This window comes from Ruegeria sp. I1 (assembly GCF_056532675.1).
On the sequence record NZ_JBQFNM010000010.1, the window covers coordinates 56,581 to 111,038 of the forward strand.

Below are 54,458 nucleotides of genomic sequence, written 5' to 3' on the forward strand. Positions count from 1 at the left end.
GAAAATCAGCGGCTGTGATCGGCGCGGGTGGCATCGGGTTTGACGTCTCTGAATTCCTGCTGGAGGACGGGCACAGTGCGACCACCGATCTGCCGCTATGGATGAAGGAATGGGGTGTAACGGACCCAGCCGAACACCGCTCGGGCCTTGCACCCGAAGGACCGCAGCCCGAAGCGCCAGCCCGTCAGATCACCCTGCTACAACGCAAGAAACAGGCGCATGGCAAGGGTTTGGGCAAGACCACCGGTTGGATTCACCGCGCAACGCTGAAAATGAAGAATGTCAACTTTGTCGGCGGCGTGAACTACGAGCGGATCGACGAAGATGGCCTACATGTCAGCTTTGGCGAAGAGCGCACCGATCCAACGGTGATTGCGGCGGACACGATTGTCCTGTGCGCAGGTCAGGTCTCGGACCGGAGCCTCGCCGATGCACTGATTGATCGCGGGATTACCCCACATGTGATCGGTGGAGCAGATGTGGCGGCCGAACTGGATGCCAAACGGGCGATCAACCAGGGGACACGGTTGGCGGCAGCGCTTTAGGCGCTGTCAGTCAGATAGGGCAAGCTTGACCCCAAGCGCACCAAAAGTTGTGGCAAAGCAGCGTTTGATCCACTCCATGACCGACGGACGGTGGACGATATAGTCACGTGCGAACGCAGCGCATGCGCCATACACAACAAAAACAACAAACGTCATTACCATAAAGACGGCGGCAAGTTGAACCAGCGCCAGACCCGCATGGGCTGTGTCAGTTGGTACGAACTGAGGCAGGAAGGCTAGAAAGAACAGCGACAGTTTGGGATTCAACACGTTGATCAACGTGCCGGTCACGGCGATCTTAAGGTAGCTTCGGGTGGATTTATTGGCATTCACTTCCATCGCACCGCCGTCGCGGAAAATTCCCCAAGCCATATAGAACAGGTACAACACTCCAAGGTATTTGAGCACCTGAAAGGCCAAAGCGCTTGTATGTAACAGTGCCGCCAGACCAACGATGCTTGCCAAAGCCGCTGGAAGGATACCAATGGTACACCCAACCGCTGCCGCGACGCTGGCGCGGAACCCACGCCCAAGGCCAATCGCCAACGTGTAGATCACACCCGTACCGGGCAATAGCACAACGATCAAAGACGTGAATAGAAACTCAAGCGACATGGAACCCTCCGGCTGGTCTGCGCAGAGTTCATCACTTCTGATGGGATGTAAACAGTGGCCGCGAACGCGCCGCTTATTCCACGGTAATCGTGATCACCTCGGACACCACAGGTGGATTATGCGGCACGTGGCCCGCATCCCCCAGCACCAGTTGCAGCGTATGCTGCCCGGCAGGCAGGTCCAATGTCACCTCAGTCTGGCCGCCGCCAAAATGCATATGATTGTCGTCGGCGGGCAGGCCATAGGCCAACTCATCCGCGCCGTCTTCGCCCTCACCAATCGGTGGGCGGTTGATCAGCAGGTGGTGATGGCCTGTATTCTCAGCCTCAGTTCCTGCAGGCGCGACACCCATTCCGCTGAGGCCAAAGACCACCGTGACCGGAGATTGAACACTGTCGCCATCCGCAAGATTCACAAAATAGACCTTTGCATCGGGATTCGAAGGGGTCTCACCCCCAGCCCAGACAAAACTTGCGCTCAGACAGAACGCGGCGGTGAATAGAAACGATTTCATTAACTCCTCCCAGGTCACAAAATTGCCATTCTAACCATAGCACAAACGCGAAATTATGTAGAATTCGGTGCTTATCGCCGATGCTGACGGATCGGAAACCACTGTTTCCGCGTTTCTGAACTGCAAACGATCCGATTCAAAACCCTGATATTATCCCATGTCTGCCCCGTTTCCGCCCAGATTCGGAACCAATATCACCTTCGAGAGCAAGACCTGGGGAACGAGTATGGATCGACTGACCGAAATGGAAGCCTTCGCCAACGTGGTGGACCAAGGTGGCTTCACCGATGCGGCCAAGAAGATGGGTATCTCCAAATCGGCAGTGTCCAAGCACGTGTCGAGCCTTGAGGCGCGGCTGGGTGCACGGCTGTTGAACCGCACCACGCGCCGGGTTTCACCAACAGAGATCGGGCTGGCCTATTATGACCGCGCGCGCCGCGTTCTGAATGATGCGGGCGAGGCGGATGCGCTGGTCACTTCGATGCAATCGGCACCATCGGGCCTGCTGCGCATCAGCGTTGCAACCGATTTTGGCGTCAATCACCTGTCGCCTGTGCTGTCCGAGTTTCTGTCAGCCTATCCCGACATCACCGTGAACATGGTTTTGAATAACCGATATGTTGAGCTGATATCCGAAGGCTTTGACGTGGCGGTCCGCATTGGAGAGCTGGAAGACAGCACCCTGCGCGCCCGCAAGTTGACAGAAACCGTCAAACGCATGGTTGCGGCACCCAGTTACATCGAAAAGTTCGGACGCCCGCAAAAGATCGACGATCTGAACGAACACAAACTGCTGCACTACTCCAGCCAATCCTCGGGCAGTGTGTGGAAACTGACCGCACCTTCGGGTGAAAAACGGCAGGTCCGCACCGCCGGCTGGCTAAGTGTGAATGACGGACAGTCCCTTTTGAATGCCGCAATTTCGGGCTTGGGCATCGCCCACCTGCCCAGCTACCTGTATGCGGATGCGTTGAAATCTGGCCTTGTGCTGGATGCCATGCCATCGCTACCGGACGAGGTGCAGGGGGTATATGCGGTCTATCCTCCCGGCCGCTTTACCCAGCCGAAAGTGCGCGCATTCATTGATTTTCTGGTTGAATCCTTCAACGAGAAGGGTCCGATGGATTGGTAAGTTTCTCCCTGTGAACTGGAACGGCCCGTGCAGAAATGTGCGGGTCTTTTTTTGTCTCTGACCAGGCTAGACCGAGCCTAATTGACAAGCAAAACGGCCTCGACCCGGCGGTTCAGGTCTCGCCCTTCGGGCGTCGCGTTCGAGGTTATCGGGGCAAGATAACCCACGCCCTGCGCTTCAATCCGGTCAGCCGCGACGCCATAAGCTTCGATCAACCGGCTACGAACCGCCTCGGCCCGACGTGTGCTGACCCGAATGTTGGCATCTAAATCGCCAGTGTCATCGGTGTTGCCAACCAGCGCCAAACGCAGGCCTGGATTATCTGTCAGAAATCCGGCCAGTAGGGCAAGCGAGGCAAACCGACCGTCGCCCAGCGCCACTTCACCCGTGCGGAAATGCAGGTCGTCCAGAATGACGTGCCCGTTTTGCTGTAGCTCGGCCAAGAGGCCTTGGGCCCCATCGACGGATTGTTCGACAACGATTGGCGCGGGTGCGGGCGCGTCAACAGGGGTGACGCGGATCATTTGCACATAGCCGTCGGGCGTATCCCGGCTGACCAGCAGGCTTAGCACGGTTTGCCCTTTCTGTGCCGCCAGAAACCGGTAATCCTGAATGGCCACATACATGTCAGGCGTGGGGACGACCTCGGTTCCAAACCGAAAGTCAAAACCGCCACACACGCGCGCCTCGCATTCGAAAAGGATGTCATATCCTTGCGCTTCGATCTGATCCCGCAACGGGGCCAGCAACTGCAGGGTCGTGCTGGACCCGGCCTGCAGGCGCCATGTGTATCGCTCAACCTGCCCTTCAACGGTCCGTGATGGCACAGCCCCATCTGCAAACGGCCCGGTTGGCAGATTATAGCTGTCCAAGGCCGAACTGCGGTCACTGATCTGCTGTGCCGTCTGCGGCAAGGTCAGTTCTTGCGCCACCACAGGTCCGGCAACAACCAATAAGACAGATATAAGCGTTCGGATCATCGAAATTGCGCGTGATATTCTTGGTTCGGTGCCATTGCGGTGGCGCTGGCGACCCGGTTGGACATGTTGAAGAAGCCGGCCACATTGGCGATGTCCCAGATGTCACGATCACTGAACCCTACATCGCGCAAGTGCTGACGGTCAGGTTCTTCAATCTCGGCGCTGGCCTTGGTCATTTTGGCCACAAAATCCAGCATGGCACGCTGACGCGTATCGAGAGGCGCAACGCGATAGTTCATCGCCAGCATCTCTCCCAATTGCGGATTACTAGACAATTGCCGCACCGCTGCACCATGGGCAACGAGGCAATAGAAGCATTTGTTGATCGACGAAACGACTACCGCAATCATCTCACGTTCCAGTTTGGACAATCCGCTATCGGCCAGCATCAGGTCGTTATACATGGTGGTGAAAGCGTTGAGCTTATCAATATCGAACGCGTAAGCCTTCAGCACATTCGGCACCATGCCCAGTTTCTCGACACAGATATCAAAGTATTTCTGCGTCTCGGACGGCAGCGGATCGACCATAGGCAGGTCCAGCGCGGTAGGCATATCTTGTTGTGTCACGGGGGGCCTCTCTTCGTCAGATAAGCTGACGGTAATGGTATTCGCCCACGATCTCCATCCCAAGCGCGCGGTAGAGACCATTTGCCCCTTGGTTTGCTTTGGTACAGATCACACTGAGCGTTTTCGCACCGTTGTCGCGCCCCCAGATTGCAGCGGCACGCATCGTCCATTCGCCCATACCCTGCCGTCGGTGATCTGGCAGAATCTCAAGCGCATGCAGCATGGCGATGTCATCATGCATCGCCACAAATGCAGCTCCGCAAGGTTGATCCGAATGACGCAAGAGCAGGCTGGTCTTGGGCCCTTTGGCACGTTCCATGATCGCCACCCGTTCGGGGCCGATGCCGCCGGTTGCCCAAATTTCCCGCATGATCGCTAAGGGTTCCCAAATCTGAAATACCGTGACCAGCGGGATCAGGCGGTTAGTCAGGTCAGATACCGGGCAGGTGTAGATATTAACCGGGTCCAGCACCTGATAGCCGCGCGCTGCAAGCTGGGCATCCAACGCCTCGTCACCCGGACGCAGGCAAAAGATACGCTTTTGCCCCATGGCCAGCATCGCCTGTTCTGCTGCATCAATATCCGCTTCACTGACCGGGCCGATGGCGCTGGCTGCCGAAACCCGCGATCCACCGCCCTGCCCTTGGCGCAGTTGAAATGGTCCTGACTGCTGATAGCTGGCAGCAGGCCATGTGCCATCGACGACCTCGGCCCAATTGGCGCTCACAAGTCTAGCTCTTTTGCCAGTTGGGTCATGGCAGCGTCGATCCGCGCGCCGTCGGTCCCCCGGATCACGACATTTGCGCCGAAAACTCCGTTGATCTGGAACGGGTAGCAGCCAATCGACAGGTCACCATAAGCATCCGCCAAAGAGGCCAAGGTTGCCGCGATATCGCCCTCCCCCCGGTCCACACGCAGGGTCTGAGACAAGAGCGGGCTGCCTCCGGTGAGCTTGGGCAAAACGCTGGCCACCATGGCCTGAAACACCGACGGCACACCGGCCATGACATGGACGTTTCCAATGGTAAAGCCCGGCGCAGTTGAGACCGGGTTGTCGATCAAAACCGCCCCGTCTGGGATGCGGGCCATGCGCAGGCGCGCTTCGTTCAGTTCCAACCCCGATTTGTCATAATGCGCCTGCAACAGGGCGCGCGCATCATCCCGCACATCGATATACGCCCCAAAGGCCCGCGCGATGCAATCGGCGGTGATGTCATCATGGGTCGGGCCGATACCGCCGCTGGTGAACACAGTGTCATAGCTGTCGGACAACGCCTTAACAGCGGCCTCAATCGCCGGGGCATCATCGCTGACAATGCGCACCTCGTTCAGGTCGATACCGTGTTTGGTTAGCTCCCCAGCGAGGTAGTGCATATTCGCATCGCGCGTCCGGCCGGATAGAATTTCATCCCCGATCACCAGCATTGCAGCGGTTGGATTGGCCATGGAATGTCCCCTCTTGATCGACCTTTGGGGCAGGTATAGTCCCTAGGCTATGCGATTTGAAACCCCTCTTGTCCCCGCCCGCCTGATCCGCCGTTACAAACGCTTTCTGGCCGATTGCACACTGGAGGACGGCCGCGAGATCACCGCCCATTGCGCCAATCCTGGTTCGATGTTGGGGCTGGCGGAACCTGGGCAGAAAATCTGGCTGGAACCGAATGACGATCCAAAGAAAAAGCTGAAATACGGTTGGCGGCTGGTCGACAATGAGAACGGACATTTCACCGGGGTCGATACATCCGTGCCGAACAAGGCCTTGCGATTGGCCTTACAAGCAGGCGAGATTCCCGAACTGGCCGCCTACGATACCGTCCGGGCCGAGGTGAAATACGGCCAAAACAGCCGCATCGATTTTCTGCTATCCGGGCCCGGCTTGCCCGATGCCTATGTCGAGGTCAAAAGCGTCACCCTGTCCCGCCAAACCGGTCTGGCCGAGTTCCCCGACAGCGTGACCGCACGCGGCACCAAACATCTGGGCGAGTTGGCCGAGATGGTTGAACAAGGGCACCGGGCGATCATGTTGTATCTGGTGCAGCGAACCGATTGCGAACGCTTCGCGCTGGCCGCAGACATAGATCCAGCTTACGCTGCGGCGTTTGAGTTTGCGCAGGTGAAAGGGGTGGAACGGTTGGTCTATGGCACTCGGATAACGCCCGAGGGCGTTTGGGTTGATACAATTGCCTGCATCGGAACCGAAACCAAGATATGATCATAGGATGTTAGCGAAACCTGTTCGCGGCAAAAGCCAGTACGGCCAGCTAGGAGCCCCCTGATGGTAGAAGTATCAATTGAAACCTGTACCGAGCTACCGGAAAAGGACGCATTCAGTAGCATTTTATCGCAGTATTATCGCCTCATCGTCCAACGAATGCAGGAAATGGGTTTCGACATAGACCCAACCGCACCCGAAAGCGCAATGGCCGAGTTCTGGGCCAATTCGAACGACTATCTGCCTCCGAACGGCTGCATCGTTGTGGCGCGAGATGCCACGGGTGAAATCATCGGATGTGGTATGTTGAAACGGCTTGATGACCAGACTGGTGAACTCAAGAGAGTCTTTGTTGTTGAGAGCGCAAGAGGAACAGGTACCGGAAAAGCGCTGATCGAAGCCCGAGAACAGGCCGCGCGCGCGATGGGTCTGACACGATTGGTCGCCGATACGCTTACACCCAATGTCGAAATGCGCAGCCTTTATCCAAAACTGGGCTTTGTCGAAGTCGATGAAGCAATTGAGACGACAACCTACAAAGACCAACCTATGCTGCGCCCGCATATGCACTACTTCGTGAAAGAAATTTAAGGCAACACGCCCTTGCTGGCGATACTTGAATACTGCGACACACCCGCCAATTTAGGAGCCACAGCCCCGCGCCCTCTGGAACTTTCTGCACAAGCAGCGTAAATAGAGTGCTGCGCGACACATTTGGAGCTTAGCGTCGATGAAAGAGCATCGCGGCCGTATGACGAAAGACGGCATCCGTATCTATGAACAGGGTGACTTTGCCGGCATGCATGCGGCAGGGGCCTTGGCTGCGCGGATACTCGACGATATTGCCGATCATGTGTTTCCCGGACAGACAACCGGCGCGCTTGACGGGTTGATTACGCAGATGGTCGAGGATGCAGGCGCGACCTCAGCAACCATCGGCTACAAAGGCTATCAGCACGCCAGCTGCATCAGTGTAAACCACGTGGTTTGCCACGGCATTCCCGGCGATAAGAAGCTGAAAGATGGCGATATCCTTAATATCGACGTGACCGTCGTTGTCGATGGTTGGTTCGGTGACACTTCGCGCATGTATGTTGCAGGAAAACTGCCTCGCAAGGCCGAGCGTCTGATTCAGGTCACCCATGACGCGCTGTTCAAGGGCATCGAAATGGTCAAGCCCGGCAACACGTTCGGTGATATCGGCCACGCCATTCAGGCTTATGTTGAGGCGCACCGGATGAGCGTTGTCCGCGATTTTTGCGGCCACGGGTTGGGCCGTGTGTTCCATGCACCGCCAAACGTCCTGCACTACGGGCGTCCGGGAACCGGTGCGGTTCTGGAAGAAGGCATGTTCTTCACCATCGAACCGATGGTCAATCTAGGCCGCCCGGAAACCAAAACGCTGGCCGATGACTGGACCGCCGTAACCCGCGACAAATCCTTGTCCGCGCAGTTTGAGCATTCAGTGGGTGTGACAGCCGATGGGGTGGAGATTTTCACCCTGTCACCCGGCGGGAAGTACCATCCGACCTATTCGTCCTGATCGACGGCCTGATCGCGTAGCAGCTTGAGCAACAGCGTTTCATCTCGCCAAGGGATTATCGCGTCGTGAATGAAAACAGGTGCGCGCATCGGCTTACGCTCGGGGGCCGGGGTGACATCGGCATCCTGCGAAAATGACCAGATCGGTGGGTTTAGTACACGGTCCATAACCCGACACTAGCACGGTTGTGTCAAATTCCCAAAAGACCCGGCACCTCGGTCATGTTGTGAAAAACCTCTGCCCCGATCTCCGCCAGTTTGACACCATGACCCTCTGGTACAAAGGCAAGGCACCGCATGCCCGCGCGTACCGCGGCAGTCACACCATTCTGGCTGTCTTCAATCACGACGGGTTTGGATGCGTCGAACTGCTTCGCCGCCAACAGAAACATCTCTGGGTCCGGTTTTGCTGTCCCCAGTTGGTGGGCTGAGAACATGGCACCCTGAAACCGGTCCCAAAGCCCGTTTTGCCCCAGTGTGATCGCCATCTTGTCCGGACTGCCATTTGAGGCCACGCAGAATGGGATACCGTGGTGGTCGAGCCGATCAAGCAAGTCCCGAATACCCGGCATCAATGCCACGCCCTGACGCAGACGCGCGTAGGTTTCCGAATAGACTTCATCGATCCAGTCGTCGGGTAAATCAGCCCCCAGCGCACGTGCTTTGTCGCGCACGCCAGCCATTGTACCGCCCAAGAAAAAACCAACGCTGTCTTCCAGAGTCAGGTCCAGTCCATAGCGGGCAAGGTTGTCTACCAAAACCTGATTGGACAGCGGCTCACTGTCGACCAGAACGCCATCGCAATCGAAAATGACCAGATCGTGCATAAAGCCTCCGTCTGCTTTTCAATCGCCGTACCCGAGCGCAGGTTAATGCGCAAATCGGCAAGCGGCATCAATTCGCGCAGCAGGTTTCAGTTTGAAACATTGCGCCATATCAAGGAGATATGAGTATCTCCATACTTCCGGCTGTCGGACCGGCTGAACCCATCAGGCGCTGCCATGGGTGCGTTTTCCTCCCAGACCAACAAGGCGTCATCAGCCACCCATCCACCGGCGGTCAGGGCAGCCACCGCCTTTTGGCCCAGCGACTTGCCATAGGGCGGGTCCAGAAAAATCAGATCATAAGGGGCGTACGGGTTGTCGCCCAGCCGCGTCGCGTCCCGACGGACCAATTCGGTACGATCAGCACTGTGTGTCAGTTCGATATTCTTGCGGATCAAACCCTGTGCAACTCGACCGTCATCCACAAACGTGACATGCGCTGCCCCACGCGACAGCGCCTCAAGCCCCAATGCGCCGGTGCCTGCAAACAGGTCCAACACGCGCAGACCATCGAAGTCAATCTGATGCGTCAGAACATTGAACAGGCTTTCGCGCACTCGGTCGGTGGTGGGGCGCAGATGCGCGCCCGCATCGCCTTTGCCAACCAAGGCCAAGGCGCGGCCCCGAAAGTCTCCGGCAATGATCCTCACGCCTTAAGCAGCGGTTTCAGGTCCGCTTTCGGGTCCGCGACCACGGATGGATCAGCCGTCTTGCCCGCATCGATCAGGCGTTTGCCAACCATATAGGCGCGAGGGTCGTTCATGGCGTCGACCGCGATTAGCTGGTCGCCCTTGTAGTACCAGAAGGACACCGTCGCGCCTTCACCCTTGCGGGTTACCACGCGGTCATACCCTGTGTTCAGCCCGGCAATCTGCAGCTTGACGTCATACTGATCCGACCAGAACCACGGCGTTGCAGTGTAGTCCTTGGCGGCACCCAGCATGTTCTGAGCAACGATCTCGGCCTGATCGATAGCGTTTGGGACGCTCTCTAGACGAATACGCCCTTCGCCATGCGGGAAGGATGCACAATCGCCTGCCGCCCAGATCGACGGGTTAGAAGTACGGCCATGCGCGTCGGTTTTGATCCCGTTGTCCAGTTCCAGCCCCGCCATCTCGGCCAATTGCGTCGATGGGGCGATGCCAACACCGACAACAACGAAATCCACCTCGATTTCGGACCCGTCCGTCAAAACGGCTCCGACCACTCTGCCGTTGTCACCGATCAGCCGATCCAACCCAACGCCTTCGCGGATATCCGCACCGTATTCGCTGTGCAATGCGCGGAAGTAATCGCTGGTTTCCTTCGCAGCGACACGTTGCAAGATACGCTCGGCCATCTCTACCAGAGTCACTTTGACCCCGCGCTTGGCACAGACGGCCGCGGCTTCAAGCCCGATATAGCCGCCACCCACGATCAACGCGCGTGCGCCTTCGGTGACACGAGGCTCCATCTCATCGATATGCGCCAGATCGCGCACCACGTGAACGCCCCGCAGGTCACCGCCGATCGCGGCGGGAAGACAACGCGGGTCCGATCCGGTGGTCAGTGCCAACTCGTCGTAGGAAATGACATCATCGCCAACCGTCACGGTCTTTGCCTGCGGATCAATTGCGGTGACGCGCTGTCCCAAACGTAAAGTGATATTGTTGTCGGCATAGAAGCTCTCGGGCCGCAGGAAAAGGCGCTCCAATTCCATTTCACCCAGCAGATAAGCCTTGGAGAGGGGCGGGCGCTGATAGGGCAGATGCGGTTCAGCCCCGATCAGGGTGATGTCACCATCAAACCCGTCTTTGCGTAGCCGCGCGACAAGCGAAGCGCCTGCTTGTCCGGCACCGATCACGACAATATGGCTCATGTTCCTCCCACCCTGTCGAATTACCGTGGTCTCATCCACGCGACCACCTATATTGCGGCAAAGCCCGACTCTGCAAATCCAAACGACAGGAGGTAAGAAATGATTTCAACAGGTGACACGCTGCCCGATGCCACGTTGACCCAAATGGGTGCTGACGGCCCGGAAGAGGTGCGGATTTCCGACAAAACCAAAGGCCGGAAAGTGGTGATCTTCGCCGTTCCCGGTGCCTATACCGGCACCTGCACCACCGCCCATGTGCCCAGCTTTATCCGGACCAAGGATCAATTCGACGCAAAAGGTGTAGACGAGGTGATCTGCATTTCTGTCAACGACCCGTTTGTCATGCATGCCTGGGGCGAATCCACCGGCGCCGCTGCGGCGGGGCTGACCATGCTGGGCGATGCCACATCGGAATTCACCAAAGCCCTTGGCATGGATTTCGATGCACCGCCCGTAGGCCTGATCGCGCGGTCCAAACGCTATGCGATGCTGGTCGAGGACGGCAAGGTGGTCGCGCTGAACCTGGAAGAAAACCCAGGGGTGTGCGAAGTTTCGGCTGGCGAGGCGCTGTTGGACGCAATCTGAACCGATCTGGCCCCGGCCGAGGTCGGGGCCAGATGAACCCTATTTAACTTGCGACAACGCCCCGTTGTGCGAATACTTGGCGCATAAACACGGGAGTTGATTGATGAAACTCAGATTTTTAACCCTTTGCGTTGTCTGCGTAGGCGTTTTGGCAGCCTGCGGCCCAGCCCCGACCCCGCAACAACAAGCCGCACGCCAGCATGAGATCGCCTGCCTTGGTGGCACATTGGGTGGCGCGTTGATCGGCGGCGCAATCGGCAATCAGTTCGGGGGCGGCTCCGGCAAAACCATTCTGACGGCAGCGGGCGCTGCTGCGGGTGGTATCGAAGGGCAGAGGTTCGCATGTTGAAAGCACTGAAATTGAAACCGCTTGTTTTGATCGCGTCCGTTGCGTTTGCCGCTGCGGCCAATGCCGAGACCGTGGCCGAGCTACACGAAAACGAATTGCGTGCTATTGATGCCAACAATGACGGGTTCTTGTCCAAGGACGAGTTCAACGCCTTTTCCGACTACGCGTTTCAGACGATGGACGAGGATAAGAACGGCACGCTGGGATTGGATGAGGCCAAGCCGTTTCTGGACATCAAACAGTTTCAGAACGTTGACCGGAACGACGATAGCTTTATCTCAAGGGCAGAATACGACGCGCAGATGGGCAATGATTTCACCACTGCGGATCAGGACGGAAACGGCCAGCTGGACTAGGCCAACTCTGAACAGGAGCGTGGTATGAACAAATGGATCGCTTTTGGGGCGTTTGCCGCCCTTTGCGCATGCGATGTGCCCCAAGCCCCAGTCATAACGGGGCCGGATGGCCAAGCCCGCATTCAGATCAATACCAGTGGTTTGACCTGCTACAATACAAAGTGTCTGGATATTAATCCGGCCGCGCGTAGCGTGCGTCAGGTGGGCAACCGCACAACTGGAATTCCGGGCAACATCAATGTCAGCGATGGAACCGTGACACCGGCCGAGTTCGAACAGATGGGCGTCGCCGCCTCATTGGCTGGTGGAATGGGTTCGCGCGGAGATCGAGGCTAGACTAGACTGTCCATCTTGCGTGCCAGTTTGGCATCCAGAGACGACAAACCGCCCACATCGTGGGTGGACAGCACAACTTCGACCGTCCGGTAGACGTTGAACCATTCCGGGTGATGGTTCCATTTCTCAGCCCAGATTGCCACCTGTGTCATCCAACCAAAGGCGGCAACAAAATTGTCGAAAATAAAGGTTTTGGTGATAGCATCCCGGCCTTCAACCATTGTCCAACCGTTGCTAAACAGCGGATCCAGTAGGGGGCCTCGGGTCTCGGTCGACAAAAGCTCGGTCATTGCTGTTCCTCCGGGTTCGATTTTCTGAAGGGTCCGTAATCAGTCAAGATTTCAATCTCTTCTCCTACGGCGCGGCCTTCGGCGTCCAGATATCTTTTGACAGCATCAGCAAAACCCGGATCACCTACCCAATGCAAGCTATGCGTGCGCGTCGGCAGATAGCCGCGCGCCAATTTGTGCTCGCCCTGCGCACCTGCCTCGACCCGAAGCAAACCCTGGGCAATCGCAAAATCAATCGCGCGATAGTAACACAGTTCGAAATGCAGGCAGGCGTGGTGTTCGACACAGCCCCAATACCGACCAAAAAGCGTTTCGCGCCCGATAAAGTTCAGCGCCCCTGCAATCGGATAACCGTCGCGCACGGCCAGAACCAGCGCCATGTCATCCGCCATCGTGTCCTGCGCGATATCAAAGAACTGCCGCGTCAGATAGGGTGAGCCCCATTTCCGCGCACCTGTATCCTGATAGAACCGCCAGAACGCATCCCAGTGTTCGGGGCGCAGCTCTGACCCGGTCAAAGTGATGATCTCACCACCGAACCCGTTTGCCTGCGCCCGCTCTTTGCGGATATTTTTGCGTTTGCGCGAGGACAAGGCCGCAAGAAACCCGTCGAAATCCGCATATTCGTCGTTCAACCAGTGAAATTGCTGCGAGCTGCGCAGCATCAGGCCCATCTGCTCACCCGCAAGCGCCTCATCCTCGGTGCAGAAGGTTGCGTGCAGGGATGAAACCTGATTGTCAGCCGCCAGTTGTACCGCGCCCTGCACCAGCGCGGACATGCCAATCGCCTCATAACCTGGTCGCACCAAAAATCGCCGCCCGGTCGCGGGCGTGAAGGGAACGGCAATTTGCAGTTTAGGATAGTAGCGCCCGCCCGCATTTTCATAAGCATGGGCCCAGCTATGGTCGAAAATGTATTCGCCCTGACTGTGCGACTTGACATACATCGGCGCGGCGGCGATCAGCATTCCGTCCAGATAGCTGGTCAGGTATTGCGGGTGCCAGCCGGTTCCTGACCCGACCGATCCGCTGTTTTCCAGCGCCAACAGAAACCGATGGGTGGTGAACGGATCCAGAGGGCGCCCGCCATCTTCGGCCTCGGGGCAAGCGCAGGCATCCCACTCTGCCGCAGAAATCTGCGACAGAGAGCTCAGCACCTGAACTTCGATCTGCGCCTGATCCATGTACCCTCCGCGTCTGTTCTTTATCTGTGACAGTGCGGGTCAGGTTCAACCCGGATGAGCAGCCATATACCCCTCGAAGGTCACATTGTCGGCAACGTCGCGGGCTTTTGCCTCTTGTTCAGGCGAACGCACTGTCCAGCACAGAATCGGAACGCCCTGTGCCTTTAGCTCGGCAACACGGGGGCGGTGCAGGTCGTGAACCTCATGGCTGATGAAGCTGGCCCCCACACGGTCAAAATCCGGGATACCACGCAGATGATCACAAATACCGTCTGGCAGAGGCCAATCCTGCGGATCATAAGAGCTGGTCACGATCCCGCGCGGCAGATGCGGCGCCAAGCGCGCCAATTCAGCCACGCTGTTGGGGTTGAAGGACATCAACGCCACCGGGCCCTTGTAGCCCTGCAGGGCCCGCACGGCATCCGCCTCAAGCGGGCCAATATCGGTACCCATCGCGCCATCCTGATCTTTTAGTTCGATCAGCAAAGGCACCTTTCCGGCGACCATCGTCAGCACCTCATCCAAAGCGGGGATACCATCATCGCCATGCAGCAAGGGGACATCCGCCGCTTGCGCCGAGGTGATCCGCCGGATCGGACCTGCCTGTCCGGTCAGACGCGCCATATCATAGTCATGAAAGACCATGGCGCGGTTGTCCGACGTCAGTTGCAGATCAATCTCAATCCCGTACCCGGCGTCCACCGCTGCACGAATAGCCGCCCGGCTGTTTTCCGGGCGACGATCCGAGATGTCATGCAGGGCTCGATGCGCAATCGGAGCCTGCAGAAATTCGGCTGGCAGTTTCGGGGTCATTGGACCTCGAAAATGCCTTCGATTTCAACCGCAACGCCCAAGGGCAGAGAGGCCGCGCTGACGGCCGAGCGGGAATGACGCCCCGCGTCGCCCAGCGCCTCGACCAGGAAATCGGACGCGCCATTGATCACCTGCGGCTGCGCGGTGAAATCAGCGGTCGAATTCACAAAGCCGGTCAGCTTGATCACGCGCACCAGTTTCTCAATGTCACCACCGCAGGCCGTTTTGACCTGTGCCAGAAGGTTGATGGCGCAGACCTTTGCCGCCGCAGCGCCCGCTTCGACATCCATGTCATCGCCCAGCTTGCCGGTAATCAGATCATCCGCCTTGGAAATCTGGCCCGAAATATAGACAATATTGCCCACGCGCACGAAAGGTACATAGTTCGCGGCAGGTGCAGGGGCGTCGGGCAGGCTGACGCCCAGGCTTTCCAGTTTTGCGGTGATACTCATGCGATGATCCTTATCCCTGATTTGACTCGGGCGGACGCTACCCCCTTGGGCGCGACAGGGAAAGCAGGAAACTGGCATTTTTGAACGTGGCGTTTATCTGGGCATAACTTCTCTTATTCCGCAGTGTTGAAGCGATGTCACTTTACCACGCGCAGGCAGACGCGCTAAATGCTGGATGTTTCAATTTGGACCTGAAACATTTATGTGACCAAGACTTGTGCCAACGCGGCACTATTATCGATTTAACATCTGGCAATCATGGGCCGGATTACTTTGGAGTAGCAAAGACCGTGTTGAGCAGATTGCGTCTGAAACACCTTGTTGTGCTGTCCCTGTTGCCGATCCTGTCCGCCTGCGCCACGCAGCCCTCGGAGCAGGCGGCCCGGGGCGAAGTGTTCGACCCTTACGAAAAAACGAACCGCGGCATCCACAAGTTCAACCTGGGTGTTGACCGGTTCCTGTTCCGCCCGGCCTCAAAAGGCTATGTCAAAATCGTCCCTGATCCGATGGTGACCAGCTTCAGCACCTTTGCCGAGAATATCTCGCTGCCGGGTCAGGCCGTCGACTATCTGCTGCAAGGCAATCCAAAACAGATGGGCAACGCCCTGTTGCGTTTTGTTGTGAACATGACAGTAGGCGGGTTTGGTCTGTCCGCACCCGCTGATGAGCTGAACCTGCCGCCCGTGGATACGGATTTCGGCGAAACGCTACATGTCTGGGGATTTGGTGAGGGCGCCTATGTCGAGCTGCCGTTCTACGGCCCCTCAACAACCCGCGATGCGGTAGGCGTTGTGGTCAACCTGTTCTCGAACCCGATCAACTTTACCCCCACACGCCCCGCCGACAACCTTGGCGTTTATGCCGAGATCGTGCGCCGCATGGGCGACCGGGGGCGGTTCTCGGATACGGTTGACTCGATCCTGTATGAAAGCGCCGACAGCTATGCACAGGCCCGCCTGATCTATTTGCAAAATCGCCGCTTTGAACTGGCGCGCGATGATGAGGATGCCTATCTGGATCTGTACTCCGATCCCTATGCTGAAATCGGAACCGACCCTGTCAGGGACCCCTATCTAGACCCTTACGAGGACCCCTATGCCGAGTAAATCTTTGAACCGACGTCATTTTGTTTTCACCGGCCTGACCGGATTGGCGCTGACTGCGCTACCTGGATCCGCCTTTGCCCAGACCGAAGCAAGCGCCAAAGCGCTGGTGAACAGTGTTGTGGCCGAGATCAACCGCGTGATCGCGTCAGGCAAATCTGAAAACGCCATGCTGCGCGATTTCGAGAAAATTTTCGTGCAATATGCCGATGTTCCGATCATGGCACGCTATGCCCTTGGGGCCGATGCACGCACGGCCAGCCCAGCACAGCTGAAACAGTTCACCAACGCCTTTCAAGGCTACATCTCGCGCAAATACGGGCGTCGGTTCCGAGAGTTCATCGGCGGCCAGGTCGATGTGCGCAACGCCCGCAAAATCCGCGCCGGTTACGAGGTCAGAACACGGGTGAAACTACAGGGCTCCTCGCCGTTCGAGGTTACCTTTCTGGTGTCGAACAAATCCGGGCGCGACAAGTTCTACAACATGTTCATCGAAGGCGTGAACCTGCTGTTGACCGAACGGACCGAGATCGGGGCTATGCTGGACGCGCGTGGCGGTAATCTCAACCAACTGATCAAAGATCTGAACCGGACCGCGTAAGTTTCGGTTTCGTATGCAAGGGGCCGCATTGCCACGGGCAACGCGGCCCTATTGTTATGTTTGCCGCCGGGTCTTTCATTTTTTCCAGACACGTCTACGGCATGTAGCTGCGCACAAGCGCACTGGCGATCAGGGCCCAACCATCTGCAATCACAAAGAACGCCAGCTTGAAAGGCAAGGACACGATGGCCGGGGGCACCATCATCATACCCATCGACATCAGCACCGCGGCGACAACCAGATCAATGATCAGAAACGGCAGAAAAATCAGGAATCCGATCTGAAACGCCCGCGCAATTTCGGACAGCATGAAAGACGGCATCAGGACAGACAGCGGAGCCTCGGGCGATAACTCCATCGCTTCACCCCCTGGTCGCAGCGCCGCCATGGCTTGAAATGTATCTACATCCAGACGCGCAGCCATGAAGGCCCGAAACGGTTGCAAGGCGCGTTCTAGGGCCGGTTCCACTTCCATCGTTTCGTCGATCATGGGGCGTATTCCGGCGCTCCAGGCTTCGGTAAAGACCGGGTCCATGATGAAGTAGGTGAGAAACAGGGCCAGGCTGACAATCAGCATATTCGGTGGTGATTGCTGCAATCCGATCCCCTGCCGCAGGATCGATAACACCGTGATCAAGAAGGGAAAACAGGTGATCATGATCGCCAGCCCCGGCGCAAGACTAAGGACCGTGATTAAAAGGATCAATTGGATGGTGCGCGCCGAGATTGATTCCCCCGCGCCCAGTGACAGGCTCAGGTCTTGCGCGACGACCAGCGACGGTGTCAGCACCGCCGTGGCAAGCACCAGCCCGATCAGAAGGCGCATCAGCCGATCCCGTTCTGCAAATCTGCGATTTCCGTCAGGCGCACGGCCAGTTGTCCGGCCTGATCACCTTCCATCTCTTCCAGCAGGCCGCGCGCAACCAGTTGATCGCCAACATACAAATCCACCGGGTCTTCGATCCGTTTGTCCAAGGTCAAAACAGCGTTTTCACCCATGTTCAGCAAATCGCGGATCAACGGACGGGCACGACCCACTGAGACCGTAACCTCAATCGGGACCGCGTCGAACGGGCTGGCTTTTTCGGGTTTCTGAATCTGGGGATCACTCATTTTCCAATGCCTCTCTGGCTTCAAATAGATATGCGTCAAAGGCTCGCGCGACCGAGGCCAGAACCGCGCCGCAATCCACCTCACTGCGCGAGATACCTACTTGCAGGCGGGCCCGTCCCGGCTCTAACGCGGGATCTTCGATGACTTTTGGGGGCGAGCTGAGAGCTGCCGGCAACATCGCTTCAACCTCGGCTGCGCGGCCCTCGGGAACCATGATGTGCATGGGCTGACCAACCTGCGCGCGGGCCATTTCGGTCAACTCCTCAACAACTTGCGCAGCAAATCCACGATCGATCATCTCGGGCAAAACCAGCCGCGTCAGGCTGTCGAACATCGGTTCCAGAGACAGGGACATTCTGGTGACCGCTTCGGTGTAAGTGAACGACATGTCTTCAAGTGATTTCCCCAATTCAGACGAAATCTGCCCACGGCTTTGTTCCTGCGCCTGCGTCGCGTCTTCCCAGCCAGCGCCGTAGCCTTGTTCGAAGGCCGCAAGGCGCTGTTCTTCCAGGGCTTCTTCGTCCAGCAAATGAACCTGGCCACCCCCGGCAAGTATGGTGAAATCTTCAAGAAGATGAGCGATCGACATCAGACACGCTCCTCACCTTCTTCCAACCAACTGCGCAGGATCTCGACCGTTTCTTCCTGCTTGTCGCCGATCATCGCGCGCAAACGATCCACAGGGTCTTGCGATTGATCTACGCCAATTGCAGGCACGTCGGCTTGCGCGGCCAAAGGCGCGAACTCAGACGCACCATCAGGGGCAATCTCACCCGTCAGCACCTGCGCATTCTCGGCCTCAACGTCCCCGCTCGCCGGCAGCAAGGCGGGCATGACCGCAGGTTTCATCAGGATCGGGCGAATGACAAACAGGGCCAAAACCAGTGAGACCACCGCCAGAACCGCCATTTGAACCAGAGACATCGCATCCAGATGAACGTTCTGAAACATCGATGCGGATACCAGGGTGCCTTGCGGTTCAACCACCGGTAAATCCAGCGATTTCAAGGTGATGACATCTCCGCGCTCGGCGTCGAAGCCCACCGCCGACGCAACAAGTTCCTGCAATGCGTCCAACTCGGCCTGCGGAAGTGGCGCAAAACTTTCGGCCCCTGCAGCATCGACCACGCGTGTGCCATTGACCAGCACAGCAACCGTCAGGCGTTTGACAGCGCCGGGCGCGGTATGCACTTCAAGCTCAGTTTCTGAGACCTCGTAATTCACCCGCTCACGTGTCTGGGTTGCGTTCGAGTTCGATTCGTCCCCACCAGCGCCATCACCATCCGGCAGGTTCGAGGCCACTGTTACATCCGACGACTGGTTGCGGGCGCTGTCCGAACGCTCTTCAACATCGGTGCTGATGGCAACGCGCCCTTTGGGATCAAAACGCCGCTCGCGGATCGATTCGGTTTTGGTCACAGTATCCACGCTGACCTCGACAACCGCGTTGCCCGCGCCGACGCGCGCCTCAACCAGGCGCAAAACACGCTCACGCAGCTGGCGCGATTTATCATCGGCTGTTTCGCCCGCTACAGCAGTCTCCTGCCCTCCGATCACCGCGCCCTTCGAATCGATCACCGCCACGTTTTCCGGGGCCAGCCCGCTGACGGCTGAAGAAACAAGAAACCGGATGGCCTTGGCCTGATCACCGGTAATCTCAGCCCCGGTCGACACCAGATAAACCGATGCAGTTGGGGCCACGCTGCGTTGAAACGGGTTTGCGGATCCGTTGGCAATATGTACGCGCGCTTGGCTGATATGGGGGCTGCCGACAATCGTGCGCGCAAGTTCACCCTCTTTGGCGCGCCAATAGGCGGCATCAAACATCTGAGAGGTGGTGCCAAACCCGCTTAGCGAATCGAGCAATTCGTACCCACGATTGCCATTTGCAGGCAGCCCTTCGCTGGCCAGTGTCATCCGCAGCTCATCCCGCTGCCCGCCCGGCACATAGATAGACCCGCCGCGAATCTCATATGGCACGCCGCGTTGATCGAGCGAACGGACGATATCACCCGCTGCCTCGCTTTCCAGCCCCGCATAAAGCAGCGTCATCGACGGCGCGGATGCCAACCGCGACATGCCCAAAATTCCCAGAAACACCAGCACAACTGCGCCGGCAACGATGATTTGTTTTCGCCTGTCCAAACTTGCCCAGACAGTTCCGATCTGCTGCACGCTCACCTCCGACTCGCCGACATTCTGCCCGGCGCGTTCTCTGTTTGGACCATTGCCCTTAACAATCGGTTAGTCCCTGACGGGTTATGACGGATTCACAACGAATGGATGAGGACCTCATGACAGACGCAACGGCAGAAGAGGCAGAAGCGCCTGAGAAAAATGGAAAAAAGGGCCTGATGATCGGGTTGATTCTGGCCGTCGCTGGCGCGGCGGGAGGATATTTTTTGACCACATCGGGCCTGCTGCCTTTCGGCGCAAAATCCGAGGAGACATATGCCGAAAGTGACAAGAAAGACGCCAAGGCTGAACCGCTTGCAGATGTCGGTTTCGTGAATCTTCCGCCCGTGGTCATCTCTTTGACCGAAAGCCAGGCGCGTCATTTGAAATTTCACGCGCAGCTCGAAGTTAACGCTCCGTACATCGCTGATGTGGAAAAAATACAACCACGAATCATGGATGTGCTGAACGGCTATCTGCGCGCGGTCAGGGTTTCGGATCTGGAAGATCCGATGGCTTTGACCCGGATCAGAGGACACCTGCTGCGGCGCATTGAAATTGTTACCGGAGAAGGTCGGGTGCGTGATGTTCTGGTCATGGAATTTGTACTGAATTAGGAGGCGAAATTGGAGCTTATCGCGGATATTTTGCTGGTCGCGGGCGCGCTGGGTGCAGGGCTGTATTGCTTTGTTCTGTCGCGCAGACTCAGACGGTTTACCGATCTTGAAAAGGGCGTAGGCGGCGCTGTTGCAGTGCTGTCCTCGCAGGCAGATGAGTTGAAGAGATCCCTCGACAATGCGCGCGCGGCTTCGGATCAGTCAGGCGAGTCTTTGAAGGATCTGACTCAGCGCGCCGAAAGCGTGGCGCAACGTCTGGAACTGATGATGGCCTCGATGCACGACGTGATTCCAGCAGAGGAGACCGATCCCGAAACGGTCGACATGAAGGACCCTCTGGTCGAGCCTGCACCAAAGTCTGAGGTAGCGAACGAAGTCGCTGAAACTGACGTGGAACCGCCCGAAGCGCAGCCTGAGGACACACTGAGTGAGGCCCCTGCCAAAGCCCCCGAAGGGCTGATGTTTTTCCGGCATGGCCGAAACATGAACGAGGCCACCTGATGCATCCCAAAACTGCGGATAAAAGGCCAAATCGCCCGCGCGCGGGGGTGTTGACGGTCATCTCTCTGTTGATGATCGGATCAGCGATTATTCGTGTCGGGCTGGAAGCCGGGCCAGCGCTGGCGAAATCCGCGGATGTCGAGCAGTCGAAAGAAAAACCCGCAACAACGCAAGCGCGCGATGTTGAGGGCCTTCTGGCCGAGTTGTTGCGCCGTGAAGAACGCGTGAAACAGCGCGAAGATAGGGTGATGGAAAAGGAAAAGGCTTTGGAAATTGCCAATGAGGCCATCGACATGCGCCTCGCCACTTTGCAAGAGGCCGAAGAGTCACTGCGTGCGACCCTGGCCGTGGCAAACAAAGCCGCCGAAACGGACCTGACCCAGCTGACAGATGTCTATCAGAACATGAAGCCGAAAGACGCGGCCGCGTTGTTTGAGACGATGGACCCAACCTTTGCGTCCGGCTTTCTGTCACGCATGCCGCCAGAGGCTGCGGCGAGCATACTGGCCGGTCTCAGCCCGGATGCAGCCTATACCATCAGCGTTGTGATGGCAGGTCGCAACGCGACCGCACCGCAAGAGTAGACCCCATGGACCGCACACCTGCCTCGAACATGCCTGGAGATCGCAAATGATTGGAATTGTTGGAATTATCGTCATTTTCGTAATGGTGTTCGGCGGCTACCTTGCAGCCGGCGGTAAGATGACAATCATCCTGAAATCGCTGCCATACGAGATGATGATGATCGGCGGGGCTGCCGTCGGGGCCTTTTTGATCAGCAATGATGCAGGTGGCATCAAGCACACAATCAAGGACATGGGTAAGGTTTTTAAAGGGCCAAAATGGAAGCCCGAAGATTACCGTGACCTGCTCTGCCTTTTGTTCTCATTGATCCGTATTGCGCGCGCGAACCCGGTTGAGGTGGAACAACACATCGAAGAACCCGAAAGTTCGAGCCTGTTTTCCGCTTATCCCAAGATTCAATCCGACAAAGAGGCGGTGGATCTGATCTGCGACACGATGCGCGCTGCCGCCATGAACTATGACGATCCGCATCAGGTGGAAGAAGTGCTGGATAAACGGATGGAGGCGAATTTTCATCACGCCATGCATTCAAGTCACGCATTGCAAACCGTAGCGGACGGCCTACCGGCCTTGGGCATCGTTGCTGCGGTTTTAGGAGTGATTAAGACCATGGGCTCGATTGATCAACCGCCCGAGGTGTTGGGTAAACTGATCGGGGGGGCGCTGGTTGGGACTTTTCTGGGCGTCTTCCTCGCCTATGGCCTGGTTGGCCCTTTTGCAGGCAAGTTGAAAAACGTGGTGGAAGAGGACAACCATTTCTACCAACTGATAAAAGAGGTGCTTGTCGCCAATCTCCACAACCACAACGCTGCAATGTGTATTGAAGTCGGGCGACAGAACACACCCACACATAATCGCCCCGATTTCACCGAGTTGGAAGATGCCTTGAAAGAGTTGAAGCAGGCGGCGGCATGACCCGGCTTGTCGCGCTGGTATTCGCACTGATCGCCTGGGCGACCTGGGCATCGTCACAAGAGGTGACTGTTCGTTCTGGCGAGCATGATGGATACACACGCCTTGTGTTCACTGTGCCACCAAACACAGGTTGGGTTGTGAAGCACCGCAAAGGCGGGGCACGTTTGATCGTCGATCTGGACGATGTGACCTACAAGACCGGAGGTGTGTTCAGTCGGCTGACAACAAACCGCCTCGCCTCTTTGTCGCAGAAACAGCCGGGCGATGGGCTGGAACTGGATTTTGGCTGCGACTGCGTTGCTTCTGCATTTCTCTATCGCGACTCAATGATCGTTCTGGATATTGCACCCGGCGCGATACTGCCGCCTTTGCTGGCCAATATCCCGCCACCCCGATCGGCGCCGGAGCCGGACCTTTCGTCCCGCCCTAACCCGCCAGAAGTCATAGAGTTGCCTTCGCTGCCCCTTGGCGGGCAGAGTTTCAAAGACCAGCTATCGACGCGTCTGTTGCAAGGGGCGGATCGGGATGTGCTGGAACTGAATCTTGCTACTATCGGGCCAAGGCGACAGCGCGCGCTGCAGGCACTGCCTTTGACGGGTGGTTTGAGCTCGAATATAGAGCTTTCAACCGCATTGGATGAACTCAACGCGCTGCTGGGTTCCGAATTCCCGCAGATCGAAGCCAAACCTGCCTGTTTCACAAGCGTTGAGCTTGGATTTGAAACCTGGGCAAATGACCGACCTTTCCAGGATCAGGTCGCACAGCTGCGCGTAGGGCTGTTTCAGGAGTTCGACAGGCTGGACGCAGATCGCGCTTTGGCTTTGTCCAAGCTTTATGCCTATTACGGTTTTGGCGCGGAATCCCTTCAAGTGCTCGGTCTTTCGGGCTTGCAAAGTGATGAGGCTCAACAGGTTGCAGCAATTGCAAACATCGTTGACGATCAACAGTTTCCCCAGCGCAGCCCATTTCACGGCCTGCAGCGATGCGACAGCGATGCCGCGCTTTGGGCTGCACTTGCAGAGCGGGAACTGACAACCGATGCACGCGTTGAGGCAATCGAACAAAGCTTTGTCCGCTTGCCCGACCATCTGCGCCGCAACCTGGGGCCCCGGCTATCCTCTATTCTGGTTGAAGCAGGACAACTTGAAGCCGCGCGGCGGGTCTTGCGGTCGGTAGAGCGTGTTGAACCGGAGACAACTCCTTCACTCTTCAACGCCAAGGCCGAGGTGGCTTATGCCGAAGGGGATGGCCCATCAGAAGAAAGCCTCTTGTCCGAAGTGATTAGGGCACCCGAAGCCTCGACCGAGGCGCCGCTGGCCTTGGCGCGGTTGGTTGAAAAACGATGGAACGATCGAGGGGCTGTTTCTCTGCAGGAACTGGATCTCGCCGCCGCCTATGCGAACGAATATCGTAAAACCGAAATGGGGCCAATGATGGCCCGAACACATGTGGTTGCACTAGGTCTTGTGCAGGAATTCGAACAGGCCTTTGAGCTGATCGAGACATTGCCGGATAGCGCAGAAGATCCTGCCGTGCTTGACCGACATCTGCAATTGCTTGCAGAACGCGCCGATGACTTAACATTTTTGCGGCAGAGCCTGACTCTGTCACAGCCACAGAAGGATGCGGTGTCGACCGACACAGCCATCGCCCTGTCCGCGCGATTGACAAAGTTGGGGTTCGGCACGCAGGCGGCGGCACTGGCCAACCGCGGCCAAGACCGCGCGAGGCGCGCGGAACGGGCGCTGCTAAGGGCGCAGGCAGCGTTGCAGGTTGGTCGCCCCTATCAGGCGGTGCTGGAGTTGGCCGATGATCCATCAGAGGCCGCCAATGCTTTGCGGATCGAGGCGATGATCGCCAGCCGCGATTTTGCCAACGCCGCAGCTTTGTTGCAGGAGGTCGGCGATGTGCAGGCCGCAAACAGATATTACTGGTTGGCAAATTTGCCAGACCGAGCCGATGTGGATTCGAACGGAAAGTTCGCTGAGTTAAATGCGACAACGCAAGCACTGGCGGACGCACCTGAACGCATCGAGGACAAACCCTTGGCAGATGCTGTGAACCTGCTGGATGAAAGTGCTCAGGCACGCGCAAGAATCGCTGCTTTGCTTGAGATCGTTGAAACAGAATAGACCAACCCAGCGACGCCAATTGCGGTCTTAATTCTATGAGCTTAGGAAATAGACTATGGCGCTGGTGGTTCATACAGAAGCGCAGCCAAATCCGAATAGCGCGAATGCGGATCGGTCCAGCTCAATATCGCGTCGCGGATGGCCTCGGCGCGATCCGCGCCTACCACAGGCTTAGCGAATTCCATGTATTTCGCAATTACGTCTGATCGCGAAAACGGTGCTTCGGGGCCGCCTCGGGCATGGATATCACCCGAATGAAGAAGTCGCCCATCCATCGTGGTAATCTCAACATCAGCCCAGCGCCCTTTAGGGAAACGCGCGGTGTGCCGCTCAATTTCTGCAACCTGAATACGGGACATGAACTCAGCAACCTCTGGATCAGAAAGGCCGGGCCCCGAGATATGCTCAACACCGATCCGACCATGAAGTGCATAAACGGCCACCGCAAAAGGCAAAGAATACTGCGCTTGAGATGTTGTCAGAGGGATACCTGAATAAAGACAGGCGGCCTGATGAAAACTGTTCACCTTTAGGGTCGCAATTTGACTAGGGCTCAAATCGTGTTCGATCATCACCGCCCGCGTTGCATCGATGGCCGCATGGGCCCATCGGCAGATGGGATAGGGTTTCACATATTGATGCTCGACCTGCCAGAAGGTCCCTAGATCTGACCAATGCGATGCCGCTTCATCGGATTCGATCGTGATGGCCGGGGCTCCGGTAAACCCGCGCTCGGCCAGCACGGCGGCGGACAGACCAACCAATGCACCCCAGCCTGACCCGTCATGCAGCATGGTTGGGTTTGCAATCTCGCGCATCATCTGGCCGCGGGGTCCATGGTATTCGGCGATGCCCATGGCTTGCCGCAGTTGTTCAGCACTTTGCCCCCGCATGCGCGCGGCCATGGCCGCGACACCCAAAGCATTCCACGCGCCCGATGTGTGATAGTCAGTGACGCTGTCATGCAGCGATATTCCGGCCCGACCGGCAATTTCATAGCCTGTGATCACCGCTGCCAAAGCCTCGAGGCCTGACAGATCGGGGCGATGTTCAGCCAAAGCCACCAGAGTGGGCAAAACGACCACGCCAATATGACCCTTGGTAGGGTTATAGCCATCATGGCCGTCCAGATTATCGGTTTGAGTCGCGGCCGCATAAGCCGCACCTGCCAGACTGACCGCGCGGCCATCAAACATCATGCGGGCGCTGAACGCTGGATCAGTGCTGGCATACAATAGGGCCGCGGCATCGCGCGCGATCACGCCCGCCTCCATCGGTCCCGCCGCGATCAGAATGCCCATCGTGTCCAGCATCATCAGCGCCGCAGCCTCTTGCGCGCTGTTCGGCATGTCGGCAGCCGCCCGCATCAGCGCAAAATCGGCAACGCGGGCGAAGCTGTTGGTCACGCCGCGCCCTCCATCACCGGTTGTACATCACGCAGTCGGCGGCCTGCCGGGTCAAACGGGGGCTCTGACAGGATCTTCGCTTTGTGCGGTTTGCCGAGGATGAAAACCTCAACTGTATCGCCTGGCTTGGCCACTTTCGGGTTCGCATAGCCGATCGCCAGCGACTTCCCGACCGAATAGCCGTATGCGCCCGAGGTCACGCGGCCCACCGGCGTACCATCCGGGGCGAAGATCGGTTCACCGCCGCTGGCATCTGCATCGGCTGCGTCAACCTCGAAGATCGACAGAACCTCGCGCGCGGCATTGTCCTTGATAGACAGATAGGCGTCTTTGTGCAGGAAATCCTTATCCAGCTTGATCAGACCCGCAAGACCAACCTCTTGCGGCCAGTATTCCTGAGAGTACTCGCGCCCCCAAGAACCATAACCCTTTTCGATCCGCAGCGACCCCAGCGCGCGTCCGCCAACCGGGCCGCCGCCATGGTCCTTAGCGGCCTCTAAAAGCGCTGAATAGAGTCTGATTTGGTCGGATTCGGCGCAATGCAGCTCCCACCCCAGATCGCCGGTAAAGCTGACGCGGATGGCCAGGCAGGTGACACCTGCGACTTCGATGGTTTGTGAGCGCATGAAGCGGAACGCTTCATTCGACAGATCCGCGTTGGTCAGGCGTTGCAGGACATCGCGGGATTTCGGACCGGCCACGTTGAATCCGGCGATCCGGTCAGTTGCGACGTCCAGCGTGGTACCGTCGGGCAGGTCGACCATGTTGAAGAAACGCTGGTGATAGCGCTCGGCCATGCCCGAGCCGATCATCATGTATTCGTCGTCGGCAACCTTGGTGATCGTGAAATCCCCAGCCACGCCACCGCGCACTGAGATCAGAGGTGTCAGGCAAGATCGCCCAATCTCAGTCGGGATGCGGTTGGCGACCAGCCGATCAAGCCAGTCATGGGCACCGGGGCCCTTGATCACATAGTTGGCAAAGTTCGAGATATCGATCACGCCGACCGCGTCCCGCAACATCTGAACCTCGCGCCCCACCGGCTCCCACCAGTTCTGGCGGGTAAATCCGTTGGTTTCGACCGTGCCGGGCTGGTCGGCAAACCAAAGCGGATGTTCCCAGCCGCAGTTCAGGCCAAAAACACACCCCATCGCCTTTTGCATCTCATAGGCCGGGCGCACGCGGGCGGGGCGACCAGCGCTGCGTTCCTCGTTTGGGAAGTGGATGGCGAAACGGTGCGAATACTGATCTTCAACCCGTGCTTGGGTGAACTTCTTGTCGGCCCAATCGCCAAAGCGAGCCAGATCCCAAGCGAACATGTCGTATTGCGGCTCGCCCTCGATCATCCATTGCGCCGCCAACAAGCCCAGTCCGCCGGATTGCGAGAAACCGGGGATGATGCCGGTGCAGCAGAAATAGTTTTGTAGCTCGGGCACCGGGCCCCAGATCGCGTTGGAATCCGGCGACCAGATCATTGGGCCGTTGATGACGCGTTTGACACCCGCCGTGGCAGCAACCGGAACACGTTCGGTGGCGCGGATCACGTTCTCCATGATCCGATCCAGATCGTCGGGGAACAGATCGTGGGCGAAATCCAGCGGCGTGCCGTTTTCGGCCCAGAACCGCATGTCTTTCTCATAAGCCCCGATCAGCAGGCCATTGCCTTCCTGCCGGAAGTAATACTCGCCATCCCGGTCGGCGATTGAGGGCAGACGACGGCCCATACTGGCCACTTCGTCGATGGATTCCGTGACAAAATACTGGTGCTCGGTCGGTTGCAGCGGCAATTCGATGCCCGCCAAAGCCGCGACCTCGCGCCCCCACAGGCCCCCGGCATTGACCACCCATTGCGCGCGGATGTCACCCTTTTTGGTCCTCACGATCCAAGAGCCGTCGGGCTGCTGTTCCGTCCCTACTACGGGGCAAAACCGCTCAATCGTGGCTCCCATGGCACGCGCCCCAGCGGCATAAGCCATGGTCACACCGGACGGATCGACGTTGCCGCCATCGGGTTCGTACATGATGCAGCGGATATCATCGAACTGCGCCAGCGGATGCAGTTCTTTTGCCTGTTCCCGGCTGATTTCATAGAAGTTCAGACCGTAGAACCGCGCCTTAGCCTCTTGCAAGCGCAACTGATGTTCGCGGTCTTCAGTTTGGGCCAGGTACAGCGAACCCGGTTGAAATACACCGCAACCCTGGCCGGTTTCCTTCTCCAGCTCTTTATACAGATTCATCGTATAGTGTTGGATGCGCGTGACGTTGTTATTGTCATGCAGCCCGTGGATATTGGCCGCCGCATGCCAGGTCGAGCCGGATGTCAGCTCATCCCGCTCCAGCAGAACAACATCTGTCCAGCCAAGCTTGGCCAGATGATAAAGGATTGAACAACCGACTAGGCCCCCTCCGATAACGACGGCCTGTGCGTGGGTTTTCATGAGATCTCTCCTAAAAAATCGGGCGCTGCCTGCAGGGCAGGTTTAAACAAGAGTCAGCCATAGGTTGGAATGGGCATATGTTCTGTTCCCGACGCGAAATGTCGGGAACAGGGCTTTCTTAACATGAGTTTAACTCAACCCAATTGAATCCTTTATGATATTTTGAAAGCTTCAGGATTATGTGGAGTAACCCTGTGAACCTTTTGGATACGGACCAGTCACACAGGGTTGAGTTGGAGGAAAAGCGCCGAACAACACACCAAACCCCACAGAATACTTGAAATATTTGGTTAATGTTCTATTTATGTTCTACATAGTCAGAGGACAAGCCGATGGCCCAGCACATCCGAAATTCGGCTCTGGGTGAGCCAAGCAACGATTATCACCTGCTTCCGGTAACAGACCGGCAGATGCGGTATGCCCGTGCGATTGCAGAGCAATCTGCGCTGGAAATCCCCGTAGATGTGCAGCGAGACCGCAAGATGCTGTCGGATTGGATTTCAGCGCACAAGCCCCGCGTAACCTCGCAATTCGACAATTACCCAACTGGCAAGCAGGTCGCCTTTGCCGAGCGTATCTCGCGCAGCAAACGTCGACCTATCCCATCTGAGTGCTTCCATGACAAACGGATGATGTCGCGCTGGATTGACCAGAACAAATAGGCTCTAACCTTGGCTATTTGGGCTGTGGTTGCGTGCATAGATCGCAACCGCGGCCGCCACAAACATACCCAGCAGGATATAGCCCGTGACCGCTTCGGCCGCAGCAAGTGCGCGGCACAGTCCGACTGGGGACATATCGCCATAGCCGACGGTGGTGAAGGTGACATACGAGAAATACAGGATGTCCGCAGGCCCCTGCGCGCCGATCACGCAATTGTCGTTATAGCCAAAGGCGCCATAAGCGGCAGCAAACAGGAATGGCACGACTTGAATGAAGGACACGCCCATCAGCAGCAACAGCCGCCGGGGGGATTTCACTTGGGTCACATAGTACCAAGATTGCGAGGCGATCCAGATCAACAGACCCATTGAGGCGAAAGAACCGATTGTATCGCCAGCGGTCGCATCACTGAGGCGCGACAGGCCATACCACGCCAGAAAACTGGCAATCACCAAACCCAATGCGGCCAGCAGGGTCGATTTCCACTCTTCCAGAGTTTTGGGTTCACGATGCATTGAGGCTCCGTCCCGCAGGTGTGCCCCTGATCATCAGTCCTAAGGGGCGGACCCGCAAGCTGAATTTAGCTCGAACCCAGGTGCTCGAACCCACGTTTGCGTGCCAATAAAATTTGCTTTTGCCGTTCACGAAACCGGGCCTTATCTGCCTCAGTCGTTTCATCGACGCACCGATGACAAGCCACGCCATGCTCGTATTCTGGGCGTTTCATATCTTCGGGCAGGATCGGGCGGCGGCAGGCATGGCACAGACGGTGCGGCCCCTCCACCAGCCCATGACCGACCGAAACGCGGTTGTCGAACACAAAGCATTCGCCCTGCCAGGTGCTATCTTCGGCAGGCATCTCTTCGAGATAGCGCAAGATGCCGCCTTTCAGGTGATACACATCCTCGACCCCCTGCCCCAGCAGATAGTTGGTGGATTTCTCGCAACGAATGCCGCCGGTGCAAAACATGGCCACGCGCTTGTTGTGGAAGCGGTCCTTGTTTTTCTCCCACCAGGCCGGGAAATCCCGGAAACTGGCGGTTTCAGGGTCTATTGCGCCCTCAAACGTACCGATCGCCACCTCATAGTCGTTGCGCGTATCGATCACGACCACGTCGTCCGAGCGGATCAGGTCGTTCCATTCCTCCGGCTCAACATAGTTGCCGACACGGGCCCGCGGATCGACATCCGGCTGGCCCATGGTCACAATCTCTTTCTTCAGCCGCACCTTCATTTTGCCGAATGGCGGATGGTCTGCGGTTGCCTCTTTCCACTCAAGATCAGCACATCCGGGCAGCGCTTTGATATGCGCCAGCACCGCATCAATCCCAGCACGAGGACCCGCGATAGTGCCGTTGATACCTTCCTGCGCCAGCAGCAGTGTGCCCTTGACCGATTGGGCGCGGCACAGGTCCAGCAACGGATCCCGCAAGGCGGCGTGATCCGGAAAGCGGGTGAAGTGATAGAGAGCAGCGATCGTGTACATGCGCGCGGTCTAAACCCGCAGGCGCAGAGTCGCAAGAGACCGCATTGACGACCAACCCACGCCCGCCTACCGATAAGGCATCAAAGGAGGCCCCCAGATGACCCATGCCCTGATCGTAATCGACGTCCAAAATGATTTCTGCCCCGGGGGTGCGCTGGCCGTTGCGGGCGGGGACGAGGTCGTGGCCCCGATCAATGCCATGATGGATGATTTCGACGCGGTGATCCTGACGCAGGATTGGCATCCTGCAGGTCATTCCAGCTTTGCCAGTTCGCACCCGGGCAAAGCCCCGTTTGAGCTGATCGATATGCCCTATGGCCCGCAGGTCCTGTGGCCCGATCACTGCGTTCAGGGCACGGATGGCGCTGCGTTTCACCCCGGTCTGCGCACCGATGCCGATCTGATCATCCGCAAAGGGTTTCGCAGAGCAATCGACAGCTATTCTGCCTTTTTTGAAAACGACCGTGAGACGCCGACAGGGTTGAAAGGCTATCTTGACACACGTGGGTTGTCGAAGGTCACCCTCGTCGGGTTGGCTACGGATTTCTGCGTCCATTACTCTGCCGTAGATGCCGCGCAGCTGGGGCTGGATGTGACCGTTCGGCTGGATGCCTGTCGCGGGATCGATATGGACGGGTCGATGGCAGCGGCTGAGCAGGCGATGCGGACCGCAGGGGTGGTTCTAATTTAGGGTGTCGAGGTCCCGGTCGCCTCAAGGAACTTGAACAGAACAAACAGAATGACGGCCAGCCCTAGGGCAAAGCCAATGCGGCCCGGCACTGCTCGCCGTCTGGTTCGGTTTGTCGGCATTGGCTCGGGCGCGGGGGCAGTCATAACAGGCTGCACGATCCCCTGCACTGGCCGCGCGCGTTTCACATGCGCCAGGAACTGCAAAAGATCGAACTCACCACTGTATTCACCCTGAACGCCCTGGTTTTTGATGTTGGCAAACAGCACTTGCAAAATCTGGTCGCGGTCAGCCTTATCTGCGGGCGAGTATACATCGGGCGCAATTCCGCTGTCATGCGCGGCCAGCTCGAACCCCGCATCCTGAAATATCTTGCGAATCTTGGGCGACGCCCCGCGCAATGCATCAGACGTCTTCACATCCCGAAACATCGCCACCGGGCGAACCCCATCTTTGGTCTCGCCCGAAAGTGTTTCAAATGTTTGATCGTCTGATGCTGTTCTTAAAATATCAAAGTCGTATCGAAGACTCATTCACAACTAACAACCTTATCTTTCCATCCCGCACCCTCACTAATCGGTGATCCAATCAAACAATATGCCCGCTTTGTGGCGTCAAACGGGCATTGTCACCAAATCAGCGACTCTTGCTATTCGTCGTGCCGATTGATCTAACAACGGAAATCGCAGGAGTTCCCCATGGTCGATATTGCGACCCGTGTTTACAATCACAAATGGAAAATCGATCCGATTGTGCGGTCTTTGATCGATACGGATTTCTACAAACTGCTGATGTGCCAGTCAGTGTTTCGAAACAAGCCTCAAACAAATGTCGAGTTTTCACTGATAAACCGCTCGAATCACGTGCCATTGGCGCGCCTGATCGACGAAGGCGAACTGCGCGAACAGCTGGACCACATCCGCTCGCTCAGCCTCAGCCGAGGGGAAAGCACCTGGCTGCGGGGTAACATGTTTTATGGCAAACGGCAGATGTTCCGCTCGGATTTTATGGAGTGGTTCGAAAATATGCGCCTGCCGCCCTATCATCTGGAGCGCAAAGGCGATCAGTACGAGCTGACCTTCGAAGGTAAATGGCACGAGGTCATGCTGTGGGAAATCCCCGCTTTGGCCGTGTTGATGGAACTGCGTTCGCGCGCCGTCCTAAACCACATGCGCCGGTTCGAGTTGCAGGTTCTTTATGCCCGCGCCATGACCCGGGTGTGGGAGAAGATTGAACAACTCAGCGCCATTCAAGGTCTTGGGATTGCGGATTTCGGAACCCGTCGGCGGCACTCGTTCCTCTGGCAAGACTGGTGTGCTCAGGCGATGATCGAAGGGTTGGGCCCTGCTTTCACCGGCACCTCGAACTGTCTGATCGCCATGCGGCGCGAGGTTGAGGCCATCGGCACCAACGCCCACGAACTGCCCATGGTCTATTCCGCTCTGGCCGATACGGATGAGGCGCTGGCTCAGGCCCCCTATGACGTTCTCAGCGACTGGCATGAAGAACATGACGGCAATCTGCGCATCATTCTGCCAGACACCTACGGTACTAAGGGATTTCTGGACCGCGCGCCCGATTGGCTGGCGGGCTGGACTGGGATTCGTATCGACAGTGGCGACCCTGCTGAAGGGGCCGAAGTGGCCATCGACTGGTGGAAGTCCCGTGGAGAAGACCCAACGCAGAAACGGATCATCTTTTCCGACGGGCTGGACGTCGACAAAATCAAGGAGCTGCACGCGCAGTTTGTCGGGCGCACCAACATCTCATTTGGGTGGGGCACCTTGTTGACCAATGATTTCCGCGGGCTTGTGCCGAACGACGCTCTCGCGCCGTTCTCGCTGGTCTGCAAGGCGGTGTCGGCCAATGGGCGACCAACGGTCAAGCTGTCGGACAACCCGGAAAAAGCGATGGGTCCAGCCGATCAGATCGACCGATACAAGCGGGTGTTTGGTGTCGGTGCTCAGAAGGCAATTGAGGTGATTGTTTAGCCGTGAAACGCCGCCACCGTCTTGAGTTGTGAAAAGCCATACAGCGCCTCGAACCCTTTTTCGCGGCCGTGTCCGGATTTTCCGACCCCTCCAAACGGAAGCTCCACGCCGCCGCCCGCACCGTAATTGTTGATGAACACCTGACCCGAGCGCAGGCGCTTCGCCAACCGCATCTGCCGCGCGCCATCGCGGGTCCAGATGCTGGCGACAAGGCCATAATCGGTACTATTTGCTATAGTTAGAGCCTGTTCTTCGGTTTCAAACGGGATCAGAACCTGTACTGGGCCAAAAATCTCATCCTGCGCCAAAACGTGATTGGCGGGAACATCCGCGAACAGCGTCGGCCGGACATAGGCACCTGTCTCTGGCGCATCCGACGTGATCCTCCCTTGCCCCACGATGGTCAAATCCTCTCCCTTCTCCAGAAAACCCATAACGATGGTTTTTTGCCGGTTCGAGATCAGCGGGCCCACCCGCAGGTCATTTATCGCAGGCCCCACGGTCAGTTGACCATAGGCTTCAGCCATCCGCGCCTTGACCTGTTCGTAGACCCCACGCTGCACCAGAATGCGGGATGAGGCAGAGCAGGTTTGCCCGGCATTCTGAATGCCTGCATTGACCAGAAACGGCAGGGATGCGTCCAAATCGGCGTCATCAAACACCAGTTGCGGTGATTTTCCGCCGAGCTCCAACGTCACAGGGACTACATTGCGCCCCGCTGCTTGCTGCACCAAAGCCCCGGTCGCAACGGACCCGGTGAACGAGATGTGATCGACGCCCGGATGCCCGGACAGCGCGGCCCCGGCCTCGGCCCCCAGACCCGGCACAACGTTCAACGCACCGGCAGGCAGCCCGGCCTCAGTCGCCAGATGGGCAAAGGCCAGCGCGGTCAGGCAGGCCTCTTCCGCTGGTTTCAGCACACAAGCATTGCCCATGGCCAGGGCGGCCCCGACCGAGCGGCCAATGATTTGCATTGGGTAGTTCCACGGCACGATATGGCCCGTCACGCCATGTGGCTCGCGCAGCGTGTAGACGGTGTAGCCATCCAGATACGGGATGGTCTCGCCCATCACCTTATCCGCGGCACCACCATAAAACTCACAATACCGCGCCAAGGCCACGGCATCCGCCCTTGCCTGCGTCAGCGGTTTGCCAACGTCCTTGGCCTCCAAAACGGCCAGATCCTCGACACGGTCCAGAACCAACCGACCTAAACGACTTAGAATGCGCCCACGCTCGAATGCAGGCATTCGGCCCCATTCGCCATCTAGTGCAGCGCGGGCTGCCACGACAGCAGCGTCGATATCCGATGCTCCACCGCGCGCGATCTGGCAGATTTCAGAATCATCGGACGGGTTGACCAAGGGCAACGATTGAGCGGTGAGCGGCGATTGCCACGCGCCCCCGATCAAACAGAGGCTGGGATCAAACCATATCGCATTGGTCATATCTAACTCCTATTTCGGCTCTAACACGGGGAAAATCACGCAGCACCCACTCCGATCTCCGGCAACTGCGGCGCAGCAGAAATCAGCTTTTGTGTGTATGGATGGCGCGGATTGGTGAAGACCTGCTCGGTCTCGCCCTGTTCAACGAGCTTCCCGGCTTGCATGACCATCACCCTGTCCGTGATCGTGCGCACGACGCTCAGATCGTGGCTGATGAACAGATAAGTCAGATCATAGGCGTCACATAGTTCAGCCAGCAAATCCAGAATCTGCGCCCGGACCGAGACGTCGAGGGCCGAGACCGCTTCGTCAAACAGGATCAGTTCCGGGCGGATGATCAGCGCGCGGGCAATGGCAATGCGCTGTCGCTGACCACCCGAAAATTCGTGGATGTACTTGTCCGCATCCTCTGGGCGCAGCCCTACGGCGATCAGCATTTCGGCAATGCGGTCCTGCCGCTCGCCTCCAGTCGGAGGGATTTCGAGTAAATGAAATGGTTCGGTAATCAGGCGCGCAACCCGGTGGCGCGGGTTGAAACTGCCATAAGGGTCTTGAAACACCACCTGCATCTTGCGCCGCACGGCCGGATTCGGCTTGTGACCGGAGAACACCGGCTGACCATCCAACCGGATGTTACCGGATTGAACCTCTTCCAACCCCAAAATAGCCCGTGTTAGGGTCGATTTTCCGCATCCGGACTCCCCGACCAGACCCAGCCGCTCACCCCGGTTGAGGGTAAAGCTGACCTGATCCACGGCACGGGTATGACCGGGCGCATCGAACAGGCCCTTGCGCGGCAGGCGATAGTCACGGACCACTTGCGTGACCTCTAGCAACGGTTGTGGTTGTTTTGCATCGGGCAGAGCCACCTGATGGTTCGACGCCTCAAACAGCATCCGGGTATAGGGGTGCTGCATGTTGTGCAGAAGATAGTCGGTTGCACCGCTTTCGACGACTTCGCCATGGCGCATCACGACGATCTGATCCGCCATATCGGCGACAACAGCCAGATCATGGGTGATCATCAGCAGGCCCATGTCGTATTCGGTCACCAAGCCCCTGAGCAAATCCAGAATCTGCGCCTGAGTGGTCACATCCAGCGCCGTTGTCGGTTCATCCGCGATCAGCAGTTTAGGGCGCAAGGCAATCGCCATTGCGATGACCACACGCTGACGCTGACCACCGGACAATTCATGCGGATAGCGGGACAGGGGGAAGCGATCAGAAGGCAGCCCAACTCGGGCCAATACCTCTTCCGCCCGCTCCCGCACCTGCGCAGGAGGCATCGCCTTGTGGATCAGGATGGTCTCCATCACCTGATCGCCGATGGTTTTGACCGGGTTAAGCGCAGTCATAGGCTCTTGAAACACCATCCCGATCGAAGCACCGCGCAATGCGCACATCTCTGCCTCGGGCCGGTTCAGGATTTCCTGCCCGTCCAGCAGGATCGAGCCATCACTTTCCGTCCCATCGGGCAACAACTGCATCACGGCCAGCGCGGTCATCGATTTACCCGAGCCGCTTTCCCCGGTTACAGCAACGATCTGCCCCGGTGCAATCGACAAGCTGACCTGTTTCAAAATCTCGCCCCCGTGAATGCATAGCGACAGGTTCTCGATCCGCAGCAAACTCATGCCCGCGCCACCCGGATTCGGGGGTCCAGCCAGTCGCGCAGACCATCACCCAGCAGGTTCAGGCCCAATACCGTCACGATGATCGCCAGACCCGGAATCAGAGCCAAATGTGGGGCAAAACTGACCATCGTCTGCGCATCGGCCAGCATCCGACCCCAGCTTGGCGTGGGTGGTTGCGCCCCGAGACCGACGTAACTCAAGCCCGCCTCGGCCAGAATGCCCAGGCTGAATTGAATGGTGCCCTGCACGATCAGCAGATTGGCCACGTTGGGCAGGATATGCTCCGCCGAAATCCGCGCCGCGCCCTTGCCCGAGACACGGGCGGCGAGGATGAACTCACGCTCCCACAGGGACAGGGCCGCCCCTCGGGTGATGCGGGCAAAGACGGGGATGTTGAAGATGCCGATGGCGATGATGGCGTTGATGGCACCCGCGCCGAACACGGCCGTGATCAGGATGGCGATGACCAGAGAGGGGAAAGCAAAGACCAGATCGTTGCCGCGCATGATGACTTCGTCCAGCCACGATCCCTTGCGTGCGGCCGCTGTCAGGCCCAAGGGCACGCCCAACGCCATACCGATCCCCACGGCGACCAGCGCCACGGCAATGGACGTCCGCGCGCCGACCATGATCATCGAGAACATGTCGCGCCCGAAGTGATCGGTGCCGAACCAATGCTGCGCGTTGGGTGGCTGCAGTTTCGCGGGAATGTCCAGCGCGGCATGGTCATAGGGCGTCCAGACAAACGAGATCAGCGCCGCGAGCAAGACCAGCGAGGACAGCACCGCGCCTAGGATCAGGTTGCGGCTCATGTCCGGCTCCTCAGCCTGGGATCGACGGCAGCATAGGCCAAATCGACAAGGAAATTCACGGTGATGACAGCGAAGACCAGCAGCATGACAACCGATTCCACCACGATCAGATCGCGGGCCGAGATCGCCTGAAATACCAGCCGCCCGAGGCCGGGCAGGTAGAACACCTGCTCGATAATGATCGACCCGGCCAAAAGGAACGAAAACTGCAGCCCGATGATCGTCAGCACCGGGATCAGCGCGTTTCGCACCCCGTGTCGCCACAGCGCCTGACGACGCGACAGCCCTTTGGCGCGGGCCGTGCGCATGAAATCTTCGCCCAGTATGTCCAAAAGCGAGGATCGCATCACCCGCGCCAGAATGGCCGCTTGTGGCAAGGCCAGGGCAATCGCGGGCAGGGTCAGGGAATGCAGCCCGGCCCAGAATCCGTTGTCCCAGCCAGCAAACCCGCCCGCATTGAACCAGCGCAGGTTTATGGCAAAGATCAGGACCAGCATCATCGCAAACCAGAAATTCGGCACCGCGATGCCTAGCTGTGTTGCTCCCATCACCGTGAGATCACCCGGTTTACCGCGGCGCGCAGCGGCATAGATGCCTGCGGGAAAGGCGATCAGGGTCGACAAACTCAGTGCATAAAGAGCCAGTGGTAAAGACACCCACAGCCGATCCGCGATCATCTGTGAAACAGGCGTGCGATAGGTGTACGAGGTTCCGAAATCCCCTTTCAGCATCCCACTAACCCAGTTGAAGTAGCGCTGGGTCTTGGACATGTCCAAGCCCAACTCGGCCCGCAGCGCAGCCAATGTGTCGGGCTGCGCATTGACCCCCAACATGAACGAGGCCGGATCACCCGGCGCCACCTCGATCACCGCAAAGATGACGACCGAAGCAATGGCAAGGCTGATCACAAGTGAAAGCAGTCGTTTGAGGGCATAGCGTAGCATTGGGGGCAGGTTAAGTGCGCGCCCTGCCCGGGTCCAGCGGCTAGTTATACTTACGCTGCTCTTGCCGAACCAGATCGAGGGCGCAGGCCGAAAGCTCTTGCGCAGGGGCTGATTCTGCCAGCGTTTCCAGATTGGTTTCGGTACGTGCCAAAGCCGCTCGGCGTAACACCATCAACCGGGCACGTGGGCTGTCCAGAAACTGCGATTGCGGGATGACGGTCTCAAAGGGGCTGTCGATACGGATGACCTCGAAGTACCCGCCCAGAAGCGCGAGGAAGGCAAAGGAGCAGGCCGGAGCCTCTGCCGTACAATGCGTGTTGCAAAGTTGCGCGATGGGTCGCGTCGCCTCGGCTGTCATCAGCCAATTCTCCACGGCGGGCCGCCACGGGTTACCCGGTGACAGATCGCCATAGCCCAACCCCAACGCCAAAACACCAGCCATTCCAAGCGCCTGCTCCGAGTTCGCCGAAACCGGGTCGGGCTGAATATGGCGCAGCGCCGCCAAACCATCCCCGCGGGGTTCAGGACTGTCCGAAAGATATGCCAGATAAGGCTGCAGATCGTCCATGGTCCCGTCATCGGCGCGCAACTCATCCCGCATCGCCTGACTGCCATACAACGCAACGATCCGCGTTGGGTAATCTGTGGCTTGATGTTCACCAAGATCGTTGAGACGCTTCACCTGATCGGGATCAGGCTGAGGCTGCCTGGCTCGCATTAAGGCCTGCGCCAGTGCATTCCCCCTGGCGGCCTCAATGGTAAGCCAGGACGTGCCGAAATTGCTGTTGTCGCGACGCCGGAACAGGGCGCGGGATTCGGCAGGCTCAAGGCTCTGCCGAAACGGGGATGGCCCAAGATCTGTGGTTTCGATCCGGCCCAGCAACAAACGCGCATCCGAATTGCCAGACGCCGCCAGCGCCGCCAACATTGGCAACGCCTTGGCATCGTCGCCGTCCAGCCACAAGGCTACTGCCGCATCCAAAGTGGTCTCTGCCGATGCGGATGGCGCAACACATAGCTGCGCCAGGACCATCAAGGTGAGGAAAGAGCGTTTGATCATTGGCCTTTCCTTAGACTGAACGCTACTCCGCCCAGCTGATTGCCGTCAGATCAATCGCCGCTGTCGGCGCGTTCTGCCACAACCCCTGCACGCCCGCCTTAGCCACACCCAGTTTGGCCAGCTGGAACAGGTATCCGTTGACATAGTCGTTGGAAATCAGGCGCTGCGCTTCACCCATCAACCGGGCCCGCTCTTCAGGGTCGGTGGTGGTGTTCAGCAACTCCATCAAGGCCTGAAAATCGGTGCTGTCGTATTGGAAATAATAATCGGGCCGTGCATAGATGCCGATATCCATCGGTTCGGTGTGGCTGACGATGGTCAGTCCGAAATCCTTGCCCTTGAACACGGATTCCAGCCATTGTGCCCATTCTACATTGATGATCTCGGCGGTGATCCCTACTTCGGCCAATTGTGCTGCGATGATCTCTCCACCCCGGCGCGCATAGGACGGGGGCGGCAGGTGCAGCGTAGTCTCAAAGCCTTCGGCAAACCCGGCCTCAGCCAGCATAGCCTTGGCCTTTTCCGGGTCATAAGCAGACTGCCCAGTCAGATCGACATAGGCCGGGTTATGCGGTGCAAAATGGGTTCCGATTGGGGTGCCATAGCCGAACATGGCTCCGTCAATGATGGCCTGACGATCAATCGCATGGGCCAGAGCCTGCCGGACGCGGATATCGTCGAACGGCGCTTGCTTGTTGTTGGTCGACAGGATCGTTTCGCCTTCGGTCGAGCCAACAAGGACCTGAAAGCGCGGATCAGCCTCGAACTGAGGCAGGTTTTCGGGCGCTGGGAAATTGTCGAACACATCCACATCTTCAGCCATCATGGCAGCAAAAGCCGCGGTCGGGTCCGAGATGAATTTGAACGTCGCACTCTCTAATGCAGGCTGATCACCCCAATAGTCAGGATTGCGGTTCAATGTGATGCTATCGCCCTGCACCCATTCGCCAAAGGTGAAAGCCCCGGTGCCAACCGGGCTGGTCTTGATGTCGTCGATGCTTTCCGGCGCGACGATCACCGCATCACCCCACGCCATGTTGAACAGGAAGTTGCCGTTTGGTTCGGACAGGGAGACCTTGACGGTCAGCGGGTCGACAGCCTCGACGCTTTCAATTCCGGCAAACAGGGCCTTCTGCGCGTTAGCACTGTCTTCGGCCATTGCGCGATCAAGGCTGAATTTAACGTCTTCAGCATCCATCGCGCTGCCATCATGGAAACTCACTCGATCGCGCAGCTTGAAGGTATAAACGGTGCCGTCATCCGAGATTTCCCAGCTTTCCGCCAGCCCCGGCACGACCGAACCATCGCCCATGAACCGGGTCAGGCCTTCGAAGATATTGGTGTAGACCACCGAATCGATGGCCTGAGCAGCCGCGCTGGTCGGGTCCAGATGAGGCGGTTCTAGCTGCATGGCGATTGTAATGTCCGATTGGGCCATCGCTTGTGTTGCCAGCACTCCGGCGCTCAGCGCCAGCACCGAGCCAAAGGTTCGAAACACCTGCTTAGTCATGGAAACTCTCCCCGTTGAAGTCAACGCAGCCGCGTGTTTGCGGGCTTTTCTGGGCCTAGTGTTCCCCTAAACCTAAGGTCATTCAAGAAAATGTTCGCGCAACCGGGGTTTCGTGGGCCCTGTTCGATCTGTTATGCCGCACTGCAACATGAACCCCGCAAGGAGCGAACATGAGTGCCACCGCCCGCAAAAAAGCCCCAAATGCAGAGGATATTCGCGCCCGGAAGGGGGGCGAGCCGCTGGTCAGTCTGACCGCCTATACCACCCCGATGGCGCGTTTGATGGACACCCATTGCGACTTTGTGCTGGTGGGCGACAGCGTTGGCATGGTGCTGCACGGGCTGGAATCGACCCTTGGCGTGACGATGGAGATGATGATCCTGCACGGGCAGGCCGTTGCCCGTGGGTTGGACAGTGCAATGATGGTCATCGACATGCCATTCGGCAGCTACGAGGAAAGCCCGGCAAAGGCGTTCCGCAACGCTGCCCGTCTCATGGCAGAAACCGGGGCTGGGGCTGTCAAACTGGAAGGTGGGGTCGAGATGGCCGAAACCATCCGCTTTCTGGTCAAGCGCGGCATTCCGGTGATGGCGCATATCGGCCTGACACCGCAATCGATCAACACCCTGGGCGGCTACAAGGTGCAGGGGCGCGACGAACAAGCCGAGGCCGTTTTGGCCGATGCCCACGCTGTCACCGAAGCAGGCGCCTTTTCTGTCGTGTTAGAGAAGGTTCCGCAAGGTTTGGCCGACCAGATCACCAACGAAGTTACGATCCCGACAATCGGTATCGGAGCCTCTGCCGGGTGCGATGGGCAAATCCTTGTGGTTGACGACATGGTGGGCTTTTTCACTGCCTTCAAACCGAAATTCGTGAAACGCTATGCCGAACTGGGCCCGCTGGCCGAGGCCGCGATAGCCGAATACGCCGCCGAGGTGCGCGCGCGCAGTTTCCCGGCGGATGAACATGTCTTTGCCGATCAGGCCCCGGCCAAAGGGTCCAAGACATGACCGCACCAATCCTGCGCCGTCTGGCCGATCTGCGCGCGCTGACGACCGAATGGCACCGCAAGAGCGAAATCATCGGCGTTGTGCCCACCATGGGCGCGCTGCACCAGGGGCATCTGTCACTGGTTCAGGCCGCCAAGGCAGGCACGGACCGCGTGATCGTCACGATCTTTGTGAACCCCAAACAGTTCAACAACCCCGAAGATCTGACCAATTATCCGCGTACCCAGAGCGAGGATGCGCAAAAGCTGGTCCCTTACGGTGTTGATGCGATTTATGTGCCCGATCCCGATGAAATCTACCCGGCAGGCTTTTCAACCACTGTGATCGTCGGCGGCCTCACTGATATGATGGAGGGTCCCTTCCGCCCCGGCCATTTCGAGGGCGTCGCCACAGTGGTTGCCAAACTTTTCCTGCAAACGCAGGCGGATAAAGCCTATTTCGGCGAAAAAGATTATCAGCAACTGCTTGTCGTCCGCCGTATGGCCCGTGATCTGGACATCCCCGTTGAAGTTGTGGGCTGCCCTACGGTCCGCGAGCCCTCGGGTTTGGCCATGTCATCGCGCAACCTGCGGCTGTCGGCCAAAGGGCTAAAGATCGCAGCGCGAAAGAACACGCTTATGCAAGCGATGGCCAAAGAACTCGCCGCCGGCGCACCGTTCGAGCCACTTGCAGAGCAAGCAAGGGATGACTTGCTGGCCGCGGGGTTCACCGAGGTGGAATATATCGATCTGCGTTGTGCCGAAACGCTTGAGCCCCTGCCCAATGCATCACGCCCGGCCCGGCTGTTCGTCACCGCGTGGGCCGATGGCGTGCGCCTGATCGACAATACCCCCATTCCGGCGGCCTGATTTCTGCTCTGGCCCCTGCGCGAGTGTTTGCGCTAAAGTCCCGCAAAACCATGCGGGGGAGGAGCGCAGGCAATGACCTATATTCTGGCAATCGATCAGGGCACCACGTCCTCGCGCGCGATCTTGTTCGACGCACAAATGCAGGCCGTCGGCACCGCCCAGCGCGAATTTCCTCAGCATTTCCCGCAGGAAGGCTGGGTTGAACATGATGTTGAGGATATCTGGGACAGCGTTCTGACCGTCTGCCGTGAGGTGATGGAGACCAGCGGCGTCTCGGCCGACCAGATCGCCGGGATCGGCATCACTAATCAGCGCGAAACCACCGTGGTCTGGGACAAGACCACCGGCAAAGCCATCCACAACGCTATCGTCTGGCAGGACCGTCGCACCGCCGAGATCTGCGCCCGCTACAAACAAGCCGGGTGCGAGGATGATGTGACGGCCCAAACTGGGTTGCTACTGGACCCCTATTTTTCGGGCACCAAGGTCAAATGGCTTCTGGATACCGTCGACGGAGCCCGCGACCGGGCCGCGGCCCAAGAGCTGCTGTTTGGCACCATCGACAGCTTTCTGATCTGGCGTCTAACCGAAGGCCGTTGCCACGTCACCGATGCGACCAACGCCGCGCGCACCCTTCTGTTCGACATTCACAAAGGCGCGTGGAGCCCCGAGATTTGTGACCTGCTGGACGTGCCTTTGACGATGCTGCCAGAGGTGCTGGATTGCGCGGCTGATTTTGGCAGCACGTCCCTGCTGGGTGGCAACATACCAATTCTGGGTGTCGCAGGGGATCAGCAGGCCGCCACGATCGGTCAGGCCTGCTTTCAACCCGGCATGATGAAATCAACCTATGGCACAGGGTGTTTTGCGCTGCTGAACACGGGCGCGCAGCCCGTCGCCTCAAAAAACCGTCTGCTGACCACCATTGGTTATCAGTTAGACGGGCAAAAGACCTATGCGCTGGAAGGTTCGATCTTTATCGCGGGGGCTGCGGTGCAATGGCTGCGGGATGCGCTGAAAATCATCGATGCCGCCCCGCAAAGCGGCGATCTGGCGGCGCAGGCCGACCCGACTCAGCATGTGGTTCTGGTCCCTGCCTTCACCGGCCTTGGTGCACCCTATTGGAAGCCTGATTGCCGGGGCGCGATGTTCGGGCTGACGCGCAATTCAGGCCGGGCCGAGATTGCCCGCGCCACGCTGGACAGTATCGCCTTTCAGACCCGCGACCTGTGGCATGCCATGCAAGGCGATTGGGGCGCCGAGGCTAATGTGATCCTGCGTGTCGATGGCGGGATGAGCGCGTCAGACTGGACCATGCAGGGCCTGTCGAACTGTCTGGGGGCCCCGGTGGATCGCCCGGTGATGCAGGAAACAACCGCATTGGGCGCGGCATGGCTGGCCGGGATGAAAGCGGGCGTCTATCCTGATCAGGAGGGTTTCGCCCAGACCTGGCAGCTTGATAAACGCTTTGAGCCCCAGATGGCGCAGGATGCCCGCGATGCCGCCTATGCCCGCTGGCAACGTGCTGTACAGGCGGCCATGTCATTCTAAAATCTATTGTCTTGGGCTTCCAAGACGAGGAGGGATACAATGATCAGCTATGTCACGGTTGGCACCGATGACGTCGGACAGGCCAAGCGGTTCTATTCGGCCTTCATGCCTGCGTTGGGCTATGAGCTTGAGGAAGGGCCCGAAGGTCTAAGCTATGCCCTGCCAGTGGAACCGGACCAATCACCGGTGTTGCCCGAGTTCTATGTCAAACCCACCTTTGACGGAGCACCCGCCTCGGCGGGCAACGGGTCAATGACCGCATTCGAAGCGCAAAATCAGCAGCAGGTGCGTGATCTGCATGCCGCCGCACTGGCTGCTGGCGGATCAGACGAAGGCGCGCCGGGTTTTCGTGCCGCTTACGGACCCAATTTCTATGTTGGATACCTGCGCGATCCGCAGGGCAACAAGATTGCTCTGTTCTCCAGCAATCCAAATGAGCCTGGGCGGGACGACTAACGTCGCGACCTAGCTGTGATCTTTCATCAATCGCTGCTTCTGGCGTGACCAGTCACGCTTGGCCTGGGTTTCGCGCTTGTCGTGAAGCTTTTTACCCTTGGCGATCCCGATCTTCAGCTTGGCCCGGCCCTTGTGGTTGAAATACAGAACCAACGGCACCAGCGTCATGCCCTTGCGTTGCGTTGCATTCCACAGGTTCGACAACTCCTTGCGCGAGACCAGCAACTTACGGCGGCGGCGTTCTTCGTGCTTGAACACCTTGGCCTGCTCATACGGCGCGATGTAGCTGTTGATCAGCCACAACTCGCCATCATCGACCGAGGCATAGCTTTCGGCGATGTTCGATCCACCGGCCCGAAGGGATTTGACCTCGGATCCTTCCAGCATGATGCCACACTCGATATCCTCTTCGATCGCGTAGTCGAAGCGGGCACGCCTGTTTTCGGCGATCACTTTGTAGTTTGGATCAGTCTTCTGCTTTGCCATGACGCGTTGATTTAGGCGGCTTGAACCCGCCATGCAAGGCCAGCACAAGCTTTGGCATCAGGATTGTGCGGAAATGATCAGGTCCGGGCCGAAAATCGTGTCCGAATGGTTGTGCAGATAGATTTTGAGCCAGGGTGTAAAGCGTTCCGGGTGGCGCTGCACCTCGGCCAGAAGATCGTGATAATCGATCCAGCGAATATCCATCACTTCGTCCGGGTTCGGCTCGATCTTCAGCGGGCCGCGTACGTGCGCCAGAAAAACGTCCACCACCTCATGCTCGATCAGGTTGTTGCCGACATCGGCGTGATACTCCAGACGATGGCGGTACTCGGGATACAACCCGGTGATCCCGAGTTCTTCGCGCAAACGGCGCACTGCGCAGGCTGAGGCCCCTTCGTCCCAATCAGGATGGGTGCAACAGGTGTTCGCCCACAGGCCCGGGGTGTGATACTTGCCCAACGCCCGGCGCTGCATCAGGATTTCAGTACCGCGCACCACAAAGACAGAGACAGCCTTATGCCTGAGGCCTTTTTCATGTGCCTCAAGTTTGTCCACGGGGGTCAACTCACCATCAACCCAAGCCGGGATCATGATTCCCATATGTCGTCTCCTGATGCCGATCCATCGGACTGGCGAACTTTGATGTGGTGCTATGGCCGGATCGGCTTGGCATCGGGGCCCATCCGCTCCGGATCGGGCCGCGTTGGGACAAAATGGCAATGATCGGTCGGATTATCAACCTTACGAAAAGCCGCAGGTAAGGCGGCTTTTCGATTTGTCATCGGGTCATCTGAAATCCTATTCGCCTGATACGCTGAGGATATAGGCATAGACATCTTCGCCACCGGATTTCAGTTTGAAACTCATCTTTGACTTGGCCGCAGTGTCATCCAGGTATTCTTTCAGGAAGGCTCTGGGATCTTGAGAATAGGCGACAAAGGTTTCTTCGTCCCAGACAAGTCCGTTTTCGCCGGCTTCGACAATGCTGTCACCATATTTGAACCCTTCCAGGGTCCCTGCGGTACGGCCTGCGACCCCGTAAAGGTTCGGTCCGGTTTTACCGCCTTTAACAATCACATCGCCCGCAGGGTCAGCGATCATGTGGCAGGATTTGCATCTGTTGAAAGCTTTCTTGCCCGCCTCTGCATCACCTTCTGCATAAACAGGCAGGGCAAGCAAGCCGACGATTGTGGTGGCGAGGAAACGATTCATATTCTTTGCTCCAGATTTGCGTGGCTGGCCTAAATGGAGCTTTGTAGCGCCGGTGAGTCAACGCGCAGATTGCCGCGCGTGGGGCTGTGACGCTGTGGCAAAACGCCGGGCCTAACCGGTTTATCTGAGCTGTGACCAGCACGGTAGCAGGTCGCCGGGTGCGGGTGAGGCGAGGTAGACCGCGCGCGCGATGGCCCGCGCCAGACAGAGCGAAGCCGCATGGCCGATCATTCCAAGTTCGGTATCATTGGCCAACTGCACCTCACCTGTACTGACGCCAAAGACCAAATCGCCATCCCCCGGTGTGTGGGCAGGCAAAACCGCGCGCGCGATACCATCATGCGCGGCTACGGCCAGCCTGTAACATTGAGATTTTGACAAGGCCGCATCGGTGGCAACAATGGCGATTGTGGTATTTGATTTCTCGGGATCGGCCCGCATTGCGCTGGCCTTGCGGCTCGCACAAGGCTGACCCAAACCGGCGCGCGGATCAGAGCCTAAACCGCCGAATTCTTTCCCTTGTTCGAATGGTGCCGCCCAGAAATGCCGGTCGCCTTGGGTGGTTACGCTCCCCATGGGATTGGCCGCAACAAGCGCACCCACCGTGATCCCTGTGTCTAGCACTGCTGAAGCCGAGCCCAACCCGCCCTTCTGCATGGCGGCCAAGGCACCGGTTCCTGCGCCAGCTGTGCCTAGTACAAAGTCTTCGCTGGCCGCCTCAAAAGCGCGCCGCCCCAATGCGCGGTAGGGATTTTCGGGCCAGTCTTTGTTGCCGCCATTCAATAGATCGAACAGGATCGCGCCGGGAACGATGGGGACCGCAGTATTGCCAACCGGATATCCCCGGCCTTGGGCCCTTAGCGCATCTGACGCGCCCGAGCAGGCGTCGAGCCCAAAGGCTGATCCGCCAGACAGGGCAATCGCGTCGACATGGGCGACCGATTTATCGGGGGCCAGAAGATCGGTCTCGCGTGTTCCGGGCGCGCCGCCCATTACGTGAACCGAAGCAGTGAATGGCGCGTCCGCCGTAAAGACGGTTGTGCCGGATTTGAGATCCGCATCCTGCGCATTGCCGACCTTCAGGCCGGGGACATCGGTGATCAGGTTTCGGGGTCCGGGGGTCATTTTCGCCTTTTTTGTTGGGCCGAAAGCGCGCTGGTGCGTGCTGCCTCCGGCGGAGGTATTTTTGAACAGAAGAAAAGCGGATCAAATGCAGCGGCCACCGTCGACCTCAAGCGCTGTACCGGTGATCATGCTGGCCTCATCCGAGCAGAGGAACAGGGCGGCATTGGCCATGTCCTGAGGGGTTGAGAAGCGACCGAGCGGGATGGTCGAGAGGAACTTGGCTCGAATCTCGGGCGTGTCTTCGCCCATGAAGGATTTCAGCAGCGGCGTTTCCCCCGCGACCGGGCAGATCGCGTTGACGCGTACGCTAAAGGGGGCCAGTTCGACCGCCATGGTTTTCGTCGCGGTGATCATCCAGCCCTTAGAGGCGTTGTACCAGTTCAGATTGGGGCGCGGCGAAAGCCCGGCGGTTGAGGCGACGTTGAGGATCGCCCCGGCGCCGCGCGCTTTCATCGCCGGAACAAAGGCGCGGGCAGTCAGGTAAACGGACTTCATGTTCACGTTGAAGACGCGATCAAAATCTTCTTCGCTGACGTCTTCCAGCGGGGTGGGCAGATGGGTGACGCCAGCGTTGTTGACCAGAATATCGAGCTGCCCATATGCGGCCTCGACCGCGCCGGCCATCGCCTGAACCGACGCCCCGTCGCTAACATCCACTTGCTGCGCCATCGCGCCAGAACCCAGTTGCACCGCCAGATCCTGCGCCGCGGCGGCGTTGATGTCAGCGATCATCACGCGCGCGCCCTCGGCCAGAAACGTCTGAACGATCCCGGCCCCGAACCCAGACGCACCGCCGGTTACGATTGCCGTTTTCCCCTCCAGCCTCATGGTGTTATCCTCCTGCCGCTTTTGCGGGTCAGAGTATCAACGGGTCGGCAAGATACCAGATCAATCTTCAGATACTTTCCCGCGCAGCGCCTTGACGTCGCCACGGGCCTTTTTCGCGGCCAGACGGCGTTTGACTGAGCCGTAGGTAGGCTTGGTGGCAATCCGCCGCTTGGGCTTGACCAGCGCCCTTGAAATCAACTCAGCCAATCGGGTGCGCGCGATCTCGCGGTTGCGGGCCTGAGAGCGGGTTTCCTCACATTGAATGATGATCGCCCCATCTTTGGTCCAGCGTCGCCCGGCCAGCCGTTTCAGGCGGTTCTTCACCTGCTCGGGCAGCGACGGTGAACGCGCGGCTTCGAACCGCAGCTCGACAGCGGTCGAGACCTTGTTGACATTCTGCCCGCCGGGACCGGAGGAGCGGACGAAGCTCTCGGTCATTTCCCAATCCTGTAGGATGATATCGTCGGTGATGCGCAACATGGGGCGGACCTTACAAGGCGTCAGGGAAAACAGAAAGGGCCGCCCCGGTGGGACGGCCCTTCGAAAGTTCAGGAGGTCGGGTCGGTTAGATCAATCGACCAGCCGGAGCGAGCGCTCCGCCAAGGGCTGCCCTAGCAGGCGATCCCCCCGGTTGTTCCGACACCTTTCTCCAATCTCTTTCTTGACACTGGATCACCTCCTTTTCTATCTGTTGCGGTTAACTTTGAGCCTGACACAAGATGCGCCATTCTCAAAGCACTTTTTTAGGCAGGCTGTGCAGCGGTCAGACGAGCGACGATCATCTTGAACGGGATCAGGGCAATCAGGGCCAGCGACAGCTTTACCAGCCAATCCGCGAAAGCCAGCGTCACCCAGAGCGGTGCCATTGGGCCGGACAGCATGAACGGCACAGGCTCCCACGCCCAGTTGATCGCGGCGTCAGCGTTTGCACCGAAGAAGGTGACCGAGGCCGAGAAGGCCAGCGTAAAGAAAATCGCCGTGTCCAGCGCCGATCCGACCAGCGTCGAAACCAGCGGTGCGCGCCACCAACGGCCACCGCGCAGCGAATTGAAGATGGTCACATCGGTCAGCTGCGCGATCAGGAAGGCGGTGCCTGACGCGACGGCGATCCGCAGTGGGACAGCGGCATAGGTGAACCCGTCGCCTTGCAGCATGATCTGACTGCCGATCAGCGAACAGATGATACCGGTGACAAACCCGGCAAACACGACCTTGCGGGCGGGACCCACGCCATAGACGCGGTTCATGATGTCAGTGACCAGAAAGGCCAGCGGATAGGTGAAAGCACCCCAGGTCAGCAATCCGTCAAGGATCAGGAACTGGACCAAAATGTTGGAGGCCACAACAATGGCGGCCATGGCAATAATGCCGGGAATATAAGAGCGTTGCATTTTCAGATGCCCGTTTTGACAAGGTAGCGGCGACTTGGCCAAGGGTTCATCCCAAGGCAAGCCGTGCGTTTAGACCTTTGCCCTGCACCTGTCAATCGGGCAGTAGATATTCGACCAGTTCGGTCTGTTGCAGCGCCAGAAAATTGTCGTCCGAGATCATCGTGGCGCGCAGCCGCCCTTGATCGTCACGCCAGACGGATAGGCCCTCCAGATTGTCATGCGTGCCTTTGCTGGTCTCAAACAGGATTTCCTCTGCTTCTGGGGTATCGCCAGAGACATCCCACCGCCGCAGTCGCGACCGAAACCCGGTAATGGAGGCCGTCCGCTCTAGCACATAGAACCGGCCATCGGGGCCGAAATCGGCTGCAACAGGTTGGAACTGACCACGTTGCGGCAGCACGAAAGGCGTCGACCAGGCCTTACCATCCCAGCGATAGACCGGGATATCACCATCTATTGTGCGACTCTTTTCGGTGAGCGTATACAGGCGGCCGGTGTCGTCGATCGCCAGCCCTTCGAACGATCCATTCCGCTCCAAATCATCAAAAGCGTTGGGGCGCGGCAAGACTCGGGCATTTGTCCCCGGTGCTGGGTAGTAGGCGACCCGGTGCACACCTTCGAAAGAGATGTAGAAACCACCATCCGGGGCCATCGCGATCCCTTCAGAATCGCCAGCATAGCCCAGCATGATGCGCCCGGTACTGGATAAGACCGGCCAATGACCCAGAATGCGAATGCCTGAGATCTGATCCCCGTCGCGGTCGACCCGCGCAGTTATCAAGGTCGCCCGGTCGCTGAGAACCGTCAGATGGCGCCCCATGTCAGACACATGGATCGCCGAGAATCCACCGAACCACGCGGCGTTGTCCCTCCAGACATAACTGCCAAGCTGGGCGGCGGTTTTGACCTCAACCGCCCAGACCGACCCGGCACACAGAGATGCAGCAATCAGTTTGACGACAAAACGGCGGCGCATTGCTTGGGCAAATCGGCCAGAACATATTCCCGGCGTTTCTTGGGGGCAGGCGCATTCGGGTTGGGTGGTGGTGGGTTAAGAATGTTGTTCACCCATTCCTGCGCCTGAGCGCAGCCATCACCCTTGGGGATCGGGTCCTGATTGACGCAGCCTTTTGACCCTCTGGGACAGTTCAGGCGCACGTGGAAATGATAGTGATGCCCCCACCAAGGCCTGATCTTGCGCAGGTAAGCACGGTTGCCTTTCTCATCCTTGCACATCTGAACCTTGGCCCCGGGGAAGACAAAAATCCGCGCCACGCGCTTGTCTTTCGCTGCTGCGCGCAGCACAGCGTGGTGTTGTTTCGTCCAGTTGTTGTTCACGAACGCCCCGTTCGAGCGGCGCAGGGAAATGGATGAGAGATTTTCGCGTGCTTTGCGGCTCAGGCGCATATCGCCCCCTGGCAGCATCCAGATATCGATATCCAGACCCAGTTGATGAGACCGATGACCCGATGTCATCGGCCCGCCCCTTGGCTGGCTGATATCCCCGACATAAAGGCCATTCCACCCCGGTTGCTTTGCGGCAAACCGGCTGAGGTCCTGCACATAGTCTATCGCAACAGGATGCCCCCAGTTTCGGTTGCGCGACAGGCGCATGGCCTGCCATGTCGGCCCGGTTTCGGGCAATTGCACCGATCCAGCCGCGCATCCGCGCGAATAACTGCCGAATGCGGCTGGTTTTTGCTGTGAGTTAACCCGTTTCGCCCCAAACAGCTGTTTCGCCAAAGGTTCGGCCGTCGCCGTGCTTGCCAGTGCAAGTGCGGCCAAAGCGATTAAAAAACGTCGTAAAATCATCTGCTCTGATCCCCTTCAGGTTTCACCCAGCGCATCAGTATGAGACCCAGAATAAACAACAGTATGATGGGTGACACCCCCAGTCTTGCACTGCCGGTCACAGCTGTTGCAATCCCGATCAGAAGGGGTGCGGCAAAGGCCGTGGCGCGGCCCGACAGGCCATAAAGCCCAAAGCTTTCGACCGGGGTTTTAGGATCGGTATGGCGCACCATCATCGACCGGCTGGCCGATTGCAGGATACCGCCCATGCCGCCGATCAGCACACCGCAACCAAAGAAGACCAGATCTGGCAGGTCGGACCCTTCGGGCAGCGAAATGCCGTAGATCTGCGTTCGGTCCATCAAAACAACGGTCACACACACAAAGATCAGAACCCAGATCGCAACGAGTATGACCGGTTTAGGGCCGAATTTCTTATCCATCTTGCCACCGATCCAAGCGAAGATCGCCGAGGCCAAAACGCTGACAATGCCAAACACACCGATCTTGATCAGGTCCCATTCCAGCACCAAGCGGGCATAGACGCCGCCAAAGCTGTAAAGCCCGTTTAGCGCATCGCGGTAGAACATGGACGAGCCCAGATAGCTGGCCAGGCTCAGGCGATGGCGCAGGTTCGAAATAGATTTGGCAAGCAGGCTCAGCGCTTCGCCCATACTGCCCTTTTTGTCCGTCGGTGCGTCATCACGCACCCACAGAAAATACGGCACCATGAACAGGAGGAACCATCCAGCCGTGAACGGCCCGACAAAGCGTGTGCCCTGCTGTTGCGCCGCATCCAGCCCAAACAGCGGGTCCATCCCGATCAGCGTCTTGCCGTTGGGCTGTTCCACAAACAGCGCCAGCATAATCGCCAGAGAGATCAGACCGCCGAAATAGCCAAAGGCAAATCCCGAACCGGAAATCTCGCCCACTTCACTGTCGTCCCCCAGATCGGGCAGCTGAGAGTTGACGAAGATCAGCGCATATTCCGCGCCCACGAAACCAAGGCCAAAAGCCGACAGCATCAGCCACATGTTCGACCCGTCGGGCATTGTGTACCACAGCGCCGCCGAACCCACCGCATACATCACCGAAAAGCAGAAAATCCAAGGAATCCGCCGCCCCGACACATCTGCCATTGCCCCCAGTAGTGGGGCACCAAAGGCGATGATCAATCCGGTGATGGTCAAGCAATTCGCCCAGACGGTTTGTGCTTGCGCAGCGGCGGCTTCAGCATCCAAACCCGTGCCCGAATAGTAGCCAGCCGCCACCCCGGCGAAATAGGGACCAAAAACAAAGGTCACCAACAAAGTGTGATAGGGCTGACTGGCCCAATCAAAGAACCACCAGCCCCAAATGCGCTTCCGCCTGGAAATCTCTGCCATCTCTGCCCCTGTTGTTCTTTGACGTCATAAGACGGGCGTTTCACCCATTTCGCAAGCTTTCAGTTGGCGCAGACTTGCTCTTTGACGCCGGGGCGCTTACGTCTCAGCCGGTGAAAGAACGGAGTGCCCGATGCAGTCTCTATACCAAATCTTGCAAATGTTGCTGAGCGTTGTCTGGTTCATTGTGATCGCCCATGTGATCATGAGCTGGCTGATCAACTTTCAGGTGCTTAATCTTCACCAACAACTTGTTGCGCAGATCTGGTACGGCCTGAACCGCTTGCTCGAACCGATCTACGCGCCAATTCGACGCCTGTTGCCACCAATGGGCGGGTTGGACTTGGCGCCGTTGATCGTGCTGCTTGGTGTTTTTTCCCTACGCATCATCTTGGCCAACAATGCCGCGTTCTTCTACTGACATCTTGTTCACCGAATCTTAGTATGTGATTGTCCTGTCTTAAGAGCAGATAAATCTTAAAACAGGGCCACCCCGCAGATGTTCGACTCCGCGCCTTTGCTGCGAGATGTCTTTGGATTCGACGCCTTCCGCCCCGGGCAGGAGGAGATCGTCGATGCCGTGACCGCTGGCGAAAACGTGTTGGCGATCATGCCGACGGGCGGCGGGAAATCCCTATGCTTCCAATTGCCTGCCCTGCTGCGCGACGGGGTGACGGTGGTGATCTCTCCTCTGATCGCCCTGATGCGCGATCAGGTGCGCGGGTTGCAGGAAGCAGGGGTTGAGGCAGGCGCTCTGACCTCGGGCAACACCCCAGAAGAAACTGATGCGGTGTGGGAGGCGTTGGAGGCCGGTCGGTTGAAACTCCTCTACATGGCCCCAGAACGTCTGGCGGCCGGGTCCGCGTTAGGGATGCTGCGGCGGATCAATGTCAACCTGATCGCCGTGGATGAGGCGCATTGCGTCAGCCAATGGGGTCACGATTTCCGGCCCGACTATCTGCGGATCGGAGAGCTGCGCCGCGCCCTGAACGTGCCTCTGGCCGCGTTCACCGCCACAGCGGATGCAGAAACGCAGGACGAGATCGTCGAAAAGCTGTTCGACGGGACCGCGCCGCGCAAGTTCCTGCGTGGTTTCGATCGGCCCAATATCCATCTGGCCTTTGCCGCAAAGGACGGGCCTCGCAAACAGATCCTCGATTTTGCTGCCGCGCGCAAAGGGCAATCGGGCATCGTCTATTGCGGCACCCGCAACAAGACAGAGGTGCTGGCGCAAGCCCTGCGCGCGGAAGGGCACATCGCCTGTCATTATCATGGCGGCATGGACCCTGATGACCGTCGCATCGTCGAAACACGCTTTGCCCGCGAGGACGGTTTGATCGTGGTGGCCACCGTGGCATTTGGGATGGGGATCGACAAGCCCGACATCCGTTGGGTCGCCC

General features: G+C 58.2%; 64 protein-coding genes (2 of these 64 only partly in view). 25 read left to right on the forward strand and 39 right to left on the reverse strand.

Features of this window, described 5'->3' with window-relative positions:
* On the forward strand, positions 1-545 hold the end of the coding sequence (locus tag ACR0DH_RS17065; protein WP_480551073.1) for an FAD-dependent oxidoreductase. 1,483 nt of this gene lie to the left of the window's left edge; only the last 545 of its 2,028 coding nucleotides appear in the window; the start codon falls outside the window, past its left edge; its stop codon occupies positions 543-545.
* Positions 546-551: 6 nt separating this feature from the next.
* On the opposite strand, the gene ACR0DH_RS17070 is transcribed toward ACR0DH_RS17065, so the two are convergent.
* Positions 552-1,160: a LysE family translocator gene (locus ACR0DH_RS17070; RefSeq protein WP_480551071.1), complete on the reverse strand. Its 609-nt coding sequence runs from the start codon at positions 1,158-1,160 to the stop codon at positions 552-554.
* Positions 1,161-1,233: 73 nt separating this feature from the next.
* Entirely contained in the window at positions 1,234-1,674 is a 441-nt protein-coding gene (locus tag ACR0DH_RS17075; RefSeq protein ID WP_480543368.1) for a DUF4399 domain-containing protein, read from the reverse strand.
* Between the two features lie 226 nt (positions 1,675-1,900).
* Between ACR0DH_RS17075 and ACR0DH_RS17080 the strand changes: the two genes are divergently transcribed.
* Entirely contained in the window at positions 1,901-2,806 is a 906-nt protein-coding gene (locus ACR0DH_RS17080; RefSeq protein WP_170533810.1) for a LysR family transcriptional regulator, read from the forward strand.
* A gap of 77 nt (positions 2,807-2,883) precedes the next feature.
* On the opposite strand, the gene ACR0DH_RS17085 is transcribed toward ACR0DH_RS17080, so the two are convergent.
* Genes ACR0DH_RS17085 through ACR0DH_RS17100 form a run of 4 tightly spaced genes read right to left on the reverse strand, consistent with a single transcriptional unit; the run spans position 2,884 to position 5,801 of the window.
* Positions 2,884-3,786, reverse strand: a complete 903-nt coding sequence (locus ACR0DH_RS17085; protein ID WP_480551069.1) for an OmpA family protein — start codon at positions 3,784-3,786, stop codon at positions 2,884-2,886.
* The gene (locus ACR0DH_RS17090) at positions 3,783-4,340 is read right to left on the reverse strand and encodes a peroxidase-related enzyme (protein ID WP_480551161.1); all 558 of its coding nucleotides are present in this window, start codon (positions 4,338-4,340) and stop codon (positions 3,783-3,785) included. The genes ACR0DH_RS17085 and ACR0DH_RS17090 overlap by 4 nt, the downstream gene beginning before the upstream one ends.
* Before the next feature lie 31 nt (positions 4,341-4,371).
* Positions 4,372-5,082 carry a GNAT family N-acetyltransferase gene (locus ACR0DH_RS17095; protein WP_480551067.1) on the reverse strand — a complete coding sequence of 237 codons (711 nt, stop codon included), beginning with the start codon at positions 5,080-5,082 and terminating at the stop codon, positions 4,372-4,374.
* Positions 5,079-5,801: a competence/damage-inducible protein A gene (locus tag ACR0DH_RS17100; protein ID WP_480551066.1), complete on the reverse strand. Its 723-nt coding sequence runs from the start codon at positions 5,799-5,801 to the stop codon at positions 5,079-5,081. Before ACR0DH_RS17100 ends, ACR0DH_RS17095 begins: the two co-directional genes overlap by 4 nt.
* Before the next feature lie 49 nt (positions 5,802-5,850).
* Here ACR0DH_RS17100 and sfsA point away from each other — a divergent pair, with 49 nt between their 5' ends.
* The 3 genes from sfsA (at position 5,851) to map (ending at position 8,110) form a co-directional block, all read left to right on the forward strand.
* The gene (gene sfsA / locus ACR0DH_RS17105; protein WP_480551064.1) at positions 5,851-6,567 is read left to right on the forward strand and encodes a DNA/RNA nuclease SfsA; all 717 of its coding nucleotides are present in this window, start codon (positions 5,851-5,853) and stop codon (positions 6,565-6,567) included.
* Between the two features lie 63 nt (positions 6,568-6,630).
* Positions 6,631-7,158: a GNAT family N-acetyltransferase gene (locus ACR0DH_RS17110; protein WP_480551062.1), complete on the forward strand. Its 528-nt coding sequence runs from the start codon at positions 6,631-6,633 to the stop codon at positions 7,156-7,158.
* A 139-nt stretch (positions 7,159-7,297) separates the two neighbouring features.
* Positions 7,298-8,110, forward strand: coding sequence for a type I methionyl aminopeptidase (map, locus tag ACR0DH_RS17115; protein WP_480543380.1), 813 nt, complete (start codon positions 7,298-7,300; stop codon positions 8,108-8,110).
* Here the strand turns inward: map and ACR0DH_RS17120 are convergent.
* The 4 genes from ACR0DH_RS17120 to ACR0DH_RS17135 all read right to left on the reverse strand — a co-directional run bounded on the left by ACR0DH_RS17120 (position 8,098) and on the right by ACR0DH_RS17135 (position 10,791).
* On the reverse strand, positions 8,098-8,277 hold the full coding sequence (locus ACR0DH_RS17120; RefSeq protein ID WP_480543382.1) for a hypothetical protein: 180 nt from the start codon (positions 8,275-8,277) through the stop codon (positions 8,098-8,100). The two genes, map and ACR0DH_RS17120, sit on opposite strands and share 13 nt — an antisense overlap.
* A 23-nt stretch (positions 8,278-8,300) precedes the next feature.
* Entirely contained in the window at positions 8,301-8,936 is a 636-nt protein-coding gene (locus ACR0DH_RS17125; RefSeq protein ID WP_480543384.1) for an HAD family hydrolase, read from the reverse strand.
* A gap of 86 nt (positions 8,937-9,022) precedes the next feature.
* Positions 9,023-9,583, reverse strand: a complete 561-nt coding sequence (rsmD, locus tag ACR0DH_RS17130; RefSeq protein WP_480551061.1) for a 16S rRNA (guanine(966)-N(2))-methyltransferase RsmD — start codon at positions 9,581-9,583, stop codon at positions 9,023-9,025.
* On the reverse strand, positions 9,580-10,791 hold the full coding sequence (locus ACR0DH_RS17135; protein ID WP_480551060.1) for an NAD(P)/FAD-dependent oxidoreductase: 1,212 nt from the start codon (positions 10,789-10,791) through the stop codon (positions 9,580-9,582). The genes rsmD and ACR0DH_RS17135 overlap by 4 nt, the downstream gene beginning before the upstream one ends.
* 99 nt (positions 10,792-10,890) lie before the next feature.
* On the opposite strand from ACR0DH_RS17135, the gene ACR0DH_RS17140 reads away from it, so the two are divergent.
* From ACR0DH_RS17140 to ACR0DH_RS17155, 4 genes are all read left to right on the forward strand, one after another.
* Positions 10,891-11,376, forward strand: coding sequence for a redoxin family protein (locus ACR0DH_RS17140; protein WP_480551059.1), 486 nt, complete (start codon positions 10,891-10,893; stop codon positions 11,374-11,376).
* A gap of 103 nt (positions 11,377-11,479) precedes the next feature.
* Positions 11,480-11,725: a glycine zipper 2TM domain-containing protein gene (locus ACR0DH_RS17145; protein ID WP_480551057.1), complete on the forward strand. Its 246-nt coding sequence runs from the start codon at positions 11,480-11,482 to the stop codon at positions 11,723-11,725.
* Entirely contained in the window at positions 11,719-12,081 is a 363-nt protein-coding gene (locus tag ACR0DH_RS17150; RefSeq protein WP_480551055.1) for an EF-hand domain-containing protein, read from the forward strand. The genes ACR0DH_RS17145 and ACR0DH_RS17150 overlap by 7 nt, the downstream gene beginning before the upstream one ends.
* Before the next feature lie 24 nt (positions 12,082-12,105).
* The gene (locus ACR0DH_RS17155) at positions 12,106-12,417 is read left to right on the forward strand and encodes a hypothetical protein (protein WP_480551053.1); all 312 of its coding nucleotides are present in this window, start codon (positions 12,106-12,108) and stop codon (positions 12,415-12,417) included.
* Here the strand turns inward: ACR0DH_RS17155 and ACR0DH_RS17160 are convergent.
* The 4 genes from ACR0DH_RS17160 to ACR0DH_RS17175 are packed head-to-tail and all read right to left on the reverse strand — an operon-like array spanning position 12,414 to position 15,156.
* Positions 12,414-12,707, reverse strand: a complete 294-nt coding sequence (locus tag ACR0DH_RS17160) for a 4a-hydroxytetrahydrobiopterin dehydratase (protein ID WP_480551051.1) — start codon at positions 12,705-12,707, stop codon at positions 12,414-12,416. The two genes, ACR0DH_RS17155 and ACR0DH_RS17160, sit on opposite strands and share 4 nt — an antisense overlap.
* Positions 12,704-13,891, reverse strand: a complete 1,188-nt coding sequence (locus ACR0DH_RS17165) for a GNAT family N-acetyltransferase (protein ID WP_480551049.1) — start codon at positions 13,889-13,891, stop codon at positions 12,704-12,706. Before ACR0DH_RS17165 ends, ACR0DH_RS17160 begins: the two co-directional genes overlap by 4 nt.
* A gap of 45 nt (positions 13,892-13,936) precedes the next feature.
* Positions 13,937-14,704 carry a glycerophosphodiester phosphodiesterase family protein gene (locus tag ACR0DH_RS17170; protein ID WP_480551047.1) on the reverse strand — a complete coding sequence of 256 codons (768 nt, stop codon included), beginning with the start codon at positions 14,702-14,704 and terminating at the stop codon, positions 13,937-13,939.
* Positions 14,701-15,156: a RidA family protein gene (locus ACR0DH_RS17175; protein ID WP_480551046.1), complete on the reverse strand. Its 456-nt coding sequence runs from the start codon at positions 15,154-15,156 to the stop codon at positions 14,701-14,703. The genes ACR0DH_RS17170 and ACR0DH_RS17175 overlap by 4 nt, the downstream gene beginning before the upstream one ends.
* A 290-nt stretch (positions 15,157-15,446) precedes the next feature.
* On the opposite strand from ACR0DH_RS17175, the gene ACR0DH_RS17180 reads away from it, so the two are divergent.
* Positions 15,447-16,262, forward strand: coding sequence for an MlaA family lipoprotein (locus ACR0DH_RS17180; protein WP_480551044.1), 816 nt, complete (start codon positions 15,447-15,449; stop codon positions 16,260-16,262).
* The gene (locus ACR0DH_RS17185) at positions 16,252-16,860 is read left to right on the forward strand and encodes an MlaC/ttg2D family ABC transporter substrate-binding protein (RefSeq protein ID WP_480551042.1); all 609 of its coding nucleotides are present in this window, start codon (positions 16,252-16,254) and stop codon (positions 16,858-16,860) included. The genes ACR0DH_RS17180 and ACR0DH_RS17185 overlap by 11 nt, the downstream gene beginning before the upstream one ends.
* Before the next feature lie 94 nt (positions 16,861-16,954).
* Here the strand turns inward: ACR0DH_RS17185 and fliP are convergent, their stop codons facing one another.
* The 4 genes from fliP to fliF are packed head-to-tail and all read right to left on the reverse strand — an operon-like array spanning position 16,955 to position 20,148.
* On the reverse strand, positions 16,955-17,686 hold the full coding sequence (fliP, locus tag ACR0DH_RS17190; RefSeq protein ID WP_480551040.1) for a flagellar type III secretion system pore protein FliP: 732 nt from the start codon (positions 17,684-17,686) through the stop codon (positions 16,955-16,957).
* The gene (locus ACR0DH_RS17195; protein ID WP_353008733.1) at positions 17,686-17,973 is read right to left on the reverse strand and encodes a FliM/FliN family flagellar motor switch protein; all 288 of its coding nucleotides are present in this window, start codon (positions 17,971-17,973) and stop codon (positions 17,686-17,688) included. Before ACR0DH_RS17195 ends, fliP begins: the two co-directional genes overlap by 1 nt.
* The gene (locus ACR0DH_RS17200) at positions 17,966-18,562 is read right to left on the reverse strand and encodes a FliH/SctL family protein (protein ID WP_480551038.1); all 597 of its coding nucleotides are present in this window, start codon (positions 18,560-18,562) and stop codon (positions 17,966-17,968) included. Before ACR0DH_RS17200 ends, ACR0DH_RS17195 begins: the two co-directional genes overlap by 8 nt.
* A complete protein-coding gene (fliF, locus tag ACR0DH_RS17205) occupies positions 18,562-20,148 on the reverse strand; it encodes a flagellar basal-body MS-ring/collar protein FliF (protein WP_480551036.1) in 1,587 nt (528 codons plus the stop codon). The genes ACR0DH_RS17200 and fliF overlap by 1 nt, the downstream gene beginning before the upstream one ends.
* A gap of 119 nt (positions 20,149-20,267) precedes the next feature.
* On the opposite strand from fliF, the gene ACR0DH_RS17210 reads away from it, so the two are divergent.
* From ACR0DH_RS17210 to ACR0DH_RS17230, 5 genes are read left to right on the forward strand one after another with little or no spacing between them, the layout of a single operon-like run.
* A complete protein-coding gene (locus ACR0DH_RS17210; RefSeq protein ID WP_480551034.1) occupies positions 20,268-20,765 on the forward strand; it encodes a flagellar basal body-associated FliL family protein in 498 nt (165 codons plus the stop codon).
* Positions 20,766-20,774: 9 nt separating this feature from the next.
* Positions 20,775-21,266 (forward strand): hypothetical protein, encoded by a 492-nt coding sequence (locus tag ACR0DH_RS17215; protein ID WP_480551032.1) that lies wholly within the window; start codon positions 20,775-20,777, stop codon positions 21,264-21,266.
* Complete coding sequence (locus ACR0DH_RS17220; protein WP_480551030.1) at positions 21,266-21,850, forward strand: MotE family protein; 585 nt, start codon at positions 21,266-21,268, stop codon at positions 21,848-21,850. Before ACR0DH_RS17215 ends, ACR0DH_RS17220 begins: the two co-directional genes overlap by 1 nt.
* 46 nt (positions 21,851-21,896) lie before the next feature.
* Positions 21,897-22,766 carry a flagellar motor stator protein MotA gene (motA, locus tag ACR0DH_RS17225; protein WP_480551028.1) on the forward strand — a complete coding sequence of 290 codons (870 nt, stop codon included), beginning with the start codon at positions 21,897-21,899 and terminating at the stop codon, positions 22,764-22,766.
* Positions 22,763-24,898, forward strand: a complete 2,136-nt coding sequence (locus ACR0DH_RS17230) for a hypothetical protein (protein WP_480551026.1) — start codon at positions 22,763-22,765, stop codon at positions 24,896-24,898. Before motA ends, ACR0DH_RS17230 begins: the two co-directional genes overlap by 4 nt.
* Before the next feature lie 53 nt (positions 24,899-24,951).
* Here the strand turns inward: ACR0DH_RS17230 and ACR0DH_RS17235 are convergent, their stop codons facing one another.
* Positions 24,952-26,304 carry an MmgE/PrpD family protein gene (locus tag ACR0DH_RS17235; protein WP_480551024.1) on the reverse strand — a complete coding sequence of 451 codons (1,353 nt, stop codon included), beginning with the start codon at positions 26,302-26,304 and terminating at the stop codon, positions 24,952-24,954.
* Positions 26,301-28,742, reverse strand: coding sequence for a GcvT family protein (locus tag ACR0DH_RS17240; protein ID WP_480551022.1), 2,442 nt, complete (start codon positions 28,740-28,742; stop codon positions 26,301-26,303). The genes ACR0DH_RS17235 and ACR0DH_RS17240 overlap by 4 nt, the downstream gene beginning before the upstream one ends.
* Before the next feature lie 332 nt (positions 28,743-29,074).
* Here ACR0DH_RS17240 and ACR0DH_RS17245 point away from each other — a divergent pair, with 332 nt between their 5' ends.
* Complete coding sequence (locus ACR0DH_RS17245; protein ID WP_480551020.1) at positions 29,075-29,404, forward strand: hypothetical protein; 330 nt, start codon at positions 29,075-29,077, stop codon at positions 29,402-29,404.
* A gap of 3 nt (positions 29,405-29,407) precedes the next feature.
* Here the strand turns inward: ACR0DH_RS17245 and ACR0DH_RS17250 are convergent, their stop codons facing one another.
* Positions 29,408-29,920 (reverse strand): potassium channel family protein, encoded by a 513-nt coding sequence (locus ACR0DH_RS17250; protein ID WP_480551018.1) that lies wholly within the window; start codon positions 29,918-29,920, stop codon positions 29,408-29,410.
* A 65-nt stretch (positions 29,921-29,985) separates the two neighbouring features.
* On the reverse strand, positions 29,986-30,891 hold the full coding sequence (gene trhO / locus ACR0DH_RS17255; RefSeq protein WP_480551016.1) for an oxygen-dependent tRNA uridine(34) hydroxylase TrhO: 906 nt from the start codon (positions 30,889-30,891) through the stop codon (positions 29,986-29,988).
* Between the two features lie 97 nt (positions 30,892-30,988).
* Between trhO and pncA the strand changes: the two genes are divergently transcribed.
* Positions 30,989-31,582, forward strand: a complete 594-nt coding sequence (gene pncA, locus ACR0DH_RS17260; protein WP_480551014.1) for a bifunctional nicotinamidase/pyrazinamidase — start codon at positions 30,989-30,991, stop codon at positions 31,580-31,582.
* Here the strand turns inward: pncA and ACR0DH_RS17265 are convergent.
* Positions 31,579-32,112 (reverse strand): hypothetical protein, encoded by a 534-nt coding sequence (locus ACR0DH_RS17265; RefSeq protein WP_480551012.1) that lies wholly within the window; start codon positions 32,110-32,112, stop codon positions 31,579-31,581. The two genes, pncA and ACR0DH_RS17265, sit on opposite strands and share 4 nt — an antisense overlap.
* A gap of 165 nt (positions 32,113-32,277) precedes the next feature.
* Here ACR0DH_RS17265 and pncB point away from each other — a divergent pair, with 165 nt between their 5' ends.
* Positions 32,278-33,570, forward strand: coding sequence for a nicotinate phosphoribosyltransferase (gene pncB / locus ACR0DH_RS17270; protein ID WP_480551010.1), 1,293 nt, complete (start codon positions 32,278-32,280; stop codon positions 33,568-33,570).
* Here the strand turns inward: pncB and ACR0DH_RS17275 are convergent.
* From ACR0DH_RS17275 to ACR0DH_RS17300, 6 genes are read right to left on the reverse strand one after another with little or no spacing between them, the layout of a single operon-like run.
* Positions 33,567-35,018, reverse strand: a complete 1,452-nt coding sequence (locus ACR0DH_RS17275; protein WP_480551008.1) for an aldehyde dehydrogenase family protein — start codon at positions 35,016-35,018, stop codon at positions 33,567-33,569. The two genes, pncB and ACR0DH_RS17275, sit on opposite strands and share 4 nt — an antisense overlap.
* A 35-nt stretch (positions 35,019-35,053) precedes the next feature.
* The gene (locus ACR0DH_RS17280) at positions 35,054-36,652 is read right to left on the reverse strand and encodes an ABC transporter ATP-binding protein (protein ID WP_480551006.1); all 1,599 of its coding nucleotides are present in this window, start codon (positions 36,650-36,652) and stop codon (positions 35,054-35,056) included.
* A complete protein-coding gene (locus ACR0DH_RS17285) occupies positions 36,649-37,464 on the reverse strand; it encodes an ABC transporter permease (protein WP_170640558.1) in 816 nt (271 codons plus the stop codon). Before ACR0DH_RS17285 ends, ACR0DH_RS17280 begins: the two co-directional genes overlap by 4 nt.
* Entirely contained in the window at positions 37,461-38,408 is a 948-nt protein-coding gene (locus ACR0DH_RS17290) for an ABC transporter permease (protein WP_480551004.1), read from the reverse strand. Before ACR0DH_RS17290 ends, ACR0DH_RS17285 begins: the two co-directional genes overlap by 4 nt.
* Before the next feature lie 40 nt (positions 38,409-38,448).
* The gene (locus ACR0DH_RS17295; RefSeq protein WP_480551002.1) at positions 38,449-39,468 is read right to left on the reverse strand and encodes a hypothetical protein; all 1,020 of its coding nucleotides are present in this window, start codon (positions 39,466-39,468) and stop codon (positions 38,449-38,451) included.
* A gap of 22 nt (positions 39,469-39,490) precedes the next feature.
* Positions 39,491-40,978, reverse strand: a complete 1,488-nt coding sequence (locus ACR0DH_RS17300) for an ABC transporter substrate-binding protein (protein ID WP_480551000.1) — start codon at positions 40,976-40,978, stop codon at positions 39,491-39,493.
* A 170-nt stretch (positions 40,979-41,148) separates the two neighbouring features.
* Here ACR0DH_RS17300 and panB point away from each other — a divergent pair, with 170 nt between their 5' ends.
* From panB to ACR0DH_RS17320, 4 genes are all read left to right on the forward strand, one after another.
* Positions 41,149-41,988 (forward strand): 3-methyl-2-oxobutanoate hydroxymethyltransferase, encoded by an 840-nt coding sequence (gene panB / locus ACR0DH_RS17305; protein ID WP_480550998.1) that lies wholly within the window; start codon positions 41,149-41,151, stop codon positions 41,986-41,988.
* Positions 41,985-42,836: a pantoate--beta-alanine ligase gene (panC, locus tag ACR0DH_RS17310; RefSeq protein WP_480550996.1), complete on the forward strand. Its 852-nt coding sequence runs from the start codon at positions 41,985-41,987 to the stop codon at positions 42,834-42,836. Before panB ends, panC begins: the two co-directional genes overlap by 4 nt.
* A gap of 72 nt (positions 42,837-42,908) precedes the next feature.
* Positions 42,909-44,387: a glycerol kinase GlpK gene (gene glpK, locus ACR0DH_RS17315; protein WP_480550994.1), complete on the forward strand. Its 1,479-nt coding sequence runs from the start codon at positions 42,909-42,911 to the stop codon at positions 44,385-44,387.
* Positions 44,388-44,426: 39 nt separating this feature from the next.
* A complete protein-coding gene (locus tag ACR0DH_RS17320; protein ID WP_480550992.1) occupies positions 44,427-44,843 on the forward strand; it encodes a VOC family protein in 417 nt (138 codons plus the stop codon).
* A gap of 9 nt (positions 44,844-44,852) precedes the next feature.
* On the opposite strand, the gene smpB is transcribed toward ACR0DH_RS17320, so the two are convergent.
* The 10 genes from smpB to ACR0DH_RS17370 all read right to left on the reverse strand — a co-directional run bounded on the left by smpB (position 44,853) and on the right by ACR0DH_RS17370 (position 53,061).
* Entirely contained in the window at positions 44,853-45,329 is a 477-nt protein-coding gene (gene smpB / locus ACR0DH_RS17325) for an SsrA-binding protein SmpB (protein ID WP_170379480.1), read from the reverse strand.
* Positions 45,330-45,386: 57 nt separating this feature from the next.
* On the reverse strand, positions 45,387-45,929 hold the full coding sequence (idi, locus tag ACR0DH_RS17330) for an isopentenyl-diphosphate Delta-isomerase (RefSeq protein ID WP_353008698.1): 543 nt from the start codon (positions 45,927-45,929) through the stop codon (positions 45,387-45,389).
* A 198-nt stretch (positions 45,930-46,127) separates the two neighbouring features.
* Positions 46,128-46,541, reverse strand: a complete 414-nt coding sequence (locus tag ACR0DH_RS17335; RefSeq protein WP_480500269.1) for a c-type cytochrome — start codon at positions 46,539-46,541, stop codon at positions 46,128-46,130.
* A gap of 120 nt (positions 46,542-46,661) precedes the next feature.
* The gene (locus tag ACR0DH_RS17340) at positions 46,662-47,666 is read right to left on the reverse strand and encodes a P1 family peptidase (RefSeq protein WP_480550990.1); all 1,005 of its coding nucleotides are present in this window, start codon (positions 47,664-47,666) and stop codon (positions 46,662-46,664) included.
* An 81-nt stretch (positions 47,667-47,747) separates the two neighbouring features.
* On the reverse strand, positions 47,748-48,494 hold the full coding sequence (locus ACR0DH_RS17345) for an SDR family oxidoreductase (protein WP_480550988.1): 747 nt from the start codon (positions 48,492-48,494) through the stop codon (positions 47,748-47,750).
* Positions 48,495-48,554: 60 nt separating this feature from the next.
* Positions 48,555-48,974: an alternative ribosome rescue aminoacyl-tRNA hydrolase ArfB gene (gene arfB, locus ACR0DH_RS17350; protein WP_480550986.1), complete on the reverse strand. Its 420-nt coding sequence runs from the start codon at positions 48,972-48,974 to the stop codon at positions 48,555-48,557.
* 263 nt (positions 48,975-49,237) lie between these two features.
* Positions 49,238-49,885, reverse strand: coding sequence for a queuosine precursor transporter (locus tag ACR0DH_RS17355; protein ID WP_480550984.1), 648 nt, complete (start codon positions 49,883-49,885; stop codon positions 49,238-49,240).
* A 91-nt stretch (positions 49,886-49,976) separates the two neighbouring features.
* The gene (locus ACR0DH_RS17360) at positions 49,977-50,861 is read right to left on the reverse strand and encodes an esterase-like activity of phytase family protein (protein WP_480550982.1); all 885 of its coding nucleotides are present in this window, start codon (positions 50,859-50,861) and stop codon (positions 49,977-49,979) included.
* Positions 50,834-51,697, reverse strand: coding sequence for a penicillin-insensitive murein endopeptidase (gene mepA / locus ACR0DH_RS17365; RefSeq protein ID WP_480550980.1), 864 nt, complete (start codon positions 51,695-51,697; stop codon positions 50,834-50,836). Before mepA ends, ACR0DH_RS17360 begins: the two co-directional genes overlap by 28 nt.
* Entirely contained in the window at positions 51,694-53,061 is a 1,368-nt protein-coding gene (locus ACR0DH_RS17370; RefSeq protein ID WP_480550978.1) for an MFS transporter, read from the reverse strand. Before ACR0DH_RS17370 ends, mepA begins: the two co-directional genes overlap by 4 nt.
* A gap of 130 nt (positions 53,062-53,191) precedes the next feature.
* On the opposite strand from ACR0DH_RS17370, the gene ACR0DH_RS17375 reads away from it, so the two are divergent.
* Both ACR0DH_RS17375 and recQ read left to right on the forward strand, forming a co-directional pair.
* The gene (locus ACR0DH_RS17375; RefSeq protein ID WP_170533946.1) at positions 53,192-53,479 is read left to right on the forward strand and encodes a YggT family protein; all 288 of its coding nucleotides are present in this window, start codon (positions 53,192-53,194) and stop codon (positions 53,477-53,479) included.
* 78 nt (positions 53,480-53,557) lie between these two features.
* Positions 53,558-54,458, forward strand: partial view of a DNA helicase RecQ gene (recQ, locus tag ACR0DH_RS17380; RefSeq protein WP_480550976.1) — the start only. Its footprint extends 1,139 nt past the window's final position; the window shows 901 of its 2,040 coding nt (coding positions 1-901); its start codon is at positions 53,558-53,560; its stop codon lies off the right edge, out of view.

Bases quoted from the DNA above. Each gene is read 5' to 3' on its own strand.
- ACR0DH_RS17265 (WP_480551012.1), bottom strand. From the start codon at position 32,112: ATGAGTCTTCGATACGACTTTGATATTTTAAGAACAGCATCAGACGAT.
- ACR0DH_RS17070 (WP_480551071.1), bottom strand. From the start codon at position 1,160: ATGTCGCTTGAGTTTCTATTCACGTCTTTGATCGTTGTGCTATTGCCC.
- ACR0DH_RS17125 (WP_480543384.1), bottom strand. From the start codon at position 8,936: ATGCACGATCTGGTCATTTTCGATTGCGATGGCGTTCTGGTCGACAGT.
- sfsA (WP_480551064.1), top strand. From the start codon at position 5,851: ATGCGATTTGAAACCCCTCTTGTCCCCGCCCGCCTGATCCGCCGTTAC.
- idi (WP_353008698.1), bottom strand. From the start codon at position 45,929: ATGGGAATCATGATCCCGGCTTGGGTTGATGGTGAGTTGACCCCCGTG.
- map (WP_480543380.1), top strand. From the start codon at position 7,298: ATGAAAGAGCATCGCGGCCGTATGACGAAAGACGGCATCCGTATCTAT.
- ACR0DH_RS17370 (WP_480550978.1), bottom strand. From the start codon at position 53,061: ATGGCAGAGATTTCCAGGCGGAAGCGCATTTGGGGCTGGTGGTTCTTT.
- ACR0DH_RS17335 (WP_480500269.1), bottom strand. From the start codon at position 46,541: ATGAATCGTTTCCTCGCCACCACAATCGTCGGCTTGCTTGCCCTGCCT.
- panC (WP_480550996.1), top strand. From the start codon at position 41,985: ATGACCGCACCAATCCTGCGCCGTCTGGCCGATCTGCGCGCGCTGACG.
- ACR0DH_RS17275 (WP_480551008.1), bottom strand. From the start codon at position 35,018: ATGACCAATGCGATATGGTTTGATCCCAGCCTCTGTTTGATCGGGGGC.
- ACR0DH_RS17075 (WP_480543368.1), bottom strand. From the start codon at position 1,674: ATGAAATCGTTTCTATTCACCGCCGCGTTCTGTCTGAGCGCAAGTTTT.
- ACR0DH_RS17250 (WP_480551018.1), bottom strand. From the start codon at position 29,920: ATGCATCGTGAACCCAAAACTCTGGAAGAGTGGAAATCGACCCTGCTG.
- ACR0DH_RS17110 (WP_480551062.1), top strand. From the start codon at position 6,631: ATGGTAGAAGTATCAATTGAAACCTGTACCGAGCTACCGGAAAAGGAC.
- ACR0DH_RS17170 (WP_480551047.1), bottom strand. From the start codon at position 14,704: ATGACCCCGAAACTGCCAGCCGAATTTCTGCAGGCTCCGATTGCGCAT.
- smpB (WP_170379480.1), bottom strand. From the start codon at position 45,329: ATGGCAAAGCAGAAGACTGATCCAAACTACAAAGTGATCGCCGAAAAC.
- ACR0DH_RS17150 (WP_480551055.1), top strand. From the start codon at position 11,719: ATGTTGAAAGCACTGAAATTGAAACCGCTTGTTTTGATCGCGTCCGTT.
- ACR0DH_RS17280 (WP_480551006.1), bottom strand. From the start codon at position 36,652: ATGAGTTTGCTGCGGATCGAGAACCTGTCGCTATGCATTCACGGGGGC.
- ACR0DH_RS17085 (WP_480551069.1), bottom strand. From the start codon at position 3,786: ATGATCCGAACGCTTATATCTGTCTTATTGGTTGTTGCCGGACCTGTG.
- ACR0DH_RS17145 (WP_480551057.1), top strand. From the start codon at position 11,480: ATGAAACTCAGATTTTTAACCCTTTGCGTTGTCTGCGTAGGCGTTTTG.
- ACR0DH_RS17360 (WP_480550982.1), bottom strand. From the start codon at position 50,861: ATGCGCCGCCGTTTTGTCGTCAAACTGATTGCTGCATCTCTGTGTGCC.
- ACR0DH_RS17345 (WP_480550988.1), bottom strand. From the start codon at position 48,494: ATGAGGCTGGAGGGGAAAACGGCAATCGTAACCGGCGGTGCGTCTGGG.
- fliP (WP_480551040.1), bottom strand. From the start codon at position 17,686: ATGCGCCTTCTGATCGGGCTGGTGCTTGCCACGGCGGTGCTGACACCG.
- ACR0DH_RS17195 (WP_353008733.1), bottom strand. From the start codon at position 17,973: ATGAGTGATCCCCAGATTCAGAAACCCGAAAAAGCCAGCCCGTTCGAC.
- ACR0DH_RS17245 (WP_480551020.1), top strand. From the start codon at position 29,075: ATGGCCCAGCACATCCGAAATTCGGCTCTGGGTGAGCCAAGCAACGAT.
- trhO (WP_480551016.1), bottom strand. From the start codon at position 30,891: ATGTACACGATCGCTGCTCTCTATCACTTCACCCGCTTTCCGGATCAC.
- ACR0DH_RS17230 (WP_480551026.1), top strand. From the start codon at position 22,763: ATGACCCGGCTTGTCGCGCTGGTATTCGCACTGATCGCCTGGGCGACC.
- ACR0DH_RS17135 (WP_480551060.1), bottom strand. From the start codon at position 10,791: ATGAGCCATATTGTCGTGATCGGTGCCGGACAAGCAGGCGCTTCGCTT.
- ACR0DH_RS17090 (WP_480551161.1), bottom strand. From the start codon at position 4,340: ATGCCTACCGCGCTGGACCTGCCTATGGTCGATCCGCTGCCGTCCGAG.
- ACR0DH_RS17300 (WP_480551000.1), bottom strand. From the start codon at position 40,978: ATGACTAAGCAGGTGTTTCGAACCTTTGGCTCGGTGCTGGCGCTGAGC.
- motA (WP_480551028.1), top strand. From the start codon at position 21,897: ATGATTGGAATTGTTGGAATTATCGTCATTTTCGTAATGGTGTTCGGC.
- ACR0DH_RS17175 (WP_480551046.1), bottom strand. From the start codon at position 15,156: ATGAGTATCACCGCAAAACTGGAAAGCCTGGGCGTCAGCCTGCCCGAC.
- ACR0DH_RS17375 (WP_170533946.1), top strand. From the start codon at position 53,192: ATGCAGTCTCTATACCAAATCTTGCAAATGTTGCTGAGCGTTGTCTGG.
- ACR0DH_RS17200 (WP_480551038.1), bottom strand. From the start codon at position 18,562: ATGTCGATCGCTCATCTTCTTGAAGATTTCACCATACTTGCCGGGGGT.
- ACR0DH_RS17155 (WP_480551053.1), top strand. From the start codon at position 12,106: ATGAACAAATGGATCGCTTTTGGGGCGTTTGCCGCCCTTTGCGCATGC.
- ACR0DH_RS17340 (WP_480550990.1), bottom strand. From the start codon at position 47,666: ATGACCCCCGGACCCCGAAACCTGATCACCGATGTCCCCGGCCTGAAG.
- mepA (WP_480550980.1), bottom strand. From the start codon at position 51,697: ATGATTTTACGACGTTTTTTAATCGCTTTGGCCGCACTTGCACTGGCA.
- ACR0DH_RS17210 (WP_480551034.1), top strand. From the start codon at position 20,268: ATGACAGACGCAACGGCAGAAGAGGCAGAAGCGCCTGAGAAAAATGGA.
- ACR0DH_RS17120 (WP_480543382.1), bottom strand. From the start codon at position 8,277: ATGGACCGTGTACTAAACCCACCGATCTGGTCATTTTCGCAGGATGCC.
- arfB (WP_480550986.1), bottom strand. From the start codon at position 48,974: ATGTTGCGCATCACCGACGATATCATCCTACAGGATTGGGAAATGACC.
- ACR0DH_RS17140 (WP_480551059.1), top strand. From the start codon at position 10,891: ATGATTTCAACAGGTGACACGCTGCCCGATGCCACGTTGACCCAAATG.
- ACR0DH_RS17295 (WP_480551002.1), bottom strand. From the start codon at position 39,468: ATGATCAAACGCTCTTTCCTCACCTTGATGGTCCTGGCGCAGCTATGT.
- ACR0DH_RS17160 (WP_480551051.1), bottom strand. From the start codon at position 12,707: ATGACCGAGCTTTTGTCGACCGAGACCCGAGGCCCCCTACTGGATCCG.
- ACR0DH_RS17185 (WP_480551042.1), top strand. From the start codon at position 16,252: ATGCCGAGTAAATCTTTGAACCGACGTCATTTTGTTTTCACCGGCCTG.
- ACR0DH_RS17240 (WP_480551022.1), bottom strand. From the start codon at position 28,742: ATGAAAACCCACGCACAGGCCGTCGTTATCGGAGGGGGCCTAGTCGGT.
- ACR0DH_RS17100 (WP_480551066.1), bottom strand. From the start codon at position 5,801: ATGGCCAATCCAACCGCTGCAATGCTGGTGATCGGGGATGAAATTCTA.
- pncA (WP_480551014.1), top strand. From the start codon at position 30,989: ATGACCCATGCCCTGATCGTAATCGACGTCCAAAATGATTTCTGCCCC.
- ACR0DH_RS17290 (WP_480551004.1), bottom strand. From the start codon at position 38,408: ATGCTACGCTATGCCCTCAAACGACTGCTTTCACTTGTGATCAGCCTT.
- ACR0DH_RS17320 (WP_480550992.1), top strand. From the start codon at position 44,427: ATGATCAGCTATGTCACGGTTGGCACCGATGACGTCGGACAGGCCAAG.
- pncB (WP_480551010.1), top strand. From the start codon at position 32,278: ATGGTCGATATTGCGACCCGTGTTTACAATCACAAATGGAAAATCGAT.
- glpK (WP_480550994.1), top strand. From the start codon at position 42,909: ATGACCTATATTCTGGCAATCGATCAGGGCACCACGTCCTCGCGCGCG.
- ACR0DH_RS17220 (WP_480551030.1), top strand. From the start codon at position 21,266: ATGCATCCCAAAACTGCGGATAAAAGGCCAAATCGCCCGCGCGCGGGG.
- ACR0DH_RS17165 (WP_480551049.1), bottom strand. From the start codon at position 13,891: ATGGATCAGGCGCAGATCGAAGTTCAGGTGCTGAGCTCTCTGTCGCAG.
- ACR0DH_RS17355 (WP_480550984.1), bottom strand. From the start codon at position 49,885: ATGCAACGCTCTTATATTCCCGGCATTATTGCCATGGCCGCCATTGTT.
- panB (WP_480550998.1), top strand. From the start codon at position 41,149: ATGAGTGCCACCGCCCGCAAAAAAGCCCCAAATGCAGAGGATATTCGC.
- ACR0DH_RS17285 (WP_170640558.1), bottom strand. From the start codon at position 37,464: ATGAGCCGCAACCTGATCCTAGGCGCGGTGCTGTCCTCGCTGGTCTTG.
- ACR0DH_RS17080 (WP_170533810.1), top strand. From the start codon at position 1,901: ATGGATCGACTGACCGAAATGGAAGCCTTCGCCAACGTGGTGGACCAA.